The sequence below is a fragment of the Granulicella sp. L46 genome (assembly GCF_009765785.1).
Lineage (GTDB): Bacteria > Acidobacteriota > Terriglobia > Terriglobales > Acidobacteriaceae > Granulicella.
Window position 1 is genome coordinate 1,181,239 of the sequence record NZ_LMUT01000012.1, and the last position, 57,671, is coordinate 1,238,909.

36 protein-coding genes and 1 pseudogene (1 of these 37 running past the window's edge) are annotated in these 57,671 nt (G+C 54.5%); 15 read left to right on the plus strand and 22 right to left on the minus strand.

Translation table 11 applies throughout. From position 1 onward, the window contains the following. The coding region (locus GSQ80_RS23090) for an Lrp/AsnC family transcriptional regulator (protein WP_216850334.1) at positions 1-202 on the minus strand (202 nt) is incomplete at its 3' end. Between the two features lie 99 nt (positions 203-301). Here GSQ80_RS23090 and GSQ80_RS14450 point away from each other — a divergent pair. The 4 genes and pseudogenes from GSQ80_RS14450 to GSQ80_RS14465 all read left to right on the plus strand — a co-directional run bounded on the left by GSQ80_RS14450 (position 302) and on the right by GSQ80_RS14465 (position 4,210). Then, entirely contained in the window at positions 302-841 is a 540-nt protein-coding gene (locus GSQ80_RS14450; protein WP_158788274.1) for a cysteine hydrolase family protein, read from the plus strand. Positions 842-1,038: 197 nt separating this feature from the next. After that, positions 1,039-1,928 (plus strand): annotated as a pseudogene (locus GSQ80_RS14455) (PhzF family phenazine biosynthesis protein). A 474-nt stretch (positions 1,929-2,402) separates the two neighbouring features. Beyond that, entirely contained in the window at positions 2,403-3,905 is a 1,503-nt protein-coding gene (locus GSQ80_RS14460) for a PAS domain-containing sensor histidine kinase (protein WP_254059650.1), read from the plus strand. 41 nt (positions 3,906-3,946) lie between these two features. Then, positions 3,947-4,210: a hypothetical protein gene (locus GSQ80_RS14465; protein WP_158788275.1), complete on the plus strand. Its 264-nt coding sequence runs from the start codon at positions 3,947-3,949 to the stop codon at positions 4,208-4,210. An 848-nt stretch (positions 4,211-5,058) separates the two neighbouring features. Here the strand turns inward: GSQ80_RS14465 and GSQ80_RS14470 are convergent. Beyond that, positions 5,059-5,562 (minus strand): DUF4440 domain-containing protein, encoded by a 504-nt coding sequence (locus GSQ80_RS14470; RefSeq protein WP_158788276.1) that lies wholly within the window; start codon positions 5,560-5,562, stop codon positions 5,059-5,061. 326 nt (positions 5,563-5,888) lie between these two features. Then, a complete protein-coding gene (locus tag GSQ80_RS14475) occupies positions 5,889-6,248 on the minus strand; it encodes a hypothetical protein (RefSeq protein WP_158788277.1) in 360 nt (119 codons plus the stop codon). Between the two features lie 332 nt (positions 6,249-6,580). Here GSQ80_RS14475 and GSQ80_RS14480 point away from each other — a divergent pair, with 332 nt between their 5' ends. Both GSQ80_RS14480 and GSQ80_RS14485 read left to right on the plus strand, forming a co-directional pair. After that, positions 6,581-6,979: a BON domain-containing protein gene (locus GSQ80_RS14480; RefSeq protein ID WP_158788278.1), complete on the plus strand. Its 399-nt coding sequence runs from the start codon at positions 6,581-6,583 to the stop codon at positions 6,977-6,979. 60 nt (positions 6,980-7,039) lie between these two features. Then, positions 7,040-7,753 carry a general stress protein gene (locus GSQ80_RS14485; RefSeq protein ID WP_158788279.1) on the plus strand — a complete coding sequence of 238 codons (714 nt, stop codon included), beginning with the start codon at positions 7,040-7,042 and terminating at the stop codon, positions 7,751-7,753. A gap of 521 nt (positions 7,754-8,274) precedes the next feature. Here GSQ80_RS14485 and GSQ80_RS14490 read toward each other — a convergent pair. From GSQ80_RS14490 to GSQ80_RS14505, 4 genes are read right to left on the minus strand one after another with little or no spacing between them, the layout of a single operon-like run. After that, a complete protein-coding gene (locus GSQ80_RS14490; protein WP_158788280.1) occupies positions 8,275-9,207 on the minus strand; it encodes a hypothetical protein in 933 nt (310 codons plus the stop codon). After that, a complete protein-coding gene (locus tag GSQ80_RS14495; RefSeq protein WP_158788281.1) occupies positions 9,197-9,913 on the minus strand; it encodes a glycosyltransferase family 2 protein in 717 nt (238 codons plus the stop codon). Before GSQ80_RS14495 ends, GSQ80_RS14490 begins: the two co-directional genes overlap by 11 nt. Continuing rightward, positions 9,910-10,485 (minus strand): SAM-dependent methyltransferase, encoded by a 576-nt coding sequence (locus GSQ80_RS14500; protein ID WP_158788282.1) that lies wholly within the window; start codon positions 10,483-10,485, stop codon positions 9,910-9,912. The genes GSQ80_RS14495 and GSQ80_RS14500 overlap by 4 nt, the downstream gene beginning before the upstream one ends. Further along, the gene (locus GSQ80_RS14505; RefSeq protein ID WP_158788283.1) at positions 10,482-11,168 is read right to left on the minus strand and encodes a PIG-L deacetylase family protein; all 687 of its coding nucleotides are present in this window, start codon (positions 11,166-11,168) and stop codon (positions 10,482-10,484) included. The genes GSQ80_RS14500 and GSQ80_RS14505 overlap by 4 nt, the downstream gene beginning before the upstream one ends. A gap of 200 nt (positions 11,169-11,368) precedes the next feature. On the opposite strand from GSQ80_RS14505, the gene GSQ80_RS14510 reads away from it, so the two are divergent. Then, complete coding sequence (locus GSQ80_RS14510; protein WP_158788284.1) at positions 11,369-12,376, plus strand: SDR family oxidoreductase; 1,008 nt, start codon at positions 11,369-11,371, stop codon at positions 12,374-12,376. 108 nt (positions 12,377-12,484) lie between these two features. Here the strand turns inward: GSQ80_RS14510 and GSQ80_RS14515 are convergent, their stop codons facing one another. Further along, positions 12,485-13,417, minus strand: coding sequence for a manganese catalase family protein (locus GSQ80_RS14515; RefSeq protein WP_158788285.1), 933 nt, complete (start codon positions 13,415-13,417; stop codon positions 12,485-12,487). Between the two features lie 359 nt (positions 13,418-13,776). On the opposite strand from GSQ80_RS14515, the gene GSQ80_RS14520 reads away from it, so the two are divergent. Next, positions 13,777-15,081, plus strand: coding sequence for an NRAMP family divalent metal transporter (locus tag GSQ80_RS14520; protein ID WP_158788286.1), 1,305 nt, complete (start codon positions 13,777-13,779; stop codon positions 15,079-15,081). A 90-nt stretch (positions 15,082-15,171) separates the two neighbouring features. Here the strand turns inward: GSQ80_RS14520 and GSQ80_RS14525 are convergent, their stop codons facing one another. Both GSQ80_RS14525 and GSQ80_RS14530 read right to left on the minus strand, forming a co-directional pair. Beyond that, positions 15,172-17,712 carry an excinuclease ABC subunit UvrA gene (locus GSQ80_RS14525; RefSeq protein WP_158788287.1) on the minus strand — a complete coding sequence of 847 codons (2,541 nt, stop codon included), beginning with the start codon at positions 17,710-17,712 and terminating at the stop codon, positions 15,172-15,174. 125 nt (positions 17,713-17,837) lie between these two features. Next, positions 17,838-18,512 (minus strand): HAD family hydrolase, encoded by a 675-nt coding sequence (locus GSQ80_RS14530; RefSeq protein WP_158788288.1) that lies wholly within the window; start codon positions 18,510-18,512, stop codon positions 17,838-17,840. A 512-nt stretch (positions 18,513-19,024) separates the two neighbouring features. On the opposite strand from GSQ80_RS14530, the gene GSQ80_RS14535 reads away from it, so the two are divergent. Beyond that, complete coding sequence (locus tag GSQ80_RS14535; protein WP_158788289.1) at positions 19,025-19,474, plus strand: DUF1810 domain-containing protein; 450 nt, start codon at positions 19,025-19,027, stop codon at positions 19,472-19,474. A gap of 94 nt (positions 19,475-19,568) precedes the next feature. Here the strand turns inward: GSQ80_RS14535 and GSQ80_RS14540 are convergent, their stop codons facing one another. Continuing rightward, on the minus strand, positions 19,569-20,525 hold the full coding sequence (locus tag GSQ80_RS14540) for a DUF72 domain-containing protein (RefSeq protein ID WP_158788290.1): 957 nt from the start codon (positions 20,523-20,525) through the stop codon (positions 19,569-19,571). Positions 20,526-20,904: 379 nt separating this feature from the next. Between GSQ80_RS14540 and GSQ80_RS14545 the strand changes: the two genes are divergently transcribed. Continuing rightward, positions 20,905-21,150, plus strand: a complete 246-nt coding sequence (locus tag GSQ80_RS14545) for a hypothetical protein (RefSeq protein WP_158788291.1) — start codon at positions 20,905-20,907, stop codon at positions 21,148-21,150. Positions 21,151-22,450: 1,300 nt separating this feature from the next. On the opposite strand, the gene GSQ80_RS23420 is transcribed toward GSQ80_RS14545, so the two are convergent. Beyond that, a complete protein-coding gene (locus GSQ80_RS23420; RefSeq protein WP_254059651.1) occupies positions 22,451-23,560 on the minus strand; it encodes a hypothetical protein in 1,110 nt (369 codons plus the stop codon). Between the two features lie 98 nt (positions 23,561-23,658). On the opposite strand from GSQ80_RS23420, the gene GSQ80_RS14555 reads away from it, so the two are divergent. Further along, positions 23,659-25,092: a PLP-dependent aminotransferase family protein gene (locus GSQ80_RS14555; RefSeq protein ID WP_158788292.1), complete on the plus strand. Its 1,434-nt coding sequence runs from the start codon at positions 23,659-23,661 to the stop codon at positions 25,090-25,092. 293 nt (positions 25,093-25,385) lie between these two features. Here the strand turns inward: GSQ80_RS14555 and GSQ80_RS14560 are convergent, their stop codons facing one another. Beyond that, positions 25,386-26,738 (minus strand): amylo-alpha-1,6-glucosidase, encoded by a 1,353-nt coding sequence (locus tag GSQ80_RS14560; RefSeq protein WP_158788293.1) that lies wholly within the window; start codon positions 26,736-26,738, stop codon positions 25,386-25,388. 362 nt (positions 26,739-27,100) lie between these two features. Between GSQ80_RS14560 and GSQ80_RS14565 the strand changes: the two genes are divergently transcribed. Together GSQ80_RS14565 and GSQ80_RS14570 are read left to right on the plus strand one after the other, a co-directional pair. Then, positions 27,101-28,279, plus strand: a complete 1,179-nt coding sequence (locus tag GSQ80_RS14565; protein ID WP_371315718.1) for a substrate-binding domain-containing protein — start codon at positions 27,101-27,103, stop codon at positions 28,277-28,279. Between the two features lie 983 nt (positions 28,280-29,262). Beyond that, entirely contained in the window at positions 29,263-31,713 is a 2,451-nt protein-coding gene (locus tag GSQ80_RS14570) for a family 78 glycoside hydrolase catalytic domain (protein WP_158788294.1), read from the plus strand. Positions 31,714-31,793: 80 nt separating this feature from the next. Here the strand turns inward: GSQ80_RS14570 and GSQ80_RS14575 are convergent, their stop codons facing one another. Both GSQ80_RS14575 and GSQ80_RS14580 read right to left on the minus strand, forming a co-directional pair. After that, positions 31,794-35,144, minus strand: a complete 3,351-nt coding sequence (locus GSQ80_RS14575; protein ID WP_158788295.1) for a glycosyl hydrolase — start codon at positions 35,142-35,144, stop codon at positions 31,794-31,796. A 98-nt stretch (positions 35,145-35,242) separates the two neighbouring features. After that, a complete protein-coding gene (locus GSQ80_RS14580) occupies positions 35,243-36,670 on the minus strand; it encodes a glycoside hydrolase family 30 beta sandwich domain-containing protein (RefSeq protein ID WP_158788296.1) in 1,428 nt (475 codons plus the stop codon). Between the two features lie 182 nt (positions 36,671-36,852). Between GSQ80_RS14580 and GSQ80_RS14585 the strand changes: the two genes are divergently transcribed. Together GSQ80_RS14585 and GSQ80_RS14590 are read left to right on the plus strand one after the other, a co-directional pair. Then, positions 36,853-38,394 (plus strand): hypothetical protein, encoded by a 1,542-nt coding sequence (locus GSQ80_RS14585; protein ID WP_158788297.1) that lies wholly within the window; start codon positions 36,853-36,855, stop codon positions 38,392-38,394. A gap of 83 nt (positions 38,395-38,477) precedes the next feature. After that, a complete protein-coding gene (locus GSQ80_RS14590; protein WP_158788298.1) occupies positions 38,478-40,448 on the plus strand; it encodes a hypothetical protein in 1,971 nt (656 codons plus the stop codon). A 239-nt stretch (positions 40,449-40,687) separates the two neighbouring features. On the opposite strand, the gene GSQ80_RS14595 is transcribed toward GSQ80_RS14590, so the two are convergent. The 7 genes from GSQ80_RS14595 to GSQ80_RS14625 form a co-directional block, all read right to left on the minus strand. Continuing rightward, positions 40,688-41,005 carry an L-rhamnose mutarotase gene (locus GSQ80_RS14595; RefSeq protein ID WP_158788299.1) on the minus strand — a complete coding sequence of 106 codons (318 nt, stop codon included), beginning with the start codon at positions 41,003-41,005 and terminating at the stop codon, positions 40,688-40,690. A gap of 8 nt (positions 41,006-41,013) precedes the next feature. Continuing rightward, positions 41,014-44,313, minus strand: a complete 3,300-nt coding sequence (locus GSQ80_RS14600; RefSeq protein WP_158788300.1) for a family 78 glycoside hydrolase catalytic domain — start codon at positions 44,311-44,313, stop codon at positions 41,014-41,016. Positions 44,314-44,472: 159 nt separating this feature from the next. Next, a complete protein-coding gene (locus GSQ80_RS14605) occupies positions 44,473-46,029 on the minus strand; it encodes a family 43 glycosylhydrolase (RefSeq protein WP_158788301.1) in 1,557 nt (518 codons plus the stop codon). Positions 46,030-46,103: 74 nt separating this feature from the next. After that, on the minus strand, positions 46,104-49,997 hold the full coding sequence (locus GSQ80_RS14610; RefSeq protein ID WP_158788302.1) for a DUF5722 domain-containing protein: 3,894 nt from the start codon (positions 49,995-49,997) through the stop codon (positions 46,104-46,106). Between the two features lie 317 nt (positions 49,998-50,314). Further along, positions 50,315-53,758, minus strand: coding sequence for a TonB-dependent receptor (locus GSQ80_RS14615; RefSeq protein ID WP_158788303.1), 3,444 nt, complete (start codon positions 53,756-53,758; stop codon positions 50,315-50,317). 821 nt (positions 53,759-54,579) lie between these two features. Beyond that, positions 54,580-57,114, minus strand: coding sequence for a glycoside hydrolase family 3 C-terminal domain-containing protein (locus GSQ80_RS14620; protein ID WP_158788304.1), 2,535 nt, complete (start codon positions 57,112-57,114; stop codon positions 54,580-54,582). A gap of 262 nt (positions 57,115-57,376) precedes the next feature. Beyond that, positions 57,377-57,671 carry the final stretch of a family 43 glycosylhydrolase gene (locus GSQ80_RS14625; protein ID WP_158788305.1) on the minus strand. It continues 1,034 nt past the right edge of the window, so only the last 295 of its 1,329 coding nucleotides appear in the window; its start codon lies beyond the right edge, outside the window — the gene reads right to left on this strand; its stop codon occupies positions 57,377-57,379.

Sequence of the window (57,671 nt, forward strand, 5' to 3'; positions counted from 1 at the left end):
ATGCTTCTACGTTCAGACCCAGGGCCAGAGGCTCGACATCCACGGTCCACCGTCTGATGACTCGATTCTGCTGCAGCCGCCTCAAGCGGTCATGCACCGATGACGGAGCGAGATGCACCATCTTGGCAAGCTCCTCCAGTCTCCTCGAAGCGTCTTCCTGTAAAGACTCCAGTAGCAAAATGTCCTTGCGATCCAGATCCACGGCGCCTCCATTCCGAAATATTTTCGGCTAACAAACATACAACCGAAAATAACATGGATCGAGGGTTCATACACCATATCCAATGCGAATGGAGGTGTTATGAACGCTCTTATCATCGTCGACGCACAGAACGAATTTTCGCCGGAAGGAATGCGTCCGGTTCCAAACCATCGAGAAGCGCTATCCGCGATATTGGCGCAGGTAGAATCCGCGCGCAAGCAGAACTGGCCCATTGCCTGGGTTCGCCATCACAACAAGCCGCATGAATCCAAAGCATTCATTCCAGGCGAGTGGGGTTCAGAATTGTCGCCAGGCTCCGGCCCGGACTTCAGCCTGGAAAGCGAACAGCTATTTGAGAAGGATGTCTATGGAGCCTTCACCACGACAGACCTGGAGGTATGGCTCCGTGAGAAGGGGGTGGACACAGTTTTGATCGCCGGTTTCTATACCCATATGTGCCTGTCGACATCCGTTAGGGAGGCCCTCGTCAGAGGGTTCAACGTTCTGGTCGACTCACGTGCGACTGGAGCATGCGACCTGGCTCACAATACGCTGGGAAGACAATCTGCAGATGAGGTCCGCCGCACCGCGCTTCTTCAACTTGCTGCTATGGGTGCCAAGATATTCGATGGGAGCTGACGGCATTGTTAAGTTTCGCTTAAACGAGCGTCACGAGTGGCTTAGTTCCTCACCATTGGAGTATCTACTCGATAGGTTTGGAGTGATTGGAGACCCGCCGGTAGCGGACCTTGCGAAGCCGAAAACGTGATCCAGGACATGGAACACATCTTCTTTCTGGATGAGATCAACCAGCGTGCAAGAGGAGAAACGACCGAATGCATATCCCATTTTATTTTGTCGATGTTTTCGCGGAACGGCCGCTGACCGGCAACCCACTCGCGGTAGTTCCTCACGCCGAAATACTCGACGATGTGATGATGCAAAGAATTGCCGGGGAACTCAATCAAGCGGAGACAACGTTTATCGTGACTCCGAGAGATAAAGCCGCCCATTGGCGTCTACGATCCTTCACGGCTCCCGGACATGAAATTTTCGGCGCAGGGCACAACTCGCTCGGAGCATGGTGGTGGATGGCTGAATCGCAGCAGCTGACACTCACCGATGGGGCCAATTTCTTCACTCAAGAAATTGGGGACAGTTTACTGCCCGTAGAGGTCCGCTGTGAAGGACAGCAGCTGGCGTCTGTTGTATTGACGCAGTCACCGCCTCAGTTTCGTAACGTCTGTGAGGATGTACCGGGGTTGGCAGATGCCTTAGGGCTGGAAATAGATGATCTTTCAAGTTCTTTACCCGCGCAAGTCGTTTCGACTGGCGCCGGACACCTCTTGGTGCCTGTCCGTAATCGGGCAGCCGTTGCCCGTGCTCACCCCGATGCTCGGCGGCTGGCGAAGATTCTCAATGCAGTAAATGGGGAAGGTTGTTACCTGTACTGCCTGGATACGGTATCGCCGGCATCGTCGGCTCATGCCAGGTTTTTCAATCCGACCAGGGGGATTGTGGAAGACTCAGCCACGGGACTGCTGCCGGCCCACTGGCTTGCCAGTTAGTCACTCACGGGATCGTCAAAGACGGGTCCACCATCAAAATTGAACAGGGATATGAGATGAAGCGCCCCAGCCTGCTAAGCGTGGAGGTTCACGGGAAGACGGTGCGGCTGGCTGGTCGCGGCGTCAAAGTAATTGAGGGAATGTTGCGGATCAAATGACAGGTCGCACGCACCGCCGCGTTGTCGCTTACCGATGAAGTAGCGGCGGCAAACGCGAACGGTGGGAGCCTTTTGAGCTCAAGGAAGTTTGACGGACGGGGTGTGAGTCAGTCAAAAGCAGCGCGTTTCACAGGATCAACGTTCCCGGGCCGGCTCCGACGCTTGGGTGATGAGCTCACATATGGGCGTCATCATCGGTCGTTAGCAAATCCCTCTTATTCCTGACAGTTGAACTGCTATCAAGAGATTTCAGGCATTAGGGGCTAACATGCTAGAGACGGAATTTGGAACATCAATGCTCTCTCGAGGCGGAACGAACATGATGTCGGCGATGCGAGGCCCCTCCGCATGATGTGCGAACCTACGATTCTGGCCCGGGATAGTCGCAACTGAGGAATTGGATCGATGAACGGAACTCCGGATGAAGGCATAGATTTACCTCCTACTCTGAATTCAGAGCGAATGCCGAGGAGCATGCGTGCTGTGTTGGGCTGCCTGACAGCATGTATCGCGGTCGGGATCACCCACACCGTTACCCCGTTGCGAGCATTTTCTCTTCTTCTTGCATTTCCTACCGTGATCCTGACCGCATGGTTTTTTGGCATGTGGGGCGGCGCTTTTTGCGCCATCACTGAGACCGTCTTGGTGAATTATTTTCTCACCAAGTCCCAATTGAGGTTTTCCCTGGGAAATGCCCCCCAGGCGGTACGACTCGGCGTCTTTCTACTTCTTTCCATTATGCTGTGCTGGATTATCCGCCAGTCAGCGCAGAAGAGAGCCAATCAGTACATCGAGACGTCACAACGGCGGCTAATCATCGCCAAGGCCGAACGGGAGCTGGCGGAAGCACGCGCAGCGATTAGCGAAGCATTACGCAATAACGCCAAGCATCTTGGGGAGCTTGCGGCGATCGTCGACTCCTCCGACGATGTGATTTTGAGCAAGGATCTGAACGGAACCATAACTAGTTGGAATGCTGCGGCCACTCGCGTCTTCGGTTATTCCGCGGAGGAAATGGTCGGCACGTCGATCCTCAGGATCATTCCTGAGCACCTTCATTCCGACGAGCAGGCAATCATTGAAAATATTCGGAACGGACGCCGGATGGACCATTTTGAGACCATGCGTCTTACAAAGGACGGCACGATTCTGGATGTATCGCTCACGATTTCGCCGATTAGGGACGATCAGGGAAAAATCATCGGAGCCTCCAAGATCCTCCGAGATATTTCCAATCGCAAGAGAATGGAACAATCTCTCTTGCAAGCTGAAAAAATCGCCGCGACGGGTCGAATGGCGGCCACGATTGCGCATGAAATCAACAACCCCCTGGAAGCAGTAATCAATCTCCTTTATCTTCTTCGGCCAATGATTACCGACCCGGACGGCATCAACTATCTTAGCTCCGCTGAAAACGAATTAGGTCGAGTCTCGCATATTGCGAAACAAACGCTTGGCTACTATCGCGAACACGCGGCCGCTGTCAGCGCGTCCCTCGCGGAGATTGTTTCGCAGGCGGTGACAATTTATGAACCGCGGTGTCGAGCGGTCGGGGTTGAGATCAAGATGTCTCTCAATTCAACACAGAAAGTTGTAATGCGTCGTGGGGAGATGATGCAAGTCATCTCTAACCTGATCACAAACTCGATTTATGCGATGCCCGTCGGAGGCGTTTTATCCATTTCTGTGGACCCTGAAACGAGCCCGGCAAATGGAGTTGTGTTTACGATCCGGGACACCGGTGTCGGGATCGGAGCCGATGATCTCCCTAAAGTCTTCGACGCATTTTTCACTACTCGCCGTTCTGTAGGTACAGGCATTGGTTTGTACATTGCGAAGCAGTTTATTGAAGGCCATGGCGGACAAATTGAACTTGAGAGCAATGATGCTGTAGACAATCATGGCACTACCGTCCGTGTTTTTCTCCCTATTACGACCGGGCACCAGGACTCTACTACGGCCACGAGGCTTTTTTGATCTCGCTCTGACAGGCATAGAATCTTTGAAGAGGTGTGGAAATGCTCTACAAAAAGATCACCGTTGAACTTGTCGTGCATGCTGATGAAGCTGAGGCAGTCGTGAAACGATTGAACGGTGCACTCGATCACGTCGAACAGAACCACACCATTTTCGGTGGTGATATCGAGGCAGTTTCCTTCACTTATAGGGGCAAACAGGGGAAATCGGCGCTCGCTCATACGCTGGCTGCAGGAGGGACCGTCGCTAATGCTTTCAGGAATACCCGCAAGCACTTAGGCAATGCTGTTCGCGCCGTCATTTGAGGCACCCGGTTTTAGCCAATTTGATGGCTGAGCAGCAATCAGTAGAGTCTCGTCGTCCGCCTGATCACGCTCCTCTGGTTAATTGAAACTAGACGGCATTTGCGCGCAACCCATGGGAGAGAGTTAGTTCATGAAAGTTCAAGAAAACCCGCAGGCTTTCCTCTGTCTGGTTTTATTGCAAATGTTGCCAATTGACGCCTGCGGAGTGCCGCGAAGCCCCGGTAGAAAACATTTCTATATATAAAGATGTCCGCTACGGAACGCGCAGGGCCGGGACCGCCTCGATGATTGTTGGCTAATCCTCGTCACCGACGGTTTATTGTCACCGCTTCTGGCGGCATTCATTGCCAGAGGTCGGACGGTAATGGACGCGTAGGCCAGGCGTGCACCACTCTCGAAAGTTCGCTCACTCCCAGCATGACCGGCCGGGCAATCTTGGGCCTCAGCATTCTGTAGGCGAGGGACCTGTGCTCAATCCACAGTCGAATGCCCGCCGCGCCGTTCTGGCCGCCCACTACCCAATTGCTCGCTTCGAGTACACCAAGCATGAGATCGCGCACTGATCAAACTCCTTGCGGAAAGAGTCTTATCTCTTCTACATAGCATGTGTATTTATAGGCTCATCCGAGCCTTCAGCCTCCCCGCACTTCTGATGGTTCGATTGCACGGAGCTACCTTTGAATCGAGAAGCAGTGAAGTCGCATAGGGCGGCAACGAACATGATCAGAACACCAATGCAAAGCACCGGAGCGAGCAGCGCGGTAATGCATGTTCTTCCTACGGAAGGGAACATTGCTGGGCTTGAAGACGTTGCAGAGGCGCCGTAAGTTGCAGCCAGTAGCTACTGCTTAGGAAGCGGCTTGATGATCTTCTGAGTAGTGGACATGAACCAAGCGCCAATTCCCCGACTCTTTGCGGTAAACCTGGGTTTCGACACCGTGAGTGGTAATGGCTGACCCATCTTTGCGCATTGTCGCATGAAAAACCCAGTGAAATTCGGACCATGCTGTATCACCGCTCGCATGGATTACCACTCTGTTTATTTCAAGATCACGGACCGAAAACATGCCGCCCATTACATTTTGGAAGACATTCTGCTCGATCGCTTCGTAGCCGTGCTCCTCGCCCAGCGGATAGATAAACGAAACCTCAGACGAATGAGACCAGATTTGCGAGATCAGTTTCGTGTCGACCGTATCGACAGCTTTTGTGTACAGGTTGATGAGCCTATGAACGGTCTCAACATCGGATACGGGGCCCGTGTCGGTCTGGGCAACGGCGCAAACGGAAGTGAAGCCAAGAATTGCGACGAACAGAATGCGGGACACGATCAGGTATTCCATGCCAGCCATGCTCTCAGCCTTTCCGCCGAGGTGCAAGACTTAATTGGCTTTGCAGTGAAAACTCAGCGAAAAGTCATTCGATGTTCCTCTGCTTCAGCCTTTCGCAGAGCCGTTAGGACTTTGTCCATCACCTTTTGATGTTCCGGAAGACTAGCTTTTGCGCTAGGGGACCAAGCCTTCTCAAGAACTCCCTTCTGATATTGAAGAGTCGCGCACCTCCGCTCGAGATGAGAGATGCGATTTCTAATAATTTGCAGGCGTGTCATGGAAGCGATGGTACACCGTCCCAAATGCGGAATTAAATAGGACCCGTTCGACCTTCCATGCCTCGGCATTCAGAAGGTTTTACCGATGAACGCGGCGGATTTTAGGCACTTCATGAAACGGCGGTTGGGTTCGCGGATGTGGCTTGGCTTCGATGTCATCTGCACCTCGATTGCGATGGTCAGTGTGTCAGATGACCGATCCCGAGAACCGGAATCGGCTGTGAAAACGGACTCTTCATGTGAAACCGCAGTCAGATCCCAATGGCCCGGGTAATACGGAATTCGACCGGTTGATACGCCGTCCGCCAGATTCTGGCTGTCTAAAAGGCGGACGTACTCAGGAGAGATTCGGAAGAGAAGAAAGTTCAAACGCGAAAAAACAAGGGTTGAGCCATTTTGTATCAGGACGGGTATCCCGCCCTTAGCCAACGCAATTCCTATAGCAGAACATCAAACTGGCCCTATGCACGATGTTGCCCTCACGGCGTTCTGCATCTCCATCACACTCCTGTTCCTTGGGGTCATATTGCGACGCAAACATGGCAAATGACAGACTTGGTTAGCCTTGCGACAACACACGGGTTCGACTAAACGCTTTTGCTGTTGCGCAACGTCTTTTCTACGAAAGGCATCTCAGCTTTTGATCGATTGAACGCTCTGCCGATTCTTGTTGGCAAGCGCCTTTCGGATCGCTGAATTAGACCAGGCGCGGGCTTTTCGCCGAACGGCAGCGTGGTTATTCAGTGCGTGCGAGGTGATTTATGTCCGTATTCTCCCCATCCTTACGAGTTGCAGTGGTGAGCTGCGCTTTCCTTGTGTTTGCTGGCGCCCCAGTCGCGCTACAAGCACAAGATCAGAGCGCGACGCCTGCCTCTACTGCTCCAGACAATTCGGCCCAGAACAAGGGGCAGCAGACGACCGCCGACCAGCAGAAATCAAACACTTCCGATATGGATATCACGAAGAAAATCCGCCAATCGATTATTGCGGACAAGTCCTTATCAGCGTACGGCCACAACGTGAAGATCATCACGCAGAGCGGCATGGTGACACTGAAGGGGCCAGTGCAATCTGACAGCGAGAAGCAGACAATTGCTTCCCTGGCAGTCGATGTGGTCGGGCAAGACAAAGTCAGCAATCAGCTCACTGTGAAGCAGTAAGCGTCACCCCGAACGAAACGTCACCAGGCTCGCTAACCCAGGCATTTCAGGAGAATTCCCATGGCAGGTAAAAACACAGCAGCATTCGCAATATTCGCAAACCGTGCAGCAGCGGAAAAAGCAGTCGACCAGTTGAACGCCGCTGGCTTTTCGCACCAGGATGTATCGGTACTGATGTCGGATAAGGAAGGTTCGAAGGATTTCGCAACAGAGAAGAACACCAAGGCACCCGAGGGAACGGCGATGGGGGTTGGTGTCGGTGGTGTTTTAGGCGGTACGCTTGGACTGCTGGCTGGGATTGGCGCATTGGCGATTCCGGGCGTTGGTCCGCTCATCGCGGCAGGTCCGATCATGGGCGCGCTGGCGGGTCTCGGCGTTGGCGGAGCCGTGGGCGGTCTGGTTGGAGCGCTGGTTGGGATGGGTATCCCGGAGTACGAGGCAAAGCGCTATGAGGGTCGCGTGAAGGATGGCGGCATCCTGGTGTCGGTGCACTGCGACTCGTCGGACGAAGTGTCGCGGGCGAAGGATGTGTTGAAGCAGGCGGGCGGCGAGGATATTGCGTCGTCTGGTGAAAAGAGCGTCAGCAGCCATCACGTGGATAACGATCGCACCGTCGACCGTGATCGCAACTTCGAGAACGAGCGTGTTGCGAACACTGACCGCGAATTTGTGAGCAGAGATCGCCCGCTCAGTGATGACGTTCGCACACGCGAGGTTGGAGACACTGCGTACGAGGATGATCTCGTGACACGTGGAAATACCACTGAGCGGTAGTAGTTTCGCTGAACTGCGACACTGATTCTCGGTTGGCAGGATAGGCCTGTGCGGGCGTTGCTTGCACAGGCCTTCCAAGCCGCATAGTCGTAGATACTCGTCGGCTTGATACCATACTGCGCAGCGAGCTTGATTGCCTTGTCGCATCGCCGCTAACCAAAGAAACCGGCTTCGCATACTTGGACTTACCAAACGCCGGAAGGATCTGGTCGATGGACAATCTGCCAAGCCCCACGATCGCGAACCCATTCCGCTCATCACCCGCAAGGAAAGGCCCCGGCGCTTTTTCATCCTGCTCCGACGGTCCATGGACCTGCGAGAGCTGCACTGCATCTTGCGCGTTCGGGAGGGCAGGGTTCGACTGAGCCAGACTCGTCGTGGCGAGCGTCGTGGCTGCGGCGGCGGAGCGAAGAAAGAAACAGCGGGAAATAGAGCTGTCAGTCATACACCCTCAGATGCGTCCGCACGAAATTCGTGTCGTCGCGATATCGGTCGATACCTTGGCAGTCCAAACGGACTCGCTACGATTGTTTGACCTTACGAAGCGCACGCCCCAGTGCTTCGAGATCGCGCTCTGCGTGCGACTGCCGCACGTACAAATCGAGTTCCTGATACCGCCTAGCAACCCCCTCGTCCATCGCCAGGGGATGTGGCCCATACGCCCTCGCGAGCCTGCGGATCACATCTGTGCAGCCCTCCTCGACGACATGACGCAGGTGCAGCGCCCGTATCTGCGCTGCTTCGCAATCGTCCCATGCAGCATCAATTTCGTCGCCCGCCGTGCGCAAGGCTGCCTGCATCGACCACACAGTCGCGCTCATCGCCCCAAGATGCGCCAGTGTATGAGGATCGTGGCGAGCTTGCTCCAACGCCCATTGCAAAAGCCCAGCCGCCCCGCCCGCCCAGCAGGCAGCCGGTCCGCAGGCGCCATGCCAGAACCCGCGCCGCCGAAGATAAAATCCAGTCTCGCCGATGACGTCTGAATCCTCCACCGCCGCCGCGTCGAAGGTTGCCAGCGAAGTCTTTGTCTCCGCGAAGGCAGTCGTCCTCCATGCACTATCGTCAAAACGTATCCCGCGATCGCGTCCCCGCAAATCGACATCTATCAGCCGCGGCTCGGGTTCCTTCACCGTGACCAGCGCACGATCCACAATCCCTGCGCCACTGCAAAACGGCTTCCTCCCGGAGAGGAACACCCCTCCCCTCCGCAACACTTTGTCAGGAGCCTCTGCAGCCCACACGCCGTAGAGCGCGCCCGGTTCGACTTCGCGTCCCGCCTCGGCAAGAATCGCGACTGCATCCCAATGCGCCTCGATCAGGCGAGCGAGCGAGAGGTCCTCGCACCCCACCTCAAATAGACGCCGATGTCTCTCCACGGTCTGCCCACTGCCCGGTAACGGCACAGGCTCCGCGATTGCCTCACGAACTCGAGAGATCAGCGCGTCACGCGTCAAGGGTCACCTCGTTATGCGCAGCCAGCGCGCCGGCAAAGCCCATCGGGGCGCGTCCAACGCGTCTTCCGCTGGTCACCACTCGCAGATGGCTCGGCGAAAGCGTGCGAGCACCACTCGCCCGCAGTCGCGCCCAAAGATCATGATCTTCCGCGGTGCGCAGGTCTGCCCATCCGCCGGCGCGCAGATACGCATCTGCGCGCACGCCCAAGTTCGCGCCGTGCACATGTGGATGGGTGCCGTCGGGATGAAGCAGATACGTCGACCGGAACCGCTGCGGAACGTGAGCCTCATGCTCCTCAAACGAGTCCACATCAATGGTGCCGGCGACAGCCTCCACCCCTGAATCCGCGATCTTCAATTGATCCGCTAACCAGGACCGCGGTACCCAACAGTCTGCATCCGTGTTCGCCAGCCACAACGTGGAAGCACCCAGTGTGCGTTGTCTCAGTGCCTCTTTAGCTGCCATCGCACGTGCAACCCCGACGATGCCTGCCTCGCTACGAATCACGGCACCGACACTGCCAAGCATCGTTCGCGCAATCTCAAAGCTGCCATCCATCGAGCGATCCACGGCAACGATGACATCACAAGTTGCTCTCCCCGCCAGCGCCGAACGGGCCTCCAACACCGATTGCAGGCATCGCGGCAGCAACTCTTCTTCGTCTCTTGCGGGAATCAAAACGCTAATGTGCCAAGAATTTTTCATAGCCGCTTCCACCGATCCAGCCGGAATCCCTCGTGACGCTCCGAGTAATCCAGCCGCAATCCTTCCAGACCACCAAGAACTTCGTGCACGCGATCTCCGCTCAGTACATGGTCTTTGGATGTGCCCAACCAATGTGCAGCCAACAGCGTTCCAAACGATGGAATACGATTCACCAGGGACCTGCCCAACTCCTGCAGGCGAGCTTCGTCGAAATAATACCCAATCTCGGAAAACACGATGAGGTCGAATGCACCGTCTGGCATCTGAAGCGGCAATCCGCCCACCTGCAGGTCTATGTTGGGAAGTCCGGAGCAACGACGTTTTGCGTGATCAATCGCGGTGGCTGAGATGTCCATGGCATCCACATGTCCACAAAGCGCTGCCAGACGCCACGTCAACTCACCAACCGAACATCCGGGCTCGAACGCCCGCTCGTACCGCCGTTCACCCAACGCCGCAATGATGGCGTCATAACGGGATCGCTCATAGTCGCTCCGTGCAAAATTCCACGGATCTGCCCGCATGCGATACTTCTGCTCGAAAAATTCCGCACTGCTAGTCGAAGCGCTCACAGGGCAAATAACTCGTAAGACATTCGCGCAGGCCACAGCAAATTTTCCGGGAGGATCTCTGGTTCCGGCTCGTGTCTGAGTTGCGATGCGTGATACGCCAGCGCCTCGCCCTTCGCTCGCAACGTCTCTTCGCTAAGCGGAAACCTGCACAGGTCTAATCCATCCACTGTCGCGACCGTCCCTCGGTGCCACGTCCAGAAGAAGTAGGAAATCAGTGTCGCTCCAACAGCGCGCGATACCAACACGGCCGCTCGCGCGCACGCCTCATGGTCGGGATGAAAGTCTCCCGCCCATGGCGCAAACACCTGCGTCTCTGCGCGAATCAGCGTACCTAGACGAGCGACCAACTCCTCCTCGTGAGCTGCCACATCGCTATCCGTCAGTCCCAACCGCACAATCTTTTGCTCAGCGACTCCCAGCCGCGCTAGCGCGCGCGTCTGCTCCTTCTTCCGAATCTCGGCCAGGCCTTCGTTCTCGATATAGGCATGCTCGCCATCCGTAACCGCGACAACGGTTACTTCCGCGTCCATCGCCCGCAACGTTGCGATCAACCCTCCGACGGCCAGCGTTTCATCATCCGGATGTGGCACAACCACAATCGTCGGCTTGCCTTCTGGCACCCATAAAGGTGTGCCGTCTAGCCGGTTTGCCCACTCTTTTTCGCTGACCAAGGGAACGACCATACCGAGATGTCAGATGCAGGATTTGTCATGAGAGCATGCCTTTCGCTCTGCCGTAAATTCGGTTCGTCCGATTCATGACATAAATGGCACTGGTCGCGCGAAGCAACTCTTTGATGACCGGTTGCTGTCCATATACCCAGAGATCAGGATTGCACGGTGTCCTGTTGCACGCTCCATCCCACTGCAAGAGAGATACCCATATGAATTCTAAAAAACGGATTTCGCGTCGCGAGCTCGTCTCCAATCTAGGTGCGGGCATGGCTGGCGCTGCCCTCACCGCCGCGGTTCCCGCCGCTTCGGCGCAATCGCCGCGCAACTCGACGGCCGCACCCTTCGTCGATCCCACCACGAAATATCCTAGGCCTCCCTATCCCGGCCAGTCCCAGCCATGGCCGGGCCTCGCCAGCAAGATGGATCCCCGTCCCGATCATGGCGAGACAAGCTATAAGGGCTCTGGTCGTTTAATGGGTCGAAAGGCGCTCATCACCGGTGGAGATTCCGGCATGGGCCGCGCGGCGGCCATCGCCTATGCGCGCGAAGGTGCGGATGTGGTCATCAGCTACTACCCCACCGAAGAGCCCGACGCTCGTGAGGTGATCCAACTTATCCAGGCCACCGGTCGGAAGGGCATCCCTATTCCAGGCGACCTCCGCGAAGAGCAATACTGCAAAAATCTGGTCGAGAAAGCGGCTGCAGCACTTGGCGGCCTCGACATCGTCGTTTCGAACGCCGGCCGCCAGCAGCAATGTGAGGACATCCTGCAACTTACAACCGAAGCCTTTGACGCGACGATGAAGACCAACATCTATGCGCCGTTCTGGATCATCAAAGCCGCGCTTCCACACCTGCAACCCGGATCGTGCATTATCGCAACCACTTCTGAGCAAGCGTACGATCCAGCAAAAAACTTATACGACTACGCTCAGACCAAGGCCGCAACCATGAACTATGTGAAGTCTCTTGGCAAGCAGTTCGGTCCCAAAGGGATCCGCGTTAACGGAGTCGCGCCAGGCCCTATCTGGACACCTCTTCAGGTCTCCGGAGGTGCCACCCAGAACCACCTGATTCACTTTGGCCAGGAGTATCCATTGGGTCGCGCCGGGCAACCTGCAGAACTCGCCAGCATCTACGTGCAACTTGCGGCGAACGATGCCAGCTACACCACAGGCAACATATACGGCGCTGGCGGGGGAATGGGCCAGCCGTAACTCCACCTGCTTGGGCGCGAATACAAACCGAGAGAAAGGACTGGGGATAAACAGAGAGGGCGGCTCATTGAGTCGCCCTTTTCGTTTCTCCGGGACAATCGGTCGGATTTAGGCCTTCGCCGTCTTCTTCGATTTGTGGCCGTTCCCGTTGGCGGCTTTTGAGTGGCCGTTAGAAGCGGTACCGTTGCCTTTGGCGCCAGGTTTGTTCGTGCTGGGGTGGGTCTGGCTAAGGGCTTCTGCGAAGGGTGAGGTGACCGCTTTCTTTCCTGCGTCCTGACGCCCGCGATCTTCCTGACCTTCGGTGCCCTCGATATCGTTGACGGAGAGGCCGGGGCCTTCATTCATCTGTGACTCAACTGGATGGAGGCCAAAGGAGGTCTGCCAGGGGCCGCGCGAGTCGGTGTCGCCCTCGTCGCCATCGCCGGTGGACGCGTTGAAGTATTCGTCGACAATGCCCGGAGTGGGCTTGAGGAAACCAATGGAGAAGGCGGGTTTTTCCATGCTTTCAAGGGCAGCGGTGAATGCCTTGAGATGGGTGATCTCGCGGGTCATGAGGAACTGGAGGGTGTCGATGGTGCCGGGATCGTCGGTGTGGTCGATGAGGCGTTCGTAGACTATTTTGGCGCGGGCTTCGGCGGCGATGTTGCTTCGTAAGTCAACGTCCAGCTCGCCAGTGATCTTGAGGTAGTCGGCGGTCCAGGCATCGCCCACGGAGTTGTAGAGGCTGACACCACCACCGCCGGCGATGGTGACGAGGGGATCGGCTTCGGCTGCCTCGCGGTTGGTCTTGAGGTCTTTAAGGTGCATGCGGATCAGTGCGCCGACGACCTCAAGATGGCTAAGCTCTTCGGTGCCGATGTCGAGGAGAAGATCACGGCGAGCTAGGTCGTCGACGCAGTTCCAACCCTGGATGGTGTATTGCATGGCGGCGGCAAGTTCGCCGTTGGCTCCGCCGAATTGTTCGAGAAGGAGGTTGCCGAATTTAACATCGGGGGTGCCGATGTTGACGGTATACATGAGTTTTTTGATGTGGTGATACATAGATGCCCTCCGTTAGTTTGAGCGTGCGCTGGCTAGGTACATCGCAATGAAGCAAGTCCCATGCCTGCTGCCCGCGTTGGATGCAGGTATTCCGGAAGAGGTATAGACGCATGCGAAATCTGCTAAACCAATTCAACAAAACGTAGATCTTCAGCCAACGAATGGCGCACTGCCGGCCTCTTATCGCAAGCCCATAGATTTCTCCGGAGGCGGCAGTGACCGCCGCTCGGTTACACCGAATTCCAGCACAGACTTTCGATCGCTTTATACACTGCAGCTGCGCTACCTGCTTTCAACAACAATCAGATCTTGAAGGGTCTAGATAGCATTACCCAGTACGATGAGGGGCGATAGACGTGATGCAGCGGAACATTTCGGATCGGAAGGAGACGCAGAACAACGAGCCACAGAATGGCCTTCAACAATTCTTGAAGGATCTCGGACCCGGGATCATCACGGGCGCTGCAGACGACGACCCATCCGGGATCTCCACCTACTCTGTTGCGGGCGCGTCGTTTGGATATGCAACGCTCTGGACCGCGCTTCTTTCGTTTCCACTAATGGCCGCTGTACAGTTCATGTGCGCCAAGCTCGGTATGGTCACCGGCTGCGGTTTGGCCAGCGTTATTCGGACGCGCTATCCACGCTGGGTTCTATGGTTAGCTTGTTCTCTCGTCATCGTTGCGAACATTTTTAATATCGGCGCAGATCTTGGCGGGATGGCAGATGCAACGCAGATGATTACGGGCATCTCCGCTTTCTACTGGACACCGTTGTTCGCGGCAGTGATTGTTGCGCTTCTTTTCTGGACTTCATATCGGCTCATGGCGCGCATCTTCAAATGGCTGACGCTCGTGCTATTCGCATACATCATCACCGCGTTTCTGGCGCATCCGGATTGGCGTGCCGTATTCCACTCGACGTTCGTCCCGCACATCGAATGGAGTAAAGCTTACATTTCCGTGCTGGTCGCCATCCTCGGCACCACCATCTCGCCTTACTTATTCTTTTGGCAGGCCGCCCAAGAGGTGGAAGAAGACCGCGATCACGGGAAGGCGACCGTTGCCCAACGCAAGGGCTCTACCAACGCAGAAATTCGCGCAGCGCAGCGAGACGTAGTCACCGGAATGTTGTTGTCGAACGTAGTCATGTACTTTTTGATTCTCACGACGGGGGCGACCCTGAACGCGCACGGCCATAAGGATATAGAAACGGCGAAGCAGGCGGCCGAAGCCCTTCGGCCTCTCGCAGGTGCGGGTGCTTATTGGCTTTTCACTCTGGGCATGATCGGCACTGGAATGCTTGCGGTGCCGGTCCTTGCCGGCTCCTGCGCATACGCGATCGCTGAAGGCGCGCGGTGGAAGGCAGCTTCGTTGAATCTGAAGCCGCGGCTTGCTGTCAAATTTTATGGAGTCATCGCCATCTCGATTGCAGTCGGCGTTGGGCTAGATTTCGGCCACCTAAACGCGGTGAAAATGCTATTTTGGTCGGCGATTCTGAATGGACTTTTGGCGCCTCCGCTCGTCGTCATCGTCGTAATGCTGACGAGTGATAGGAAAGTCATGGGTAACCGCACGAACTCACGCAGCATGAAATGGCTCGGCTGGATATGCGCCGTCATCATGAGCGCCGCGGCGATCGGACTTGTCGTTTCCTCCTTCTGACCGCTAGTTATGAGCCAGATGCATAACGTCTGCAATGTTCGGGATGAGCACGCGTTTTCGGGGCGGATGACGGCGGCGCTCAGCTCGCGGTCAGCTATCGGTGGGTCGTCTGATTGCGCTTGGTCTCGATGACACGAGAGGGGAAAGGAAGGGACCTGTTTTGCTGTTCTTTGCTTGTGCGATAAAAGCAGGCGGCCCTGCGGCGACAATCCGTCCTCCATCGTCCCCCGCGCCCGGTCCAATGTCTATGACCCAGTCACTCGAGGCGATGATCTGCATGTCATGCTCGACGACCACGACGGTGTTGCCCGCAGTGACCAGATTTTGAAGTTGGCGCTGCAGACGTTCAACATCCGAGGGGTGGAGGCCCGTGGTCGGCTCGTCCAACACATAGAGCGAATCGCCGTGCTGGACTCGTTGCAACTCGGTCGCAAGCTTCACGCGCTGGGCTTCCCCTCCCGAGAGCTCCGTCGCGGGTTGGCCCAGACGCAAATAGCCAAGGCCCACTTCTTGCAGCACGCCGAGAACGCGGGATAGTTGAGCGTCGCCAGCGAAGAAGTCAACAGCGCCATCGACCGTGAGATTGAGCACATCTGCAATCGTCTTCTCGCGATAGCGGATTTCCAGCGTTTTTGCATTGAACCGCGCGCCATGACAGGTAGGGCACGGGCTGTAGACACTGGGCAGGAACAGAAGTTCCACACATACGAAGCCCTCTCCCGCGCAGGTTTGACAGCGGCCTTTTGCGACGTTGAAGGAAAAGCGACCCGCATCATATCTCCGAGACTTTGCGAGCTTTGTGGCTGCGAATAGTTTACGGACATGGTCGAACAGGCCTGTGTAAGTGGCCATATTTGAACGTGGGGTTCGTCCGATCGGTTTCTGATCAACAATAACCAGACGCCGGATGTACTCTATTCCTCCCTCAATCCTTCCGGTGAGTGAAACAACTGTCCGTTCCAGATCGCCGATGTCTTCATCTTCCCTTTTGACGTCTTGTCCAAGGGCTTCCGCCACAAGCTCGACAAGCACCTGGCTAACGAGCGTTGATTTTCCCGAGCCAGAAACACCCGTTACAGAAGTGAAGACGCCGATTGGGAACTCAACAGTAAGCGACCTCAAATTGTTACGTGTGATGTGGCCCAGCTTGAGCCACGCCCTGGCGTGGCGGGGCATGGGAACTGACACCTTCTCAGTTGGGAACAAATAGCGGCGTGTTTGCGATGCCTCGACGGCTTTAAGACCCGCCGGCGGACCAGAGTAAAGAATGTCTCCTCCGTTTACGCCCGCTCCTGGACCAACATCGACGATCCAATCGGCGCGGCGTATGACATCAAGCTCATGCTCGACGACGAACAATGAGTTGCCTGAACGCTTGAGCGCCTCAAGTGCATGGAGCAAAGCTTCGGTATCAGCGGGATGAAGACCGGCGGACGGCTCGTCTAGAACATAGACCACGCCGAACAGATTGGAATGTAGTTGAGTTGCCAGGCGAAGACGCTGCAGTTCACCCGGCGAGAGCGTCGGAGTACTACGCTCAAGCGAGAGGTATCCGAGACCGAGGTTGAGCATGACAGCGAGCCGCGCAACGATGTCGCCGGCGATACGTTTCGTGACTTCTCTTTTCTCCGGATGTTGGTCATGGGCATTCCCTCCCGACGCGAGGAATGGAGCGAACAAGGCATTTAGCTGTTTCAGCGAAAGAGTGGAAATATCTGCGATATCGTAACCCGCAAACATAACAGAAAGTGATTCGGGGCGAAGACGTTTCCCATGGCAAACGACGCACTCCGTGGAAAGCATGTATTGCGCAACTCGCTTCTTCATTCGGGCACTATGGGTGTCGGCAAACGTACTAAGCACATGGCGTTTTGCGCTGGTGAAAGTGCCCATATAGCTGGGCTCCAGCTTGCGCTTCAGCGCGTCACGCGTCTCGGCAGGTGTGAAGCCGGCGTATACCGGGACTTGCGGTTGATCGTCACTGAACAAGATCCAATTCCGGTCTTTCCTTGATAGACTCCGCCATGGCAGGTCGACATTGAATCCGAGAGAAACGAGAATATCTCTTTGGTTTTGTCCGCCCCAGGCCATGGGCCACGCAGCAATTGCCCGCTCACGAATGGTGAGTGACGGGTTGGGCACCATGGATTTCTCAGTAACTTCGTAAATGCGACCAAGTCCGTGGCATTTCGTGCAGGCTCCCTCCACCGTGTTCGGCGAGAAGGACTCCGCATAAAGCAACGGCTGTTTTTGTGGGTAATCCCCTGCGCGGGAATAAAGCATGCGAATCAGGTTCGACAGGGTCGTGACAGAACCAACCGACGACCTCGTCGTCGGCGCACCTCGCTGTTGCTGCAGCGCTACTGCGGGTGGCAAGCCATCGATTGAATCCACGGCGGGCACAGAAAGTTGATGGAACAGCCGACGTGCGTAAGGAGAAACGGACTCAAGATATCGGCGCTGCGCCTCTGCATATAACGTGCCGAACGCTAATGAGGATTTCCCAGACCCCGATACCCCGGTAAATACAACAAGCGAATCTCGCGGAATATCCACGTCGATGTTGCGAAGGTTATGTTCCCGTGCCCCGCGCACGCGGACGATGCCATCGTTCTTTGGAGTAGGTTTCAAGCACCCGCCTTAAGCGGGTAGGATGCCCTTGCCGTTTCTGGGGTTTGTCGCGGAAAATGCAGCGACCTCCTTGCAACGCAACCTCGGCCCACTCCAATTCATGGCACCACCGGCATGACCCACGATTATCGGAGGCCTTCCCGCACCAACGCACTGTTCTCAAACCGCTCCAACAGCTCTGCCACACTGTCATAGACCTCGACACACCCTGCGTCGATCAGCTCCGTACGCGACCACCCGCCCGTAGACACCCCGATCGTGCGTAGTCCCGCCAAGCCCGCTGCCTCCGCGTCATAAGGCGTGTCCCCCAATGCCATGCACTTTTCCGCCGGAAGCTTCAGCCGCTCGAGCGCAGCTACAAAAATATCCGGGTGTGGCTTGGATCGGTCCGCATCATTCGCCGACGTCTCCTTCTCCACCAGCTCCTCCATCCCCACGATCCTCTTGTAAATCTGCAGCTCGTCTTTGTCCGCCGAGCTAGCTAGCGCCACCCGAATCCCCGCTTCCTTCGCCCGAACCAGCAATTCTCTCGCGGCCGGCAACGCCTTCACCTTCGACAAATAATCCTGCTGAAAAATGAACTTCCGATAGTTCTTCAGTGGTCCTTCCACCTGTCTCCGCTTCCACCACGATACATACACCGGAATTAGTTCATCACCACCCTTCCCGATCTGACGTCGGACGTCTTCCCTGTTTAACTCAATGCCTATGGCAGCAAATGCGCCTTGCCACGCCTCGGCATGTAGCCAATTACTCTCCACCAGCGTTCCGTCTATGTCGGACAAAAGAGCTTCGATCATCGGGTCTCCCGTTCGATTAGATGCCGACTTCAGCCCGCAACGCATCAGAGTGGCTGCGATGGATCTTCCAGCCTCTCCGATCAGTTCACTATCACGTGGGTCCATTGCTTTAGCCAGCCACCCCCCATCGGTTGGTCCATCCAGCAGAGCGATGCTCTGCTTTAAACCTCCAAGCGGTACCAATGGACCAGCCCCGAGCATTGCGGGTCTCCGACGCATGAGGCTGGCATCGAGCTTGTCCATAGCTCTCCAGACCGTTTCCCTCTTCGCGTCCAGTTTGCCAGACAGGGCCGGTTGCCTGATCGTCTTCGACATCAGGCCCGCATTCATAGGTTCCGGTCTCTAGCAGCTGAATTCGTCCCGCCAGCGCCATTCCTAACCGTCCGGTCGGGGCATCACTTCAACGGCGTTGTTCTTCTCTTCGACCGGGCGATCCTCCGTTGAGTGGAAGGAATCATTTCGAACACGAAGGACTGAGAGAATAGATGTGCATCATATGACAAGGAGGTCTCTTGGAAATCCGCACTGATCCCTATAATCTTCAACGTTTCATCGATGCCCAGGAATCGACCTTCGAGGCTGCGCGCGCTGAGCTCCTAGCTGGGCGGAAGCGTTCTCATTGGATGTGGTTCATCTTCCCCCAAATCAAAGGTCTTGGGTCAAGCCCGACAGCCCAGCGGTTTGCCATTTCCAATCTTCAAGAGGGAGCCGCCTACCTGGAACATCCCATACTCGGTCGTCGGCTTGAGGATTGCACGGCTCTCGTCAACGCCGTCCAGAGGCAGTCCGTTGAGGCGATCTTTGGGTATCCGGACGATCTGAAATTTCATTCCTCTGCCACTTTGTTCGCGGAGGTGGTCGAACGGTTTGGGTTTCAAACACCCGTCTTCAGGGAGGCGTTGGCGAAGCACTTCGGGGGCCGACCCGATGAGAACACGCTCAGGGAAATGAGTTCATCATAAAACTTCGGGAACGGCCAAATACTTATACTTCGCATAGCGGCCTTCGCGCTGCTAGAGAGCGAGCGACGAGAGCACTCGCGACAGCCGATACAAGCTACGAAGCGCCCGCCGCTCGCGGAGGGCGCTCGTCCGGCGGGACCTGCGTTAACTCTCTCACTCTTCGCTCCAATGCCTGCGCGTCCACTGGCGCTCTCACCTTCGCATCGTTATCGAAGTAAACATACACATCGCGTGGACGACCATCTCCAACCGGAACCCCGGCATACCGTCCCTCGGCCGCTTTTCCGTTCGCAAAAGCCACTACACGCTTCGCCCAAACCTCAATCGCATCCGGCTCATACCCACTGGAGTAGAGTTGTTCCGATCCATGCAGTCGCAGGTATACGAAGTCCGAGGTCACATCCATCAGCAACGGCCACTCCACCGTATCCGCGACGACCAACCCAATATCATGCTGCCGCAGCAGCTCGACAAACGACGGCTGCACAAACGAATGATGCCGAACCTCAATCGCATGCCGCAGCTGCGGATCTTCACCCTTCTTGAGCACCGGCTTCAGAAACGCCCGCGTCAGCATTCGCTCGTCGCATCGTTTCGCCAACTTCACCGCAGAGCACACCGTGCGCGGCAACAGCCTGAAGAAACTCTCATACCGTGCCACATCATATAGGCCCTCATTGAACTTCATCATTGGCGGTAGCTGCCAAAGAAATGGCCCCAGCTTCGCCCCCAGCGCCAGCAAACCCGATGCGAAGAAGTTTGCCAGTGCCGTCTCCACGTCGACCAGCTTTTTCATGTGCGTGATGAACCGTCCGCCCTTCAACGCGAAGACGAAGTCCTCCGGCGTCTCGCTCGACCACTGCTCAAACGACCTCGGCCGCTGCAGCGAGTAGAACGTTCCATTGATCTCCACCGACGAGAATACGTTCGCGGCGAACTCCAACTCACGCCTCTGCGCCAGGCCCTGGGGATAGAACCGTCCACGCCAAGCGGCATATCGCCACCCAGAAATGCCAACGCGAATTCTACCCGGCTGAGGTGCCTCATTCATACCCGCTTAGGATGCTTTATCCTGCCGAAGGGCCCTCCATCCTGGAAGTATTTACTCTCGCGACGTTTGCGCGGCCTGTTTGTACGGATCGTCACCATAAAAAGGCCCATTCGGCACAAACAAGGTTGCGAAGGTCGTCTTGGTAAATCGATGACTACATCGCCACTGCAACTTTTTGACTCAGTTCTGCGGAATTGAGATATCGCTGCACAAAGCTTCACCGATGTCCGCAAGGCTCTCACCGCGGCCTGTAACGGCGGCGGGAAGTGGCTCCCTCATTGGGCGAAGCAACCCATTATGCCGCATCTCTTGCAGCTGATGGGTTTCAGATGTGACAACAAGCCGGGCCACTCAATGGGCTGTAACAGAAGCCTTTGAGTTGCTGATCGATGACAACCCTTGGGCGGAGCAGCGTGCTGGAGAGCGGAATTCAAAACCCGTGTTGACACCCAAGAAAACAAAGTTCCTTCGCGCCCAAGCTAGTCATCCGGAGAAGCATTGGTGGCCAGCATTAACCATCAGCCAGAACAGCCACCGCAGCCAAGCGCATTGGCAGAGGTTCGATGTCTGCACTGCATCACGCCTGACGAATCCGTTTGGTTTGATTTCGCATCTCACGATGTAAATCCCATCTACATGACTGGCTCTCGCCGACACCAATCAGACGCGAACATCAAGATCACGATGACTTAGGGATGCGGATGGAAACCAACGTGCCAATACGACGTTCCGCAGAGGCCCGCTGACCTCCTGGTTCAACTGTTGGGCGGAGAAGAGAGAATTGAAATCGGGTCCTTGGTTTCCGGCTGATAGGAAGCTGGAAGCTAGAGCTGTTGACCTCCTCGTTTGCGAGGTTCGATCCCGGTCCAAATCGTTCCCAGCTCTTGCCAACTCGTTGATTTGGTTAGGGAGTCGGGCGGGACCCAATTGCTGATTATTCGTCCCTGGGCCAGATTCCCGTCTGATTGTTCCCACGGGTCTTCTTATTGTTCCCAGATTTTCTATCTAAGTTGTTGATTGGATTGGTGGAGCTGGGCGGGTTCGAACCGCCGGCCTCCTCGTTGCGAAACGGCTTCGCAACGTACTTTCAATAAGTTAGCACATCTTTCAAAGGCACAAAAGGGCGCAAAACAACCCATTGAAATTCTTATTGTTCCTTTATTGTTCCCTCATTGTTCCCACGCTGGCACGCGAACTCAACGCGGCACGGACGGTACCTCAGCGTGCACAACGAGGATCGACGGAAGTCAAAAGCATGCTAAGGGAACCGAACTATCATGCCCGCCTTCGTAGGCCTGCGCCTCCACTTCCTTCCCCTTTCATCGGTCCAAATCGTTCTCGATCTGAGAAATGTGAGGGGTGACGGCCTGAGGGGCGACATCGTCGAAGTTGCCGAAAACGCGGGCGGTCTCGGCCGGTCGACTTCAGCGGCACCTGCTGCAACTCAGCGGCCCCCTTCGCATAGGGAGTCGCGTTCGGCAGGTCAAGCAGGTGCTTCACGACAAAGTTGCATTGAGCATCGCCGTGACAGCCTTACTGAAAGCCTTATTGCCGTTAAGCTGGATGTAATTTCGTTGGGCAAGCTCTATGGGATAGGGGTTTCTCACACCAAACGACACTGCGCCACGTGTGACGGACGAACGGGGTGACCCCGATACCAAGACCAATTCGCCTTCCACCAGAACGATACCAAACTGGCTCCTTCAAAACGGTGTTATCGGAAACCCTCCGGCCCGGATACATGGAAACCCGTAGTTTTCCGAAAACGCGACGTTGCAAGAACTACTAGTCATTGGTAAACCGGACAGCGTTAACGGGACAATCCGACACTTGAGAATTGACGAGTTAGCAGGTTTGCAGGATCGATGATTCAGCTTCGGGAAGGTCGACTAGCGGTCGCAACCGTCACATGAATACGTAGTCGCTTACCTGGTGTATGTGTTAACCCAGTTCGTCTCCCAAGTGTTGCCACCGTCAGCGGAGAACGCCTGCGCCGAGCGGACTTCCGTCGCGGAGACCGGCCAGATCATGAAGCGGACGAGAATGTTGCGCCCGTGAAAGAGCTCGCTGTCGTAGAATTCGCCGCGACCGTCGCTGAATCCGCCCACAGCAGGAACGCTGAGCACAGCCGAGTCACTGGTTGCGAAACTGATGTTCCACTGTTGTGCGCGCGGATCGTAGAGGCGTAGGGCGAGAAGTTCGAGGTGCCCAGAAGGACCATCTGCTTCGACAGTGGCAAGGTTGGCGCGACCATCCCAGATTTTATTGGTGACCGTGGTCCCCTTCATCTCTATCCATTCCGAGGAGCCGGATAGCGGATGCACGAGTCGCTGAATCTGCATCTTCCAAGTGCCAAAGTCGAAATCGAAGTCGTGCTGGCCATCTCTTTCATTGGCTCGCTGAGGGGCCTCCACTCCAGGAGGCTGCGTGCTGGCGCGGCCAGGTTGGGGTTCGCCCCAGGCTGCATCTCCGGTTCGAGTCTGATCACTAATCCAATTCACTTCCCAACTCTTGCCGCCATCCGGCGAGAAAGCCTGCTCGAAGTGCGGCGTGCCGGAGTTCATGCGCGACCAGTCAAAGCGGATTAGAGTCGTCTTTCCGTTGATCGTATCCGCGGTGTAGAAGTCTCCGTGCCCATCGCGGAAGTTTCCGATCTGAGGCGGATCGAGTCGGCCGACACGGCTGTTTGCCCAGTAAAGACGCCATTGGCGCGAGTCACGATCGTAGAGGCGTAAGGTGAGACCCTCGATGTGGCCCCCGCTCACGCTATCCAGCTCGATCGTGTCCAGCTGTGCTCGACCGTCCCACACTCGATAGCAAGCGCCGGGGCCATCCATGTCCGTCCAGCTCGGATTGCTGGTCAAGGGATGAAGCATGAAATGAAGGTGAAAGTTGAATTTCCCAAGAAGAGGTTCGAAGTCATGTGCACCGTCGTGGGGCACGGTCGGAGCGGGGACCACGCTCGGCGTCGTTTGTTGGGCCTGAGCGCCGCAGCACTCAGAAAGGAGAACCGAAAGCAAGAGAATGAAGCGCATCGTGTTCCTCAGGAACCGGTAAAGTTGCGCGTCGCAGGGTTTGGCGCGTCGCAGGTAATTGTGAGCCTTCCGCTGGTAGTCTAAAAGAGCCAGTTTTTATGCAACTTGCGATACCAATCTCGCGCAAAGGTGATCCGCTTTTTCGGCAGGTATACGGTGGTGTACGCCAGGCGATCCTCAGCGGAGCGCTCCGTCCCGGCGAACGTCTTCCCTCGACAAGAGATCTCGCTGAGCAGCTCGGCCTCTCGCGAACAGTGATCCTGCTCGCCTACGACCATCTACTCGCGGAGGGATTCGTTACCGGCCAAGCGGGTGCAGGCACCTTCGTCTCCGCCGGGATGTCACGCAACCTGGCTTCAGGCACCCGCGGCCTCGCGCGCATGCAGCTATCGCGCTTCGGAAAAGTTGTGAGCGAATCGATCGCGACGGTGAACACACCACTGCCCCGTCCCAAAACTCCGCGCTACAACTTCATCTACGGCCGTAGCGACCTGACCACGTTTCCCTTCGCTTTCTGGCGCCGGCTGCTTGCGCGGCAAGCGCGCGAGGGATCGACAAAGCAGTTCGACTACGGATCGGCCTTAGGCAATGCAGATCTGCGTGCGGCCATCTGCGCGCACCTGCGCCGTTCGCGTGCCGTGGTGTGCGGACCGGAACAGGTTCTCATCGTCAACGGATCGCAGCAGGCACTCGATCTGGTGATCCGCGTTCTGGTCGATCCAGGCGACCCGGTTGCGCTCGAAAACCCACACTACGACGGGATCCGTGGGGCATTGCGGGCAGCAGGAGCCCGCCTGCGAGGAGTTCCTGTAGATCGCGAAGGCCTCGATCCGGCGCGGCTGCCCGACGATGCTCGCCTCGTCTTCGTTACCCCCTCCCACCAGTTTCCAACCGGCGCCATCCTTTCGCTGGAGCGAAGACTGGCGCTGCTCGATTGGGCGCGACGCAAGAACGCCGTAATCGTCGAAGACGACTACGATGGCGAGTTCCACTATGAAGGCCGTCCTCTCGAATCGCTCCAGGGCCTGGACGGCGAAGGGCGGATCGTATACATCGGTACGTTCTCGCGCACGGTTTTCCCCTCCATGCGCATCGGCTACCTTATCGCGCCAAAGTCGCTGGTGCAGGCACTCACCGCGGCAAAATGGATGAGCGATCTGCACTCGGCATCGCTTGAGCAGCAAACCCTGGCGAACTTCATCGCGGGCGGCGTGTATGAGCGTCATCTACGGCGATTGAGGAAGAAGAACGCAGCGCGTCGATCAGCGCTGCTGGAATCTATCGCCAAATACCTCGGGGATCGAGTCGAGGTAACGGGCGATGGTGCAGGAGCGCAAGTGGTTCTGTGGCCGCGCAAAAAGGTGGTCGAGCAAGAAATCGTCGAAGCGGCGGCACTCAGAGGCGTCGGGATCTACGGGATGGCACACTGTTGGCTTGGCCGGCCGGCGCGTCCTGCCTTCATCCTCGGCTATGCACGGCTCAATGAGCAAGAGATTCGAGAAGGAATTCGGTTGTTAGCGTCGATCCTCTAGCCTATGCGATTTGTGAGCTCCCTGATAACGCGACAATTTCCGGGAATTCACATAGTGAACCACAGCATGTGTCGTTATCACTCTTCATTCGCCCACCGATTCTACAGACGTGCGGCGTTGACGGAGCCGTGAGCCCGAAGAGGCGCGAGCCGCAAATTTGGCTGGTCATCTCCCCGCAGGCCAAAGGGGGGCTTACGTATCTTCACCTCAGGATTTATGGTTACGTCAACGAAATCTTCGCCGCACTTTAAGAAACCGCGGCGATGATGCGCGTTCCTGATTCTAGGTTCCGGCTACTTGCCCCGCGCACTCGGTGTGTTCGATCTGTGCGCAGGGTCCTCAAAGGAAATGCCGAGATACTTCGTCACGATTGGATCTATCGGCTGATGAAGATCCATAGGATTGTAATGTTCTATTAAATCCAAGGGCATGACATAGGCCAAAGCCGACCAGCCCCAAAATGGATTCATTCCGTTTCCCTTGCCAGTATCCGAATCGTAGTATTCACGCGTAACAGGATTCTCGTCCAATGCCATACGGAACGTCTTTAACGCCAACTCCTTAGCCGCGTCGTTGAAGCCATATTGCACCAAGCCGTGAAAGATCATATAGTTCGTCGGAATCCAGGCCGGTCCGCGCCAGTCACATGCGCCGTTGGCCTCATTTCCTCCGTCACGGAAGTCAGGCTCGGTCCGTGCATAGGTTGCGATGGGAAATGCAAGCCAAAATTCGTTCTTGTTCAAAAGATGATCCTGGACCAGGCGACGTGCCTGTGCAGGGCTAGCGACGCCGGCCCATAGTGGGAAGAAACCAGCGATCGTCTTAATATGTATTTGCTTACCGGTCTTCTCGTTACGATCGTAGTAGAAGCCGTCGTTCTCATCCCAAAAAACACGATTAATGCTCTTTGCCAGAGCCGTGGCTTGCTTCTTATAGTTCGCCGCATCGGCGGTTTTGCCCAGCTTACCGGCAATGACCTGCATCGCCTCCAGTTCGCGGTACAGTTCGCAAGCAAGGTCCACGCCTTCGTCAGAATAAGATTCCACCTGTCCCGAGCGACTGAACTGGTTGTCCATACCGCTGGCATCCGAACTGTTCCACACCGGCAGGCCATTGCCGTCTGTATCGTATGCAAACCACCGTTGCAGGTATCTCTGAAGCTTGTCGTAATAGACGGCCCGAAGCCACTCATAGTCATCGCCATTCTGCTTTGATCCTAGGACGGCGATCTGTGCCAGGAAGGGCTTAAACATCTGCGTGGGACGAGGATTCACAATGCCGAGCGTTCGCGATACAAAGCCGTCTGGCCGTTGTCTATCCAAAAATATCTTGAAGTTCGTGAAGTCGTATCGGCTCACCCCGTAGTAAGAAAGATAGATATTTTCAAAATAGAGGTCCCAGTCGTAGTATTCGCCATACGCGTAACCGGTCAACAATTGATCGGACGATCCGGGAAAACTGTGGAGCCCCTTTGTTCTTATAGCCAGGTTCACGGCCTCCAGCCGAGGGGCGAGCTGATCAAAGTCCGACGATCCAACTAACGATCTTAAATTACCTGGAGCCTTAAGCTCGGCAGGGGCGGTTGGTGTCGTTGTGGTCTGTCCCGGAATAACCAAAGCGACAATCAAGATTGCTGTCAATCGCATGAAAAACTCTCATTTCGTAGCAGTCAAGTTCGGATGGCTTCAAAAAGCACGGTCTACGGTGGGCAACGCGGAAGGCTGCAGCAAGGCTAGAGCCGATCGATCACCCAGCATCTCGAAAGAGTACGTGCGTGTAGATATGCTCAGCGAATCCCAAGACGACCAAAAAATCATTTCACCTACAGAATATACTCTCTATTGGATTAAAACGTTCGGTACCAGAAAGTGATGAAACGTTGTTCCGTATGGTCTACCACTGGAATCGTCTCAGCTATTGAGGGGAATACAACGTCATTATCCGATAGCTCTAGAGCCCAGAGGCATCATTGTTTGGCCTAGGGTGTTGCGCTGGGCGATGTAGAAGCGTGGCCGATCTGAGTTTTGGTTGCCAGTTAGCTTGGCTTTACCGCTTGCTTCCTCCATACTTGAACTGCAATATTTTACAGGAGTTTACGCCCTTGCGACGCACAGCCAAACCGACCTACCTTATACCGGTTCTTTCCAAAGCATTTGACGTATTGGAGTTGCTGCAGGCGGACAATCAGCCGACGACGATGGAAAGTCTTTACAAGCGAACTCGGATCTCGAAGACGACCGTTTACCGCATCTTGAAAACGCTGGTGCATCGCGGATACGCAATGCAGATGCCGGATGGCAATTATCGCCATATTACTAAGCCGAAAAAGCTGCGATTTGGGTTCGGAAGCCAAAGCGCAGACGAACCATTTTCAAACGCTGTAACCCGAAGCATGCAAGATGCTGCTTCCGCAGCCGGCGTAGAACTCATCATTCTCGACAACCAATATGATGCGGCAACTGCTGTCCGAAACGCTGAAGAGTTTGTGCGGCTCCGGGTTGATCTAGTTATAGAATTTCAGGTCGAGCAGGCTGTCGCTCCCGTTGTGGGCGATTGCATTGCTGCAGCGAACATTCCTTTGATCGCGATTGACATTCCACACCCGCATGGAACTTTCTTTGGAGTCGACAACTATCGCGTTGGCTTGGAAGCTGGCGAACTGCTGGCGGCGCACGCGATCGCTCATTGGGGAGGTAAGGTGGATTGGGTCATCGGTCTCGACTTGCCGGAAGCGGGTCCGCTTGTGCAGAGCCGAATAACTGGAGCATTTGCGAGCGTTCGGAAGAGCATCGCAAATCTACCCGAGGAAAGCTTTGTCCATATTGATGGAAGAGGCAAACGTGAACGCAGCCGAAAAGCTGTTTCCGATTTCCTGCAGAGACACGTCAAGGATAAGCGCATTTTAATTGCTGCTGCAACCGACAGCAGCGCGCTCGGAGCGCTGGATGCAGCGCGTGAGCTGAAGAGAGAATCGCATGTTGCCATTGTCGGCCAAGACTACATTGAAGAGGCAGCCGAAGAAATCGCTAAGCGAAACTCGAGCATGATCGGGTCGGTGTCGCATGAGGCACATCTGTACGGCGCACATCTGATCCAACTGGGGCTCGCAGTGATTCAGGGCCAGACCATACCGCCGTACAATTATGCTTTGCACCGAATGGTGACCAGAGACTCTCCAAAGCCTTAACCGCCACTAGCGGACATGATTGATCTCACGGCTTGCGACCAGGTCTCAGGGGCCTCATGTCGATCTATAGTCGGCTCGAAATTCGACCATTTAGCTGTTCCATCGCTTCTTCGCATGGTGCAGTCGGTCTGGGGTCGATGTCCAAATCGCTCTAGTAGCTCGTGCACGAACTCATCCCACAGCTGCACTCTGCCGCATGATGTTGCCTCCGCTCGGGAGCGTGGCCACACTCCTGGCTTGCGAGGCATCGCAGCAGACGAACGCAATGCCCCAGGGTCGACACGCCTCTCACCAGAGATGAGCCCGAAACGCATCACTTGTTCGGATTGATTACTCGTTTCATCCGACATAATATCTTTGCGTTTGCAGCCGAGACGTACAAGTAGGCCCGAGCGCATGCGCACGGCAAGCTGAAATTGATTGGATGTTGGGTTATCGCCAATTCGTGTAAGTGCAAAGCATATACTACATATTCATTAGGTATATAATTTCCTATTTCGCTAAAGAGGTTTTCGCCGTTGTCTTTCTGGCATAAAAGCTCGGACCTGAAGCTGCGTAGGCCACCATTCGGTGAGAAATCTGTAAGAGCTGTATCCTCCGGCGTCTTCTTCACTGCCCTCGCGTCTTGCTGTTTCTCGGTCGTACATGCTGAAAGACCTTCAGCCATCCATCTGCGCACCGAATTCGTTGTGGATCCGCTAGCGGTCGGCACTAACAAGCCAAGACTTTCGTGGTGGGGGGAAGAAGTTCGCAGAGGCGCGCGTCAGACCTCGTATCAGATTGAGCTTTGGGACCTAGACCATTTGGACAAGTCTCGAACGGACCCGCTCTGGAGGAGTGGGCGTGTACGGTCGCCGATGCAGATTGCAAGCCCCCCCACCGAACTTTTACACGGTCGGACGCAGTACGCATGGCGTATTCGCTTATGGGATGAGCTCGGAACACCAGGCCCTTGGAGCGCCAAAGCGCAGTTTGGTACAGGCATGCTAGATCGTAAGGATTGGCGAGATGCACGCTGGATCGCGTTTCATGATGACAACCGGTGGAGGAGCGAGTGGAACGAACGCAAATCGCAGGAGTTCACTCGATACAAGGCAAACGGGCTCACCCCCGTCCTCACTTCCGATCATATGACGAGTTGGCAACTTCTTGATTCGGTGACGCCGCGCTATGATCCATCGCCGCTGCTAAGGAAGCAATTTACCGTCTCCGCACCAATTAGATCCGCGCGATTATATGTATCTGGAGTCGGTTACGCCGTCGAGTGGTTTAACGGCCGTCGGCTCGGCACTGCTGTCCTTGATCCCGGTTGGACCAACTACCAGCACGACGTTCTCTACCGAACTTTCGATGTCACTCATGCAATCCAAGAGGGCCGTAACGTGATCGGAGTCATGCTTGGTCGCGGGTTCTACGGCATGCTATCAAATGACCGCTGGGGTTTTGCGGCGAATGCACCATGGATCAACCAGCCTGCTGTAAAAGCTTTGCTCGAAGTGAAATATCAGGACGGTCGCATTGCCGAAGTAACGACAGACGACAGCTGGAAGGTTGCTCGGGGACCCATTCTCTACGATGATCCCTGGCTCGGCGAAGTGTATGACGCTCGGGAAGAGCATTTGGGCTGGGCAGATACCAATTACGATGACGACGCTTGGGGGTCCGCACAGATAGTGCAGGGGCCGAGTGGCAGCTTACGTCCTCAGCTTATGCCTCCCGTGCGTCCCGTAGGCATTGTGAACGCGGTCTCCATGAAGAAGATATCTCCTGCCGTTTGGATGATTGATCTTGGGGTCGACATCGCAGGGTGGATGCGGCTGACGGTTCGAGGAAATGCAGGCGATAAGGTGTTGGTACAAATGGCTGAGAAGCCGGATCCGCAGACCTTCATCGATACGACTACGGGTAATTTCCAACAATTTGGTTATGTGTTGAAAGGAGGTGGGGATGAAACGGCAGAGAGTCACTTCTCCTATATGGGCTTTCGCTACGCTAGGATAACTTTGACTCCGGCATCCGGTGCGATCCCACGCATAAAGACCGCAGTTGGAGTGTACGTACATACAGACGTTACTCGTACAGGAATATGGAACTCGAGCAATCCTCTTCTCAACCATATCGACACCATCTGGCGCCGGACACAACTCAATAATATGAACAGCATACCGACCGATTGTCCGCATAGAGAGAAACTCGGATGGATGGCAGACGCCTTCATAGCGCAGCCTGCTGTTCTATACAGCTTTGACGCAGCAGCTTTCTACGAGAACTATTCTGAAGACGTATCTGCCACACAGAATGAAAAGGGATTGCTCTCGACCATTGCTCCATCGTTCGGATATACGGCGGGAGAATCACCGTTGTGGGCTTCCGCGGATGTATGGATCCCGTGGCGACTCTATCTCTATAACGGTGATCGAGAGGCACTCCGTAGGCAATTTCCAGGCATCAAGCGCTTTCTCGACGCAACTCTTGTCAACAACGCAATCGCCGGACAGCCATACATCATGAGGGATGTGCTTGGTGACTGGGATAGCCCTGGACATGAGAACCCCCCGGAAGGGAACGAGCCATACAGCACCGCATATTACTTTCTGGATTGTCAGCTTGGTGCCCGCATGGCCCGTCTCTTAGGAGACGATTCCTCGGCATCTGAGCTCGAGCAGCGAGCGAACCACGTGGAGGCTGCCTTCAATCAACAATTCTATTCCCCCGACTTTCACATCTATCATGGGTCAAAAGCCACGGAGTATCGCCAATCCCTCAATGCACTAGCCCTATGGGCTGGCCTTGTTCCCGAAGTGAATCGAGTCGCGGTTTATCGGAATCTGCGCGAGGATGTGCTCGCACGTGACAGCCATCTAAATACAGGGATCATTGGGACCAAGCCTTTAATGGAAGTTCTCGCTGACCAGGGCGATGTCGACCTTGCTTATCGTGTCGTTACACAGAGAACTTATCCGAGTTGGGGATATATGCTCTCAAAGGGCGCAACCACCATGTGGGAGTCGTGGAACGGACGCGACTCCCATGATCATCCCATGCAAGGTACGGTCGTCGAGTTCTTTTACCGCTATCTCGCCGGAATTCGCGTGGACGAGACACATCCCGGATTCGATCAATTCTTCATTGAACCCATTTTCCCGGAGGGATTAAACCAGGCAGGAGCTCACTATCAATCTGAGAGAGGCCTTATTATCTCTGAGTGGACGAGGAACAGAGACAAAATATGGCTGCACCTTCGCGTTCCATTCAATACAACGGCGAAAGTTGTTCTTCCTTCCATTGCGATTGGGACTTGTTCTGTAGTGGAGCGAAGCAATACTTTACGGACATCGTCCTTATGGAGGCAGGACCGAGAACCTGACCACAATGCTGAGATCCATTTCGATCTTGATCCCGGGGATCACCAACTTCAATTTTTCTGTCGCTGATACCGGTCACACAACCCATAGCCCCTCGGCAATCGGCAACTGCATAAGCAACTTGTGCCCTCCTTGATTGAACCTCCGTTTTATTTGCCGATAGACAATATTTGCACCGGCCCTAACAGGCCCGATGGGAGCAGTGGCGAATTCGCAGTGTACGGTTTGAATGTAGTGAAGGTGTACTTTCTGATCACATCCGGTTGTTGATCCCCGATCAGGCGATTCACCCAAAGATTGGTCACATTTATTGCCAGCTTGTTAGGTCCGGTTCTAAGAGCGCTTGTCGCATCGACGCGGTACGGAACCTTCCAGGCCACCCCAAGAGGTAGGCCATTCAGCGTAACGTCAGCTAAATCCCTTACATCACCTAGATCCAGCCAAAGGCGTCTTCCGGGCTTGAACCATCCTGCCTTGGCTTGAATGACCGTGGTGTACGTTGCAGTTCCGGAAAAATACTTTACTCCGAGGTCGGAGTTGTTACTCCAGGACACGAGCTTTTCAAGCGTAATTGATTTTGAAACGCCTCTGTCGCGTTGAAAGCTAACTGTCCAGACCGGGTCTAGCGTCATCACGGAAGTCTCGATAGCCTCCGGAACAGAATGGCTGGCTTGGCTCAATGGTTTACGGAAGACCACAAAGACGGTTCCGTTTGGATCAAGGCTCAGCGGAATCTTGGTACGCCCATCAACGACACGATAGGAGACTGGGGAGATCTTCCCTGTATCAGGATGCCATAGCTCGGGTATTCGATCGCTTACACGGAAGGTTGCGTTCAACATCTCCACTCGGTTCTTGCGATTATCCACAAAATAGATCTGACCATTGGAGAGCTTGCGGTGGACGAACATTAGTTCTGTGTCAGGCTCCGGTCGACTATATTCAAAGTCGCGTCCCAACTTCAGATCCGTCAATGCTTGGTTTGCTGTGTAGGCGGAATAGACCTTACCCCTGCCAAGGAGATGGATCGATTGGGAAGGATTGATTGCTTCTCCCCAAAGCTCATCCGCGATGGATTTGAAGACATTTGGATCATCGGCTAGGCTCGGGGAGCCGATCGGCCTTTGGCCCACGACAACGGCACCATCCGTGACCAAATCACGGATTTTGCGAAGCACTGGAAGGGTCACACGCGAACTGGTGCCACCGAGAAACAGTATGCGGTAATTGGTGCCACCGGTGCTATGCAATCTCCCATCCTGAAACGAAAGGTGATTGAGAATGACATCTGAGTTTACAAAATCAAAACCGTATCCTTGCGGCGCATCCTCTTGCGTATGCAGCCCAAATACTGCGGTCAGTGGGCCTTCTTCCCCATAGAAGTATGCGACGTCCCCATAGAAATGCCCTTGCTGCAGCATATAGGAGCTGCGCGCAAGGTATGTGACCCACGATCCCGCCTGTTCTGCCCACGTTTGATTTCGGTTAAACCAGAGACCATAATGACCAAGTGTTAGGCCGGGCGCTTCGTTGACCAACGGCTGGTGAGCGGATTCGTGAATCATGAATCGGTTCACTCCCAGCGCAAGTTCCAGATCAGCAATCGGTTTGAGAGTATTTGGGCTCCATCCCCAGGCTGGGCCATTGCTGGTCATAGACTCCGCACCAACGAGATTTCGCCCATAGATATGGGCGACCGAGGCCGCTCCACGCAAATCTGCAATGTAAGTGGGCGTGGGCGATTCATCTGGCATAAATGTCCACATGGCGCCCATGGGTATGTCTGCAGATCGCCGCATCTCCATATCATCGCCAAGCGAAGGTCGATGGTATTCCAAGGCTTCCGAGTAATATCCCATATGGTTGCGATGCAACTCTGACGCGATCTCTCCGTAATGGTTCTGCGCAAAGAGTTCTGCTATGGTGCGTCGAAAATCCCAAAGAAACTTAACACTCGCTTGCGGGCTTTCAACGATTACACCTGTGAGTGCAGGCAGCCACGGATGAGCATCGTATCCCCTACGCTGTCTGAACTCGTCGAGCATATTGTCGGTCCAGTTTTGCGCCCCTGTCTCCGCACTGTCGGTCAGCATGAAGGTGATACCGGTCTTGCCAGTCATCGAGGGTCCGACCGTGTCAGAGTACGTTTTCAGATACTCGTCAACATAGTTCTTGACATACTGTCGATTGAGCTTATCTACCTCGAGACCTGTAGCTTCGGCCGGTGCTGGACCATTTTCATGCCCCGTTAGCGAATAGCCAATCCGGAGGATAGCCCATTTACCTGGTGGAACATCCCACTGTAGGGATCCATCCGGCTTCATCAATCTTGTGAGATCAAGAACATCCCCGCTGTGGACGATTGACCCTGCGGTAACAGGAGGTATGGGAATCGAATAGTAATTCATCACAGTCGCGAACCCCGCTCGTTTTTCGAATTCATCGACCCGAGCGGCTGGGCTAAGTATGAGTTCTGTAATGGCGTGATACTCGCTCGCATCCGCACCGCTCGAAGCGGCAGGAGCAGGAAACACGATGCGAAAAAAACGAGCGGTCACTGCATCGAATGCCTCAGTTCTCTGCGGCACACTACTCATCGAAATATCGATCACATGCCGAAAATTGAAGCCATCGTCGCTAGCTTCCAGCCGCGGGTACACAGCATGCGGATCGACAAACCCAAAGATGCTTGCCATGTCATCCAGCGTCGCAAGCGTAACGGCTTGAATGGTCTGCGGTTGTGGGTATTCGAACTGGACCCATGCATTCTTCCCCGGCGCGGCGTAAGGAAGAGCCAGCGCTACCGTTTCAATATTGCCATCAGACAGGGCGGCCGAATTTGCCTGGCCGCCACTGGATGTGATGCTCGGCCTTAATTCAGCTTGCGTCTTGGCGTCTGGTGGTAGCCGATAGGCGACAACTGCGCTATCCGCATAGAATCGTGGGAGCGCATTAATGCCTTCGCTTCCCTCACGGTGAATGCTATAGTCCTGAAATGTTCCGCTTGTATCCGGCGGCTGGGGTAGAGACCCGTCGAAACGCTTACCCCCGTCGATGATGGTCTCGTTCCAGACCATTTTTTTCATTCCTTGCGAAGGTGGAACCCACGGGCCTCCCGTTTCGCTCCACCCCGGGGAACTGGCGATGGACATTTCCAATCTGAGTTTGTTTGCGGTTACGGTGGCATAACGGAATGCCACTTTCCAGTCCGGAGTCATATACACCAGGCGCTTTTGAACTACCTGTGGTGTATCGATCGAGCCTTCAAATACCGTAAAGCCTCCAATGCCGACACGGCGCATCCAGTCAAGATCGAGCTTGATTCCCTCCTGTGTAATGTTCCCGTTCATCCAGTGCCACCAAACATGCGGCTTTGCGGAGGTGGGCGGATCACGAAATGCTAGCTCCATTCTGTCTCGCGGTTGTTGCGCACGAATGCAATTAGTAAGACAAAGCAATAAGGTAAGGATCCCGACACCGAATTTAGCTTTTGTCATCATTTGAACCTCTCGACGTATGCTTGATACGCGTCCCCTAGTTGAGGCTGCATTTCCAGTTCCGGATATACAGTCAAGGAGCAATACCGCAAACCTACCTTTCATGACGTCGAACGCCAAGTGACAGTTGTGATGGAATTTCTAGATAGTGGTACTTCAAGAATGCGATCTCCGCTTTGTATCTGCACACTGCGCGGAAAGCCCTGGTTGGACAGGACCAGGACTTGCTCTCCATCCGGATTTTGAAAAGCAATATGTGTGAAATTGGTATCGCCACCTTCACTATGAATACGCCTTGCGCCCCGGTTCACATGAGCGGAAAAATGATAGAGGGCCCAATATTGCCCATTACGGACAAGCTCCCCTGTCTTGGAGTTGAGGGTGACGACGCCCACGCAATCAAATGGCCCAACCTCCGGTTTCCCATTTTCATCGAGCAACAAGTTCCAGAGCGTGATATTTCTTGCACCGCTCTGCAGAATCTTCGTCAGATCGTGGGCCCATTGAGCCCAATCACCTGCAGGATTCGATTTGAGTTCGCTCGACCATTCCGTAAAGTAAATCGGCATCCCAGGATGAAGTCTTTCGATTTCATCCATTTGCTCCGGCTGGCCTTCATACCCGTGAAATGCCACGCCGTCCACATAGGAAGCGAGCCGGACGTCCTTTAGCTGCCAGTCGACCCGTTTCCAATAGATGTAGTTGTAATCAAGGAGCCATAGTTGCGTTTTGGAGAGTTGGGCGTCGGACCGGAGCTTTGGGCCAAGATGGTCACGGATGAACTCTGCCTCCATCTGTGGAGTCCAAAAACATGCCGGCATCATACCGTGCTGGTCAGTCTCCACTTCATTTTGAGTGCATATGGCCTGAATTGGTACGCCCGCTTCTTTGTATGCAGAAAGGAACCGCAACATATAGGTTGCGAACGGCGCAAGATAATCTCGGTCCATCCATCCGCCGAGCATCGAACCGTATACCTTCATCCAACCGGGCGGGCTCCACGGGGATGCATGCAGAAAGAGATCGGGCCGGATTGCACGTGCCTGGCGCAAAATTGGAAGGATGTATACCTCATCGTGCGCAATCGAGAAATGCTCGAGCTTGGTATCTCCCGGTGCATCGTCGTAGTTGTAGATTTGTGTCGAATAATCGCTCGAGCCTATGCAACAGCGTCCTACGGAGAGATTCATGCCCTGGGGTGAATATAGTTCTGTTAGAAATGAGTTCCTTCGATCTGCGGGCATGCGCGAAAGCAAATAGCATGAGGAATCGGTGAGCGCGGCGCCGAAGCCGAGAATCGGCTGAAATGTTTGGCTTTGGTCCACGATGACGTCTGGGACGCAATTTCGAGAAGCGGATTTCCATGCCTCCAACACAACGGGGCTGTGGTGACCCTGGTCATCGGTACGCCACGCGTAACTAGAAACGGGCAATCGTTGCTGACTAAAGGCTGATTTGCCGGTCAGCAGTGCTGCTGCGCTCGAGGCTACCAATGCTCCGAAGGAGCGGCGGTCAATCGAATGAAACACAGGCCCTCTATTTCAATGGACAACTTATTTCTAAGATCCACCATGATCAGAGATTTTCTGGCGACTTGTCAAGGTACGCTGTTTTTTTTTGACTCCATAAACCACGAAGTCCTAGCGTTTCGATTCTGTATTGACATTGTTTCGTTGTGTGAGTAGTGTTTCACTTGCTGGCTGGAGGCTGTATGAACGACGCGCTCTCTCGGCAGATTTCTTCGAGTTGGCTGCATGCGGCTATCTGTTTTGCAGCGCTATTGCCGACCCTACAACCGTGCCGTGGTGCTGCGCAGATAAGAAGCCGTTCAGTCGGCCACCTCGATCAGGACAAGTTGGTCGCGAAACAAGCACGAGCCTCTTTGATTGGAATCCAGTATGAGCAGTGGTTCGACGGACCAGATTCATGGAAGACTGCGGAGGCAGTCCCGCTGCTCGGAAAATACAAAACGGATGAGACGATAATTTCTAAGCACTTTGATGGGTTTCATCAATTGGGGATTGATTGGCTGCTCATCGACTGGAGCAATATGCTCTGGATAAAGCCCGCATGGGAACAACATACAGGCACAACGAAGTCTCTGGAAGATAAAACATCTTTGCTCTTTCAGGTGGCGTTACGTCGTCGACAGCAGCGCAAGTACGCACCCAAGCTAGTTTTGATGCTCGGCTTGCAAAACGGACCTCCAATACCGAATGGGATCCAGCGGTTAAATGCAGAATTGACATGGCTGAAGGAACACTACCTGGATCGTCCTGAATATCAAGGTCTTTGGCTGTATGACAACGGCAAGCCACTTATTACTATCCTCTACTGGCCACCTGATCCGTGCACGCAGCTGCCCAAAGACCTTGCTCACACAAAATTGGAATCGAGTGATTGGACCGTTCGTTGGATGGCGTCTCAACTGCAGGACAATCACGCGGAGCGATGTGGCATGTGGTCCTGGATGGATGGCGTGATCCCACAGATTGTCACGCGCCATGGCGGCGCACCAGAGGACCTGGTCGTAACACCTTCCTCATTTGAACTTCCGGGAAGGGGATGGGCCTCACCAACTGCGATTGCCCGCGACCACGGCGTTCCGTACCTGCAAAGCTGGAGGGCGGCTTTTGAAAGCAGGCCCAAGTTTATCCAGATCCACCAATGGAACGAGTTCGCGGGCCAGGAGAACGGTCACGGCTTACCGGAAAATTATTGGGGCGAAGGAGGTCCTACTTCTACTTCACTGCTCAAGCCTCGACCTTCCAATGTCTACGCCGATGAGTTCAATGTTCAACTGAGCGATGACATTGAACCCACAGAGCTGCACTCCTGCGGATATCGAGATTGCGGTGGATGGGGGTACTACTACTTCAATTTGACCCGTGCCATCATTTCGCTCTACCGCGGAGAGACTTCGGACATCACAGTACTCGCACTCTCCGGGCCCACCAAGCCTCTGCCCGCCGGCACAAGCTTAATTCCGCTCCACTGGGCTTATCTTGGTGTCGCGCCAACGGGATACTCTTTGTCTGTCGATGGCAAGGGCGTCAGCCAGTCCATTCAAGGAACGTCATACGAGCTCAGCACCGCCCATATGCTTCCAGGAAAACATGAGATAAAGCTGACTGCGGACGGGGTACACACCTACTTCTCTTTAGACCCCGAACGTTCGGCAGCCCTTTCTCCTCGAAGACTTCCAGTTGAGTCGACAATTGTGGTCAACCTTGCGCGCACCCAACAGAAGTAGGGCTCGTGAAGCTGCCAGCTCGCAAGACGCTAACAGACTATCGCTGCGCGGCGACCATATTATGCACATTCAGGAGCGCTCCAATGAAAATGTTAGCAGCATGTGCGTCAGCTATTCTCACGCTACCAATTGCCGCGCAATCGATCCCGAACGTAACGTGCCTTGTTGAAGACTTCCCTGTGAAAGCGGTCGTCGCATGGCAATTTCCGCAGACACTCGGCCAGGTTCAGGTAGTTGTGCTGCGCGATCCCTCCGGCGAGCAGGAGGCCCGCTTCGATCTCACTCATGGGGCTAGTCTAATTTCCTTGCGTTACCTCGGTCATGAAATGCTCTTTGGCCAAACGGCTGGAGCGAGTGTGTCGCTCTTCTCGTCTAGGCGAAACTCAGACCCTGAGCTAAGGCACACGAGCAAGTACTGGGCAGCATACAGCCCTGATCAAGGCGGGTCCAGCATGGGTATACCTGCAGTTACAACAGGGGTATCTTGTGACGGTCCACATTCTATGCGTGCCTTTGCGGTATTGCAGGACCGGGGTTCTGACAACTCTTTCCAAGGGAGGCCATTGTTAGGAGTTCAGAATGGAGAGATCAGTTCTAACTTTCCGGCCGGCTACTCGACGCCGTACTCGATCGAAACAAGGGCTAGTTGGATACCAAATCCTGGACAAGGACCGAAGTTCTATCTCAAGCTCGCGCAGGACGTCGTGAATGCCTCTGACGTAGCATCGGGCCCGCTGGAGTGGTATCTGAACGTAGCGGCACCGTGGAATTTTGAACACGCAACCAGCTTTCCCGAAGACTGCACAGAACAGGCGCCATGTTCCGGCGCTGCCACCAATGCGATGGCGATCGGTCGTTACACGGACGTGGAACATACGAATGGTGTCGGACTCGTTGTTCCTACAGCAGGCTGGCACACGAGTCGGGCTTATCTGCGCCCGAATGCGGAGTACGTAGTTCTTCTGTATAACGCGGTTTGGGCCGCTCCACGAAGGACCTTTGCTGCCGTGCTTGAACACTCATTAGATCGGGTTAGCGCACACCGGTTCTCCTGGTATGTATGCGTTGGACCATGGCAGCAGACGAAGAAGTTCGCACAACAGCAAACCCCGGCAGACAAGACCATCGCCCCGGTCGAGGCAGAACTTCCTGCATTTCCAGTACAGAAGAGGCCCATAACAATCTCCTGTCAAACGACCGACTTCAAGCCACAGCCTAACCAGACCGATCATGCCGTGATCTTGCGTGATCCCGCCGACGAACAGACGGCGCTCTTCGATACCACACAGGGGGGTGCGCTCGTCTCTCTCCGGTACCGTGGCATAGAGCATATATGGGGGTACAACGGAGGTGGCCTGCTGCAGATGGCTTTCCACAACCGCATGGAGAACGGTGCTTGGGATGGCGATTACAACCCTACACAGGCAGGCGATGGAAGTGCCAACTCGACGGTGACAGGAATTGCATGCAAGGGTGACGCATCAGTAGATATATTCACTACCCTGCTCGATTTCAATCACAACAATGGCTTTTATTCAAAGGCGCTGATAGCTGTCTGGGGCGGCCGCGTGAACGATATGGTTCCGCTCAGTTATTCATCTCCTTACATGCTGGAGACGCGCGCCGAATGGGTAGCAAATCCCACGGGCGCACCCAAATATTATTTGAAACTGAATCAGCGCCTGGTACATATTGCTGACGAGAAAATCGGCTCCTTTACCTTTGATTTTGCTGCGTACACTCCGTGGCAGTTTACCGTACGAGCTGTAAGCCCCTCCAATTGCCCATGTTCGCAAACACAGACCTCGTATATGGCAGGCGGGTGGTATCTCGATGACCTGCGCAAAGAGGGCCTTGCAGTTGCGATGCCCACAAGCAACTTTCCCGAGGCAAACGTAAGTGGAGGATTCAATAGTGACTTTATGTGGAGAAATCGAAGCTTTCATCTGAGTTCTCAAGCGGCGCTGGACGGAGTTACCGCAAACAGTTTCACGTGGTACGTGATGGTCGGGGGCTGGAAATCTGTAGAACGCTTTTCCGCTCGATTGAAGTAAGCTATTTCCGAACCAGAATGCTCGGCTCACTTCCTAAAGCTAGCCCGTCAGTCTCCCGAAGCCGCTCAGTTGCTTAGGCCGCCAACGGACCAGCTAAATGACTTCGACTTTCACTAGTCTTGTATTCAGCAAGTTCGGGTGGAGATGGATCTGCTGCCACTTCTCTGTCGGCAGAATGAGGCTTCGTCAGCTCAGAATGACTACAAAACAATTGTTTATGGTGTTGTTAGAAAAGACCTTCAATCTAGATGGAAAATCTCTTGGAGGGGGCGCATGACGTCGTCGGCATTCTCACCAGAAGATTCGAAGAAAGGAACCATCTCGGCTTGCCACCGCTCATTGACCTCGAGGGCCTTCATTTTTTGGAGTGCTTTATCGAAATCGACTGTTTCTAAATAGCCGACGACAAGGCCACCTGGCGCAAGAAAGAGTGAATAATTCCCCCAGCCGGTGTCACGCAGCGCATTCTGCATCTCCGGCCAAACATCGCGATGTCGCTCGACATACTCTTCGACGCGTTCTGGACGGAGCTTAAGGATGAAGCAAATTCTTTCCAACGTTCCTCCTAGTGCGGGCGCCCCGTGCTGACTTCCGAGGAACCGGCCGGAATCGTAAAGCGGTAGGTTCCCGGCCCAGCTTCAAATACCTGCGTGTCCTTGTCCGCCGAGGTCAAGGCAAGTTCCGTTGCGCGGTCGATAGTGCTTCCATTGAGCAAAAGGCGAATACCCGACGGCACTGGAATGGTAATGGTTGCGGTTGTGTTGGCCGGAATTGTAGCCGTCCACTCGATTTCGCCATTTGCAAAGCTCCACTTCGACACGATAGTTCCATACATCGATTCGTAGGTGGCTCTGGCGTGACCAAGGGTTGCATCGAACTGCGGGTGGAGATAGAAGTGATGGAAGGCTTTGTCTTCTGGGCCCAGATCGATGCCGGCCACGTAACGGTAAAGCCATTCTGCGACTGATCCGTAGGCGTAGTGATTGAAGGAGTTCATGCCCGGATCGTCGAGCATCTGGTTGCCGTTCCAGCGCTCCCACATGGTCGTGGCACCGTGATCGACCATATAGCCCCAAGAGGGAAAGGTGTTAGTTAGCAAGAGCTTATAGGCGATATCGCTGTGGCCTGTGTTGCTGAGTACATTCATGATGTAGGGCGTCCCGAGGAAGCCGGTGGTGAGATGCCCGTGCGTATGAATATCAGCAACGAGTTTCGCGGCGGCCGCCTGTTGCAGGTCTTTTGGAACAAGATCCATGTAGAGTGCAAGGACAAAGCTGGTCTGGCTATCGCTTCCAACGGAACCGTCGGCATGGACGAATTGCTGTTGGAATGCGGCCTTTATGGACTCGAAGAGTTTGTCATAACGGGCAGCATCGTTGGGACGATTGAGCACTCTCGCCATGCGCGCCATAAGTTGAACATCAAAAGCCCAGTAGGCCGTGCCAATAAGATCCTGAGGTGTTTTGCTCCCAATCGCGAGCCAGTCACCGTACGCGACACGATGATTAATGAAATCCGGGTTCTGTTTGAGGAGAGCATTGAGATATCGATCCATAGAATCCCAGGACTGCTCAATGATGCGTGTATCTCCGAACTGGTGCGAGGCGACATACGGGATGATGACACCGGCATCGGCCCAGCCAGGCGAACCGTCACCGACTACGACGCCTACGCGCGGTGTGATGTCGGAATAGTTTCCGGAGGGCGATTGGGCGATGCGCATATCATAGGCAAACTTCTCGGAGAATGCGGCAAGGTTCATATCGTAAGAGGCCGTTCTCCAGAAGACCTGGGCATCCCCCATCCAGCCCAGCCGCTCGTCGCGTTGCGGACAGTCGGTTGGGATGCTCATGAAGTTACCCCGCTGTCCCCATAGAATGTTGTTCCAAAGCTTGTTGACCATAGAGCTGCCGGAATCGAACTCGATGGTGAACGGAGCGTCGGTGTGGAACACCAAGCCTGAGACCGTGTTCTGCGAGGGCTTGCCGGGATAGCCGGTCACTTCAACATAGCGATAGCCATGGTAGGTGAAGTGCGGGACGAAGATCTCTTCTCCTCCGCCGCGCAGGGTGTAGGTATCTTCCTCCGCAGCAGTCCGCATGTTCTCCCGATAAAGAAGACCATCCGGTTGCAAGACCTCACCGAACCGCATGCGAACGCGAGTCCCTTTCGCGCCATGAACGCGAAGACGTTCTGTGCCAACCATATTCTGGCCCATATCAAAGATGTAGACGCCGGGAGACGGATTGGTGATGGCCTTCGCGTAAAGCTGCTCTTCGATCTCAATAGGCTGGAAGTTCTGCGCAGCAATGCGAGCGCGCGGAGCATCGCTGACTATCGCCTCGCGCCAGGTACTGACAGGATGGAATCCGGGCTTGTCCCAGCCGAGCTGCTCGTCCCGAGCGTCGAAATTTTCACCGTTATAGATTTCGGACGATAGGATTGCGGATGGAGCCGTCCGCCAGCTCGAATCGCTGACGAGCGTCTGGTGCGTCCCGTCCATGAAGCTAATTTCGATTTGCGCCAGGAAGCGGAGAGGTGGAGACCCGAAGTTGTACCGCTGCTGAAAGGAGACAAGTCCGCTGCCATACCAGCCGTCTGCCAGGAGAGCGCCGATTACGTTTTCCCCAAAGTGAAGCATAGAAGTTACATCATAAGTTTGGTAATAGACTACTGACTTGTAGTCTGTCCAACCCGGTGCGAGTATGTGTTTACCAACGCGGTTTCCATTGATCCGCATTTGATAGGAGCCCAGGGAAGTGACATACAAACGTGCTGATTTCACGACTTTATCTATCCGGACACTGCGGCGAAAAAGGTTTGCTGGTTCCGGACCCCAAGGCGTTCCGAAGGGATCATCGCCGACCTTCCCTACTACTGTGGCGGATTTCCAGTTCGAGTCGCTGTAATCAATTGCCTGCCAGTTCCCTTCTGCCGACTCTTCGGATTTCCACGATGAATCGCTGACATACCGCACAACTTGGCCGTCCGGCATCCTCAGGCGCAACAGAGCGATCAGCCCTGCGGGGCTCGGGCTGAATAGATCCGCTTCTGCGGTGACAACGTTCTTTCCTTCGCGCAGATCGGACGTGACGTTCACCTTTTGAAACGTTCCCCATGGATAGTCCGGACCCCACGATGGAGGGGGGGGCGCCTCGATAACCTGCCTGGCATTAATGGCTGCAGAGACATTATCCTTGGCGGTGATCAGAAGTGTGGCCTCAACGGGACGCTGAGGCAGATCGAATTCCAGGCGGAACCGATGTTTCGAGGGCTTCGAATTCGTTTCTATACCGGGGTCCGCGGTCCATATCCATTTGGGAGCGGACTCTCGGTCATCTCGGGCCTCCGCTGTGTCGCTCGAGATCCACTGAGCCTTCCAATTTGAGGGTTGAAGTAGCCCAGTCTCCCACCAACTGGGTTGGCTTGGCGCAACTCGTTTGCCGTTCTCGTCCCATACTCTCACCTGCCAAAAATAGCGAGTGCGGGGCAATAGCGGAACACCCGCATAGGGCAGATCAACAGAGATACTCGAGGTGACACGACCGCTGTCCCACATATCAGGATGATTTTGCCGCAGCAATTCGGGAGTGCTGGCGACCATAATCTGATAGGCGGTTTGTTTTGCACCCGGCCGTGCCGACTCCATCTGCCAAGATAGCCGGGGATGGAGATCATCTAATCCTAACGGCTCAGGCAAATAATCACAGAGCAGATGAGTTGTGTGTATGTCGAATGTGTTGGGTGCGGCCGCCCTGACGAAACCGGGTGTCACCCCGCTCAGAATAAAGACGAAGGCGATAGTAGGGTGTCGGGCGAACCGACTATGGTCCCGGACGTACTTCGTCATGTTGTAAGGAACCATGTTATTGACTCGTCCCGATCAGCACCGCTCGCACGTGGTGACGTATCGATTGAAACATCTTTCATATTGAAATAGAGCCTAAAAGAAGGTTTTGGGGCTGTCAATGTGTCCTGAGCCAGATCGGGTACGTCTGTCTTATGGCTGGCGCGTCTACCATCATCATGGCTGCCGCTTCTCTACCAGTCCGACATCCAAATAGCGATGAGCGGAGAATTCCTCTCTATAAAAGCGGGCTTTCTCCTCTGGATTGGCGTATACCGGTGTCGGCAAAGGAGTCGGCGACGCTTCGTGAACAGCGAGAGTGTTCGGTCCTGAATCGAGTAGTGAAGTGTCGATTGATTGAACGATATAATCGGCAGCTCGACCTGTAAGCTTTGCAGCGAGCTTGCCATTCACGAAAACCTCGATATCGCCGCTATACCTTAGGTAGAGTGCTGCGCTATGAGGCAGAGGTGTTTTCAAATAAAACTTACGGCGGAGCCATATGTCACCGGAGGTCCAGTCCGTGTTCACGTGGGAGACCGGGCCTGCGTTCATGATTGCCCGTTCTCCAAAACCTGCCGGCCCCACCTGCCAAGTTTGGTCATCGAATCGTCTAGCGCTCCAATCATGCGCAGGACTCTGGAAGGTATAGTGCCAGTCAGCCAATGCTGTCGTTCTCTGGGCTGATATTTTTCCGGACCGGGTAATATCTACTGGGATTATCCCAGGGCGCCCTATCCATGGTGCGTAATAGTCTCCGGAACCGAAATAGCTCGACCACCACTGGCCGGTCTGATCCTTGAAGTAGTTGTTGTGACCGGCATGCGGTAAAGCGCGATACCGCCCTGTATACGGCCCATAAATCGACTTGGAAGACGTGACCGCGTAGGAATCGTAAGTAGTCACAGCCTGCTCGCCGGCTAACGAGACGGAAATACCTGAATTGGTGAGAATGTATTTGTCGCCGACCTTTAACAAGAAGACGCCTTCGCCCCATTCCTTTTTCGGCTGCACGTCTACTTCGCGAGGAATCTCAGCAAAGCCGCTCATGTCATCCTTCATCCTGGCGATGTTGTATCCCGCGTAGAGGTAATAGACAACGCCGTCATCGTCTTGAAAGAGCGTGGCGTCAAGACCCAAGCCTAGAGGTGCATCCGTCTTGACGTCCCGGTAAGGACCTTCTGGATTTCCGGAGATGCTCTTGAGCAGGCCCAGGCCCTTAGGTAGCAGGTCATTCAAGTGGCCTTCCGGCGTTGCACAGTACGGAATCCACCACGTACCCTTCAGATAGTGAATCTCAGGTGCCCACACAGTTACGCCTGGATTGGCCCCGCTATACCAGTGCGCCCAGGTTGCGTCCTTATCCAAAGACCACACAAGACCGAGCGCGCTCCAATGGACAAGGTCCGCCGAGCGCCACATTCGGATGCCGTCCGTGATGCGCCACATAGCCGCATCCTGTCTCTGCAAGTCGGGAAAGAGATGCGTGTAACCAAGTGCTGGGTTGGTGGTAGCCACCATATAGAACATCCCGTCAGGGCCCTGCGTTATGTTCGGATCACGTACGACATCGTCAAATAACTTCCGCACGGGAATGCCACTCGGCGCATTAGCGTCGCGAGCTGCCGAAAGCACAATATCGTATGGAGCGGGCGGCTGAGAGACTGGCTTGAGAGCCTGCGGTGCCGCGCCGACAAACAGGCTCAATGCGGTCATTGCGAAAAATCGGATCATACTGTCCCCCTCCCAAGGCAGGTCGCATCATAAGCGACAGTGATTTAGCTGCTCCCGTTGAAGCTCGGCGTCTGTCACCTGAAGTTTGGTTCATCCGTCACTTCGTACCGATATCGTGCTCGGCGATCAGGAGCATTATCGCCATGCATCAGGAATTCTGTGATATCGCCATATTGAGCGATATTGTCGGCCCAATGGAAGTCGAGAGAGATACGACCAGCGGGCTGCTTAAGCACTGCCCGCGGAATGGCGATCATGAGTTGGTTGCCATCCACTCGCATAGGCACCGTTACCGGCACCGAAAGATCGTGCCCCGAAACCTGCATGACCGTCGTCTTTCCGTGGTTAATCACCTTGGCATTCACAACCAGGTCATAGCCCTGCCAATTTCCGACGCCGGCTTGGTGTGTATTTATAAACAGCAGCATCCAATGTGAGCCCCTAGAGTTCGTGATTGGCTCATGAGTTTTTGCGTAAAAGTAAACGAACCGCTGATCACGAGCGACCTTCATCGAAAGAAAGTCATTGCGCCCGCTGTTGTCCTTGTAGGGCCCCGCCGCGTAGTTCCCTTCACTGGCCCTTGGCAAGGTATCAAATCCGTGGTCCTCAAATTCAGGCGTCACCGTATCCCACTGCTCGAAACCATTGTTCAAGTCAATCGTCTGCGCGACGCTAGCCGGTTCCGGATGATGAATTCCCTTATACCGTCGAATATTCGCGACGAGTTGGTAATAGTAATCATCGGAGTGGCCGCCCTTCATCGGCTCAATATCGCGACTGAACTCCTGATTGTATTGGTCGATGAAGTAAACATCGCCTGGAAGGATCGGATGACCGGCCCTGCCCAGCTTAGCGCCGGGGTAAAAGTCCCAGGCCGCAAGACTCTTGTCCACATCGATGCCCATCGTCATACTGCCGGCGGTCCACTCGTTCCACCCTGTTACGAAGACAAACTCCGGATCCACCGCAATCGCATGGTCCCACTGCTCCTGGAAGTAAAGACCTTGATTTGTAGAAGCTGTTAAATCGTGGCTATCGAGTGGAGGCTCGGTGCCGTTATGAAAGCTACGTCCAATGGCGGAAAGCGGATGCTCGGCGACGGCTACGGGCATCTCCTCTGGCCGATCCGGACCTTCGTGCCATCCATATGCCTGCGGTGTGTGGGCGATCCATGGCCACTGGTCATGCCCATCGCGATACCAGGGCAGAGAGTCCCATGCCCAGCTCTCCCGAAGCGTAAAGAAATTCCTAAACTCTGCGGACATCTGGGATACAGGTACCATGCCACGTTGTTGACCGGTCAACAGTAGAGGCTTACCCTTCCAATTAAACCAGAGGTTCCGATACAAACCCTTTGAGTAGAAGTCTGTCCAAAGCTCGCGAACGGAGCGCTGGCTGGCAAGGAACGCGATTTGAGGCGTCTTCTCACCCTCGGCTCGCATGCGTTCGTAGACCCCAAGGATCTTCATGTATGTCTTGGGATAGGTAACATCGTTCGTTGCATCGAAGATGATTACGTCGACGCCAGCATCTGCGAGCAATTGGGCATTCCGCCGGATCACCCACTCGTCTGTCGCGAGATAATAGCCAGCTTCCGGCTCGCCCCAATAGTAGGTTCCGTTCGTCCATTTCGAGGTGTCTTGCCCCTCCTGCAAACTTTTGGTGACGTCGCGGGGCCCGCGCACACCGGACTGATCGGCAGTCAAAAAATAGAAGATTCCTACGAAACGTCCTGGTCGAGGGCCTCCTGTTTCGCCGTTGCTGGGAAGCTCGCGGCCCAATGCGTCGGTTGCAGCCCATTGATCGCTCTTCATATTTCGAAGTGTACTTTCAGGCGGAGCGCCGACGATCTGTCCCTTGAAGCGAACCGCATCCCAGTCCGGGACATTGATAACTTTGAGGTAGGGCTCACAGGCCGCGTCCTCTTGAGGCGTTCCAACTCCCTGATAGAGATACCAGATCGGCTTCTTGCCCAATGGATCCTCAGATTCGTCCCGAAACTTGCGCAGTCCGATGCGCAGGCCACCCTCGCCACGGTTATCTATCCAGTTGTGGTATTGCATCGCCTCGATCGAATCCATCGTCTCGATTTTCTTCCATGCGTACGCCAAGCCCGCGGCCTGGTCCGTCAAAGACTTCTGGCTGTAGTCCTCTGAGTTAAACCCCTGCTCACTCAAAAAGATTGAACGCGGCTTCTGGCCTCGGTAGAAAGTCCGCGGCTGCATGGTCCAGGCGTCCAGTACTTCAATATTTTTGAACGTAATCAAGGGAGTGTTCATGTCGAAGGTAGCGCGCGTATCTTCCCATGTACGCGGCTTGAATAATGATTCTGGATAGGGATGATAGGCGATCGACCAATCGAAGTCGCCCTCTGCGTGGGAAAAATCTACGAGCTCATCCAACATTCGATGTGGCAAATAGAAGTGCTTGTCCTCCGTCTGATTCCAATAGTGTGTAAGTGAAATATAGACGCGCGCGTGCGGATTATATTGGCGTGCGATCAGAAATACGGTTCGCATGGATTTGATGTACATATCCATAAAAGTCAGTTCCGACTTATTTCCAGCGTTGGTCCATACCCAACCGGCGTCCACTTCGTTGTGGACAATCCAGTGATGGATACGTCCAAACTTTTCGTCCGGCCGGCTGTAGCGCTCTGCGAGAAAGTTCAACATCGCGGCATAAACCTGTAGACCCTCCGCGGACCCCACGTTGGGCATCGCATAAATACCTGCCGGATCGGCATAAGGAAAGGCGAGTTGTGCAGCGGGCGTTCCGTTGGCTGCAGCTGAATGCTTGGGCACAAGTAGAATCGCCGAAACAATCAACTTATGTGTGGCAGCGTATTCGAGCGTACGATCGTAGTTCGCGATGGACGCAGAATCGGCGTAGTACACACGCCCGCCATAACTAAACTCCGTACGATCAGCCCCTGGACCAGGGCGCAGGAAATCCAAGAATAGATTTACCGTAACACTCGTTATTCCGAGCTTCTCGATGTCGTCAAGTGGTCCAGACGCAGTAAAACCACCCAGGCCCTTCTTGGAGCGGGGGACTTCGTCCGGGAAGCTCCACTTCGATGCAACCTCATCAGCGAAATGCGCATGCGAGAGCAAAGTGATTGTGTCACCCTGCCTCCGAATCACTACCCACTTCGAAAGAATGCGGTCATAGGTATGATCCGGAAGGGTGCGCACGCGCGTCAGAGAGATGTCGAAATGGTTGTTCACCGCATGCAACGGTGTTGTGTAATCGAAACTCTTTAGCTGCGTCAGATTTTCGTACATTGGCACCTCGGCGAGGTACACATCGCGATCGTCGGCGAGCTCTCCACTGATATGCAGCGTATTCGCTGTGCAATAGACGTCTTCGACCTTGTCAGGGAAGGTTTTGGTGAGATAGAGGTCTAGGTCAGTTCGGAGCTGCTCGTCGCGATGCGCGAGTTCGACTCGTTCCTTCGCCGCCCGAAGTTCCGCTTCCGTGCTTGGACGAATTTCAACATTTCGAATACGGATGACATTCCCGGCGACGGTCTCGAATCCGAGGGCAGTAATACTCCGCGCCGAACTCCAAGCGTCCAGATCGGATAGATCCTCCGCATAGTCCGTGAACCCTTCGCTGTGACTGAGTCCCGGCAAAAGGAGTGCTGTACGTATCTTTCCATCCGCTGTCTTGTATTCGAGCCGGACGTGATCGGTAGAATGAGCGGAAAAATAGGAAAAAGATAGTACGCGATCAGTTCGCGGATTGATTTGTCCCTGCATTGCGATGGGGGCCATCAGAATGTTGGCATTGGCATCAATCTCGGTTGTGTCCTCCGACACTTGAGAGGTCGACCCACCTCCGATGGTGCCGGGCGAGACCACGAGCTTTACCTGAGCTGGAGCGAATCCCGGTTTGATTCCGAAGATCGCAATCGCAAAAAGCAGGCGTCCCCAACATTGCGTGGAGACACGTAAAGGCTTCATAGATCTCCTACAGCGTGGAGGGCATAGTTTCTATTCCACGGAGCACAGCGGATCTTCGATCGCAATTTATGTTTCTTAGTGGAATTATCATCGCCCCGTGGGCCCGATAGTGCTGTTATACGTCTTGGGTGTCAATGAGACAGAGCGTCACTGCAGAGCGAATTCAGACTCGTTTTCTCTCTCGACATCGACATCGACTTTGAGATAGCTACAGAATTAGCACTGGCGCCATATAGCTCGCATAGTTCGAACCAGACGCCATTGAAGTTTTGGGGGGGAGCTGGTCGACAATCTAACCAGCTCCTCGATACTTATAGCTAGAATCTAATGTACCCCTCGAGTTGTAGTTGACGTGGCGCATTCGACTGTCCGTTGACGGTTCCAAAGGCGCTACTGGTTATGCTCGTATTCATCCCGCCCAATTGGACCCGGTTGAACAGATTGAATGCATCCGCCTTGAATTGGAAACTGACTGTCGATGTAATAGGAATTGTCTTTGATAGAGACAGATTCTCATTTTTATATCCTTCATTCCGAAATGAGGCATAAGGTAACGTACGCGGAACATTTCCGAAGGTATAGTTTGGTGCGTTTACGAACGCCGCGACGTTGAGGTACGGGGTACTGAGATCCAGATGACTACCAATCTTGCCATTGATGCGGGGATTGCCTTGGAATGAGGGGTTGTAGTCAGGATAGCAACCACCGGTGAAAGGAACTAAGCAGTTTCCTGAGAGGGTGTTCATCGGAGTGCCGGAAGTATAGGTCTCATTTGCCGATATTTGCCAGTTTCCAACGATTGCGTTGACAATTGCGCTTGAGGACGCAAATTTGGTTCCTTTACCAAAGGGTAAGCTGTACACCTCGGCCAAGGAGATAGCTTGTGGTACATCGATCGTAGAGACAGCCCGTTCCTGGCGTAGATTGTAGGCCGTTCGCGGCGTGGAGGGGGAGGCGAAGTTGACTGTACTGCCGCCTTCGTCCATAGTCTTGCTCCATGTATAGGAGATAAGGAGGTAAAGCCCATTCTTCATGTTTCGAGCAAGAGTCGCCTGAAGTGCGTTGTAACTTGATGTACCGAAGTCCGCCCAAGGATCTGGACCCTGGAAGGTGCCACCGGTACTGGTGTACTGAGCAAAGGGCCGAAGCATCTGTCCGATCTGTCCCGAGAAGTTGCCAAAAGGCAACTTAATCTCGGGAAATTGCGCTTGCGCCTCTGCAATCGTCGTCGGAGTTGCCTGTTGATTCAATAATGGCCCGAGCGCTTCATACTTGGGGTCAATCTGATTGGAGTAGATCCCTACCCCTCCGTTCACACCATTGAAGTGGCTTGCGGTGCCGGCGTATGTCAGGTTCATGATGAGAGAGAAGGGGAACTCTTGTTCAACCGTAAAATTCCACTCCTCAGTGTATGGAGAACGTCCGGCAGTAGCGGGCCGATCATACGAAATGCCACCGCCCTGGGGGACCGTGGTGGTGAAGCCAGTAGCGAGCGTTGGACTAAAAAACGGTGGCTGCTGATACGGAGGAATGCCGTTATCCCAGTTGAATGCGGGACTAACCCCGCTATTGAGGCTTGTGAAATCCGGAGCCGTCGAGTATCCCTGGTTTCCGATTCCTTGCTGCTCCCCGTTTCCACCCAGGGCTCCGCCGTTATAGTGAACGATGGAAAAGGCAGAACGAATAACGGTCTTCGGGGCCGCGCTATAGGCGAAACCGATGCGCGGTCCAAACGTCAGATAATGCGTCTTGACATTGGTCCGGCAGTTGCAACTATCGGTCCCAGATCCGGCGAACTGCAACACACCCGGAGCGCCATCAGCCGCTGGATTAGCGATATTGGGATTGAGCCAAGAGGTGCGATTGTGCACTTCAACAAACGGCTTTGGAATCGAGTAGCGGAGCCCAAGGTTGACGACCAGTTTCGGGGTTACTTTCCAGTCATCTTGCACATATGTAGCATAGTTTCTCCAGCGGCCCCCGGTTTCTGCCACGGCATAATCGTTGAAACTCAAGCTATCAACTAGACCCATGAGGTAACTGGCGTACCCACTACCGGTATTTGGTTCCGGAGTTCCCGTCGCATCGAGCGCAGCTGTTTCGCTATTACTGAAAGAGAATCCTCCGTTATATTGGTCCGGTATATTGAGGGCTTCTTGCTCCAATGTAACCTGAACGCCGAAGGTAAAGCTGTGCTTGCCATGAACCCATTCGACATTATCCTGAAATGTCTCTGACGTTGGAATTTCGTTGAATCCGGTGTTGCCTTGATCCCAGGCTGAGGGAGAATCAACTCCTCCAAACCCAATCTGAGGAAACATAACCGCAAGTTGACCGACCGGGAAACCCGTTAATCCCGCCTTGCTGGGCCAATCTCCGCCGACACTCGGGTTTATATAATTAGATTCATTTCTGACGAGATTAGCACCGAAGAGATTCAGCAGGTTCGGGGTGAATGTGTGGGTCTCGTTGACCTGACCCAGATACCACGTCGAATTGCCGGTGCGCGCGCTGGAATAAGGCACGGGAAGGACAGACGCTGCAGCCAATTGACTCTGTCTGCCGGTTTGGAACACACCTGTGATTCGGTCCTTGCTCCAAAGCCTCGCATCAATCTTCGCTAAAAAGACGTTTTGTTGATTTCCGTTTACATACGTATTGAAATAATTGTTTTGAAGATTCGCGTTCGTCGGCTGGGGTAGTTCGGACTGCAAGACTTCTGCGACGTTTGAAGTGACTGGCACCTGATTGTTCAAGAACGGTTGCCTGGTCAGAACTCCGTCGGGACCGATGACCGTCGTAGATGGATCATAAATTTGAACCGGAAATGCGCTAAAGTCCCCTTTACGTTCCGCGAGAGTCGGGATACTCACGAAGGCGGGAGTCGACCCCTGGGTGATCTTAAATCTATCGTAACTACCAAAGAAGAAGACCCGATCGTGCCGGATCGGACCACCCACGATAACTCCAAATTCATTCTGATGTTCTACGGGTGTCTTTGTATTACCGAAACCTGGCGCATCAAGGGCTGTATTTCTAAAATTTTCATATAAGGTGCCGTGAAATTTGTTTGTTCCAGACTTGTAAGACAGGTTGACAATTCCCTGCCCGTCATAGTTGGCGGGCACACCGCTGGATATGACCTGAAATTGGTCGATGACTTCAGTGGTGATCGTGTTGAGGTTTTCCCCACCCCCCTGCAATTCCGAAGAGGCCAAGGGCATTCCGTTGACGTAGATCAAGGACGATGCAATGAACCCGCCGTTAATAACTGGAATTCCAAAATTGTTGTTGCTCGTGACTCCTGGCACCAAGCTCAAGAACCCAGTGGCACTCTTGGCCGCGCCATTCATCGGTATCGGGAGGGCCTCATAGGTGGAATTAGGAATGGTGATCGATACCTGGCCATTTTCCGTCTCGAGCTCGGGAGCCTGCGCTGTCACCTCGATCTGTTGCGAACTTCCAGCCCTCAGGTTGACATTGACTCCGAGTTGAGTGAAAGCGTTCAGGGTGACATGCTGGCGCGAGGTTTCAAAACCTTTCGCCTGGACCTCTACGTCGTAATCGCCTGGGGGCAGCGCACTGAGTGTATAAGAACCCGAGGAAGACGCCGCTTGCGACGATTTGAGTCCGGTGGCCAAACTGGTAGCCGTGACCATCGCTCCCGGAACAACCGCACCGGATGTATCCGCAACGGTTCCCTCGATCGTGCCTGTACCCGCGACCTGGGCATTCGCGAGCCCAGACAGATGAAAGGACATGACGAGTGCCACAACGATGACGAAAAGTCTATGTCCTCGACTTAGCCCTCGAGCCCTAAACCTGGCAAACGTACTTTTCTTCTTCTTACTCGAGAGGTCCACTAAACCCGCTAACGTCATAATGCCTCCAATTTGGACTGAGAGTTTTGACTAATCATTCATACTTTCGGAACAATGTATGTATTGCAACTGAGAACGCTGAGTTTATACTTTTTTGACCGTGACAATGTCAAGGCATATCTTCAGATGTGTCAAAATACCTAAATGGAATGCACAATACTCCATATTGGAGCGGCCGCCAGAGGCCCACAGCAACTCTCCGATAAGGGATTTGTGGCAGATGGCCCAACTACCTTTTGCGTGTAGATCGTGTCCGATTCCGTGAGCTCCGGAACTGCCTGAAGCCATACAGAAACTATTCCTTTTCAGAATGCCCACCCAACGAAGGTCGTGACAGTGACCAAAACCGAAACTTCACAATCAGCTTGGGTCCCGCAGTTGGGGCGATTCGCTTCAGTTGGCGCGCCTCGATCTGTGGAAAATCCAATGTGATGGCTGTTGGTTCCCATGATCCTCACAGTCGTTCTTACGACGGCGGTGTCTTTAGGCGGCCGTGACCGGCTCCGGGATGCGGGACTCGTGCCTGTATCGCATAGCAAAACTTGATCTTGGGAGCAAGCGGGGAGATTGTAGGCCAAAACTCGCATCCCTGAAGGCTAAGTTCTCAAGACATTCGCCTCGGAACCTAGTTCCGTGCAATCGTCTAAACGTTACCGCTGATTGCAACGCTGAGGATCGCGCGAGGGAAACACTTATCGCCTTTAATGGAGGACATGCGCAGAATTCGACGCAGCGCGATTGGGAGACTGATCAATGACCTTGTTCCACGCAATGGCTTGAGCGGGGGTTACTGTTACTTCGGATCTGAGGCGGATATCACGGGACGAGGCACCCAAACCGATGTCGTACTTCCCAGGAACTATATTCCAGTCATGTATCGCCTCATCCCAGTAGGCGAAGGCATTGGGATCCAGAGTTAGTTGGACTGTTGAAGCCTGCGATGGTTCCAAGTAGGTCCGGGTAAAGCCCTTCAGCTCGTGGACGGGCCGAGCTACAGGGCTGGGTGGAGGGCTCACGTATAGCTCCACAATCTCTGTCCCACTTCGTCTCGATGTGTTCGTAATCGTAGCGGATATCGAAACACTTCCAGCTCTCGTCGCGCTGTGGAGATTGGTATAACGGAATTTTGCGTAGCTCAGCCCATAACCAAAGGGGAATTGTGGCTCAATCCCTTTGGTGTCGAAATAGCGGTATCCAACGAACACACCCTCGTTGTAATTTACGTTGTCGTGATCCTGAGTTCCTATCGCGTGGGAGGGCGAATCCTCTAGCCGCTTGGGCCAGGTAAAGGTTAGTTTGCCTGATGGATCAGTGTCACCGAAGAGTGCTTTCGCAATCGCAGTGCCACCCTCCACGCCGGGATAGAACCCGTCCAGGACGGCCGGAACCGCGTCGATCCATCCTCCGACTTTGAATGGCGAACCGTGCAGCAGAACTACAACGGTGCGTGGATTCAACGGTGCAACTTGCATGATCAGATGTTCTTGGCCCGGAGGAAAATCCATACTCTCTCTGTCCGCACCCTCGGTATCCATACCGCTTCCCCACCCGCCTACAAAGATCACTGCGTCCGCCTGCTGTAGACGCGGTATGATTGCTCGAAATGCTTCAGCCTCTTGTTCCTTCGTGCGAGGAAGCGACCATTCTAGGTGAAGAGAAGCGTCCCCTTTGAGGGCGTGGTAATCAAGCTGTATGTCGTACGCTTTACCTGCTTCAAGGCGAAATATAGCTGTTCCGGTCTGCAACTGCCCGATACCGGTATTTACGATGATCGGATTGCGGTCTATCGATAAAGTGCTGGTATCCTCGCCGGACAGACGGAATGTGTAGAAGCCGCTGACCTTGGGGACAAGCTTCCCGTTAAACTGACCGTGAAAGTTGTCGGAGTGGACCTTTGCGGGATCAGGCGAGCGCATCTCCCAGGTGAAATTAATCTGTGGCTCAATCCGCTCCAGGGCAGGCTTGGCTTCGCCATCGTTGAAGTATTCGGCCCTCATACCGGGTTTTCCATCAATGGGCTGCCAATACTCGGGGCCGATCGCCTCAAATTGCCCAGCTTCTTCGAAGTCGATATAGTCCACCTTCGCCTTACCGTCGAGTTCCGTTCTTAGGCCATCTAGGACTGTAACTTCGGATGGGGAATTCACTGCAGAACTTCCGCCATACCCTGGTTTGGCGAATCGGCGGTCGGCGTTAGGCCCAAGCACAACGATGGTCTTAGTCCTGCCTTTGTCGATTGGAAGAACGTCTCTGTCGTTCTTCAACAGAACCAGGCTTTCTTCCGCAGCGTTTAAGGCAACCGCTTGATGTTCAGGCGTATTGATAGATCCTGGGTTCTTGTCGGCGGACCCGTCGATCAGTCCAACATGTGCCATTACACGTAGGACGCGTCTCGCCTTATCGTCCACGACGGATTCCGGGACTTGCCCGGCGAGCACCGCATCCATCAAGGGTTTGCCAAAAGGAGTGGTGTCCCAGCTTCCCCAGGGCATGCCTACGTCAAGGCCAGCCCGAGCTGCTTCCAGTGTAGAACGCGCTTGATTGAAATCCGTCAACACCAGCCCCTGAAAGCCCCATCCTTGCTTTAGTACCGTAGTGAGAAGCCATTTGTTTGTTGCTGCCAAATGGCCGTTCACACCGTTAGCAGCGGTCATTACTGCCCACGCGTCACCCTGCTGGACGGCCGCCTTGAAGCCAGGCAGATAGATCTCCCGCAGAGTTCGTTCGTCTACGTTGGACATGTACCAATCTCGGTTCCATTCGCGGTTATTGCAGGCGAAGTGCTTGACGCAAGCGGCAACCTTTTGACTTTGGATGCCCTTGACGATAGCGGGAGCAAGGCTTGCATCCAGAAACGGGTCTTCCGTGTAGTACTCAAAAAAACGGCCGCCAAGCGGGTCGCGCTCAATGTTAATAGCGGGAGAGAAAATGATGGATTTACCGGCAGCGCGCGTCTCCTGCCCCACAGCGACACCAACCCTCTGCAGAAGTGCGGGGTCCCAACTGGACGCCAATCCAATCCCCGCAGGAAAGGCTGTCGCACCGACTGCCGATGCCACGCCACGCGGGCCGTCTGTGCCCATCATCGGAGGTATCCCCAGACGCGGTACTCCCGTAATTTGAACTACTCCAGGCTGCTCGCCCCCAAAGCACATACGAACTTTCTCCTGCAGAGTCATGCGCTTCAGGATGTCCGAGATGCGTTGTTCCGTCTTCGATTCAACGCTAACTGTCACTTGCGATGCTCTTGCCGAAATGAGGAAGCAAAAAAACAATCCAACGCAAATGCTAGCGGCAGCAATAATGGAAAGCCGCAGTATGTTGAAAGATGTACATCTCATCTTGGCCACGCTTGACTCCTCGAATATGCAATTCAATTTACATGGAAACCATAAAGGAAACAATTCCCAATAAAACTTCTGAAGAGTGAAGCGAATCTGTATGGAGCATGGTCTAATACAACCACTCTGATGCAATGAGCACCGTATCGCGATCTCGTCAGTTGGAAAATCTAAACCAGTCAAGGTTCAGGAGACCACTTTGCCCCTCACCACGGAAAACAAGGTAAAGATCGTGCACGCCTCCCGGTAGGTGAGTCGCACAACTCTGGGTAGTCCAGCGATCCCAACCTCCCGTGTAACGCACCGTGCAAGAAGCAGCTACCGGCCCGCCAATGCGATCCAAATAGAGGTCCACTACTCCTCCTCCGGTCGCGGAGGCAAGATGCATGTAGAAGGTGTTCGCGCCGCTATGAAGGTCCACGCCTGAGTATTCAACCCAGGCGCCCGGCAGC

Excerpts from the sequence above, each read along its gene's own strand:
- GSQ80_RS14600 (WP_158788300.1), bottom strand. The coding sequence starts at position 44,313 with ATGGTTCCTTACAACATGACGAAGTACGTCCGGGACCATAGTCGGTTC.
- GSQ80_RS14470 (WP_158788276.1), bottom strand. The coding sequence starts at position 5,562 with ATGGCTGGCATGGAATACCTGATCGTGTCCCGCATTCTGTTCGTCGCA.
- GSQ80_RS14590 (WP_158788298.1), top strand. The coding sequence starts at position 38,478 with ATGAAAATGTTAGCAGCATGTGCGTCAGCTATTCTCACGCTACCAATT.
- GSQ80_RS14485 (WP_158788279.1), top strand. The coding sequence starts at position 7,040 with ATGGCAGGTAAAAACACAGCAGCATTCGCAATATTCGCAAACCGTGCA.
- GSQ80_RS14585 (WP_158788297.1), top strand. The coding sequence starts at position 36,853 with ATGAACGACGCGCTCTCTCGGCAGATTTCTTCGAGTTGGCTGCATGCG.
- GSQ80_RS14515 (WP_158788285.1), bottom strand. The coding sequence starts at position 13,417 with ATGTATCACCACATCAAAAAACTCATGTATACCGTCAACATCGGCACC.
- GSQ80_RS14480 (WP_158788278.1), top strand. The coding sequence starts at position 6,581 with ATGTCCGTATTCTCCCCATCCTTACGAGTTGCAGTGGTGAGCTGCGCT.
- GSQ80_RS14450 (WP_158788274.1), top strand. The coding sequence starts at position 302 with ATGAACGCTCTTATCATCGTCGACGCACAGAACGAATTTTCGCCGGAA.
- GSQ80_RS14505 (WP_158788283.1), bottom strand. The coding sequence starts at position 11,168 with ATGGTCGTTCCCTTGGTCAGCGAAAAAGAGTGGGCAAACCGGCTAGAC.
- GSQ80_RS14570 (WP_158788294.1), top strand. The coding sequence starts at position 29,263 with ATGCTAGATCGTAAGGATTGGCGAGATGCACGCTGGATCGCGTTTCAT.
- GSQ80_RS14460 (WP_254059650.1), top strand. The coding sequence starts at position 2,403 with ATGCGTGCTGTGTTGGGCTGCCTGACAGCATGTATCGCGGTCGGGATC.
- GSQ80_RS14560 (WP_158788293.1), bottom strand. The coding sequence starts at position 26,738 with ATGCGATTGACAGCAATCTTGATTGTCGCTTTGGTTATTCCGGGACAG.
- GSQ80_RS14520 (WP_158788286.1), top strand. The coding sequence starts at position 13,777 with ATGCAGCGGAACATTTCGGATCGGAAGGAGACGCAGAACAACGAGCCA.
- GSQ80_RS14605 (WP_158788301.1), bottom strand. The coding sequence starts at position 46,029 with ATGATCCGATTTTTCGCAATGACCGCATTGAGCCTGTTTGTCGGCGCG.
- GSQ80_RS14540 (WP_158788290.1), bottom strand. The coding sequence starts at position 20,525 with ATGAATGAGGCACCTCAGCCGGGTAGAATTCGCGTTGGCATTTCTGGG.
- GSQ80_RS14615 (WP_158788303.1), bottom strand. The coding sequence starts at position 53,758 with ATGTCCTTTCATCTGTCTGGGCTCGCGAATGCCCAGGTCGCGGGTACA.
- GSQ80_RS14555 (WP_158788292.1), top strand. The coding sequence starts at position 23,659 with ATGCAACTTGCGATACCAATCTCGCGCAAAGGTGATCCGCTTTTTCGG.
- GSQ80_RS23420 (WP_254059651.1), bottom strand. The coding sequence starts at position 23,560 with ATGCGCTTCATTCTCTTGCTTTCGGTTCTCCTTTCTGAGTGCTGCGGC.
- GSQ80_RS14510 (WP_158788284.1), top strand. The coding sequence starts at position 11,369 with ATGAATTCTAAAAAACGGATTTCGCGTCGCGAGCTCGTCTCCAATCTA.
- GSQ80_RS14575 (WP_158788295.1), bottom strand. The coding sequence starts at position 35,144 with ATGATGACAAAAGCTAAATTCGGTGTCGGGATCCTTACCTTATTGCTT.
- GSQ80_RS14610 (WP_158788302.1), bottom strand. The coding sequence starts at position 49,997 with ATGAAGCCTTTACGTGTCTCCACGCAATGTTGGGGACGCCTGCTTTTT.
- GSQ80_RS14465 (WP_158788275.1), top strand. The coding sequence starts at position 3,947 with ATGCTCTACAAAAAGATCACCGTTGAACTTGTCGTGCATGCTGATGAA.
- GSQ80_RS14495 (WP_158788281.1), bottom strand. The coding sequence starts at position 9,913 with ATGAAAAATTCTTGGCACATTAGCGTTTTGATTCCCGCAAGAGACGAA.
- GSQ80_RS14530 (WP_158788288.1), bottom strand. The coding sequence starts at position 18,512 with ATGATCGAAGCTCTTTTGTCCGACATAGACGGAACGCTGGTGGAGAGT.